This window comes from Vicinamibacterales bacterium, from assembly GCA_036496585.1.
In the GTDB taxonomy this organism is placed as follows: Bacteria; Acidobacteriota; Vicinamibacteria; order Vicinamibacterales; family 2-12-FULL-66-21; genus JAICSD01.
This window is the reverse complement of the sequence record DASXLB010000001.1, coordinates 1-57,671: the sequence shown is the minus strand read 5'-3', so window position 1 is coordinate 57,671 and position 57,671 is coordinate 1. Positions and strand designations below refer to the sequence as shown.

Below are 57,671 nucleotides of genomic sequence, written 5' to 3'. Positions count from 1 at the left end.
GCAGGCGGGGGTGGCGTCACGCCGACTGTCGGAAGAGCTGATCACGCAGGGGCGCGTGCAGGTGAATGGCGTGACCGTCACAGCGCTCGGCACGAAGGCGGACGCCGGCGTCGACGAGATCAAGGTCGACGGCCGCCGGATTCGCGCGCAGGCGCGGAAGCGCTACATCCTGCTGCACAAACCGCGCGGCTACATCACGACGCGGAGCGATCCGGAGGGACGCCGGACGGTGCTCGACCTCCTGCGCGGGGTGCGCGAGTACATCTACCCGGTCGGCCGCCTCGACTACGACTCGGAAGGGCTGCTGCTGCTGACCAATGACGGCGACCTGGCCGCCAGGCTGACGCATCCGCGTCACGAAGTGGACAAGGTCTACGAGGCTCGCGTCCGAGGCGTCCCCGACGAACACGTCCTGGAGCGGCTCGCCAAAGGCGTGACCATCGAGGGAAAGCGTACCGCTCCGGCGAAGGTGCGGGTCCTCGATCCGCCCTCCAGGCGTCAAGCGGAGGACGGGCAGACCCGCATCGAGCTCGCCATCCACGAAGGGCGGCAGCGCCAGGTCCGCCAGATGTTCGACGCCATCGGCCACCCAGTCGTTCGCCTGAGACGCGTGCGGATCGGACCGATCGAAGATCCCGACATGCCGCCCGGCCATTGGCGCGAATTGACGCCGCAGGAAGTCGCGCGGCTCCAGCGTGCAGCCGGTGTGAAGACGACCACGGCGCGGACGGCGGATCAGCCTAGGCCCCGACGATCGTCGAAGCCCCGACGCACAGACCGACCGCGATAGCGGCGATCTTCCGCCGGCCGCGCGAGCCTTACGATCGATTGAGTGCGACGAGGGGATCCAGCCGCGCGGCGCGGCGAGCCGGCAGATACGTGGCGGCGAGCGCAACCGCACCGAGTGCGCCGGCGGCCAGCACGAAGATCCATGGATCGCGCGGATCGGTCTGAAACAGGAGCGCCTTGAGCACGTCGGCGGCCGCCCACGCCAACGCCAGTCCGGCGGCGACGCCGATCGCGGTCAGACGCGCGCCGCGTCGAAAGAACAAGGTCATCACCTGGGCCGGCCGCGCTCCCAACGCGACGCGGATGGCGATTTCGCGCGAACGCTCGACCACGGCGTACGCGACAACACCGTAGAGCCCAACGCACGCGAGCAGCAGCGCGACGCCACCGAACACGGCGAGCAGCACGGTGCGGAGCCGTGGGGCGGATATGGCCGCCGCGCGGTTGGCGGCGAGCGGGCGCACGTCCGGCGGCGGCAGCGACGGATCGAGCGCGCCAATCTGGCGGCGCACCGCGTCGGAGACCGCCGCGAGGTCGCCGTGCGCGCGAACCAGCAGCGTCATGGCCTCGAGCGGCACCTGCGCGTAGGGTAAGTAGACCGTCGGCGTGACCGGCGCGTCGAGCTGCACGTCGCGGATGTCGCCGACCACTCCGACCACCGTGCGGGGATGGCCGTCGACGCCGCCCCAGTAGAAGCGCTGGCCGACCGCGCGCGCTCCCGGCCACAGCCGCGCCGCCAGACTCTGCGAGACGACCGCGACACGCGGCGCGCCTTGCCGGTCGGCGTCGGTGAACGAACGTCCGGCGACGATCGGCACCTGCAGCGTCGCAAAAAATCCCGGCGTCACGCTGCGCCAGCCGGCGTGCACGAGTCCGCTGGCCGGCGCGTCGGCGGCGCGATCGACGGGCGTGACGCCGTTGGCGAAGCCCCATTGCCGGAACGGATTGGTGGCCGTCGCCGCCGCCGATTCCACGCCGGGCAGCGCCGTCAGCCGCGAGATCGCCTCAGCAAAGAACGCCGGACGCGCGTCCTCGGGATAGCGGCCTGCCGGCAGCAACACAGGGCCCGTCAGCACCCGCGCCGCCTCGAAGCCGGCATCGACCCGGCTGAGACGCGCAAAACTGCCGGCGAGCAGACTCGCCGCAATGAGCAGCACCGTGGCCATCATCACCTGCACCGAGACGAGCGCGCCCGACCAGACGCCGGCGCGAGCGGTCGCGGAGCGGCTCTCGCCGCGCAGGGCGGTCTGCGCGTCGGCACGCGCGGCATGCCAGGCCGGCAGCAGTCCGAACGCAATCGTCGAGACGAGCATCAGCGCACCCGCCGCCGCGATGACGCGACCGTCAACGGCGGCGACGCGGCCGAGCGGCAGCACCTCGCGCAGGAGTACCGACACCGCGTCGAGCGCCCACGATGCCGTGAGCAATCCGGCCGCGCCGCCGGTGAGGCCGAGCAGCAGACTCTCGGTCGCCAGCTGGCGCACGAGCCGGCTGCGTGCGGCGCCGAGCGCCGCGCGGATGCCCATCTCGCTGCGCCGGCTCGAGACGCGTGTCATCAGCAGGCCCGCGATGTTGACGCAAGCCAGCGCGAGCAGCACCGCGACGGAGCCCAGCAGAATCCACGCCATGCGGCGCAGGCCGGGGCCGATCAGCCAGTCCTGCAACGGCTCGGCGCGGGCCGACCATCGCTGCAACTCCGGATGCTCGCGGCCCAGCGCCGCCGCGGTCGCCGCCGCCTCCGCGCTCGACGCATCGATCCCGACGCCAGGAGCGAGGCGGCCGATGACGTCGAGCCACTTGTCGCTGCGATCGGCACGCGTCGATGCCGCGAGCGGCAGCCACAAATCGGCCGTCGGCAGGACTGCCGTCTCCGGCAGCACGCCGACGATGGTCACGGCGCGGCCGTCGAGCATGACGACGCGGCCGATGGCGCGGGCGTCGCCGCCCAGCCGCTGCCGCCACAGCGCATGGCTGATCAGCGCCACCGGACTTCCCTTCGCATCGCGCTCGTCATCGACGGTGAGCACGCGGCCGCACACCGGCTGAATGTCGAGCAGCGGAAAGAGCGACGGCGTCACCGCCGCGGCATCGACGCGCATCGCATCCCCCGCGCCGGTCATCGTCATCTGCAGCGGACGCATCGCCGCCACCGCGGACAGCGTGCGCAGGCGCCCGGCGAAATCGAGATAGTCGGGATCGGAGAACTGAAAGGGATCGCCCTGCGGCGTCAGTTCGCGCAGCCGCACCAGGCGCGCGGCGTCGGGGAACGGCAGCGGCCGCAGCGCGACGGCGTCGACGACGCTGAAGGTTGCGGCGGCGCCGCCGATCCCGATCGCCAGCGTCGCCACGACGGCGAGCGTGAAACCCGGCGCCGCACGCAGGCGGCGGACCGCGAACCGGAGATCCTGCACGAGCGAATCCATCAATGCCTCCATCCCGGCGTCAGCACCGCGCGTGCCACAGGGATGAAGTGATGTCTGGACAACAGCTTGGCGTATTTCGAGACCGCTGAACGGAATCGCAATCCGCCCGCTTCCGAACACCTGTGATCGAAAACGAACGGGTCACGATTTGATCGGACAAGGCTGGATTGTCGGATTCCCGTCGCAGACCTGACGGGCGGCGGTCTCAGTGAATCCGCTCGGTCCCCTGTTCGGCGTCGGCCGCCGGATCGTCGGCGACGGACGGCTCCGATGGCGGCGTGTCGTCGAAGGGCAGCGGCGACGTCGTGATCGTCGGCTCGGCGAGGCCGCCGGGAAGGTCGAAGCCGAGCGCGTCCGCCAACTCGTCGACCTTCGGCAGGTCGGCCAGCTCGTTCAGGCCGAACCGTTCGAGGAACTCGCGCGTCGTGCCGTACATGAACGGCCGGCCCACCACCTGTTTGCGGCCGACCGTCTTGACCAACTTGCGTTCGATGAGCGTCTGCAGGACGCCGGAACTGCTGGTGACGCCGCGGATCTCGGCGATCTCGGGGGCCGTCACCGGCTGCTTGTAGGCAATCACTGCCAGCGTCTCGAGCGACTGTACCGACAGCTTCGACGTCGTGCGTTCGTGAAAGAGCTTGCGCACCCATTCGTGCAGTTCCGGCTTCGTCGTCAGCTGATAGCCGCCGGCGACCTCGACGATCTGCAGTCCGCCGGGACGGTCGTAATCGGCGCGCACCGCCGCCAGCGCGGCATCGACGTCCTCCTTCGGCTCGCCGTCGAGCATCTTGTAGAGCGTCTTCGGCGTGATCGGCTCGGGGGACGCGAAGATCAGCGCTTCGATGATGGGTTTCAGATGATCGGACACGGGTGCTCTTGTCGGCGGACCTGACGGTCCGGCCTACTCCTTCTTCTCATGTTGCGCGGCATGCTCGGCGTGCACCTGCTCGGGATCGTGCAGCGGGCGCGGCGCGTCGGCCGGGCGGGCCCGTTTGTAGACGCGAATGGGACCGACGACGCCGCTCTGGAACACGCGAATCAACTTCAGCCGGATCATCTCCAGCAGCGCCAGGAACGTCACGACCAAGCCGGCGCGCGTCTGCACGTCCTCGAAGAGGTCCTCGAATCCGCACGCCTCGGTCTCCGACAGCCGCGAGAGGAGCTGCTCGATCCGATCCTCGATCGCGATCTGCTCCATCGGCAGATAGACCTTCGGGCGCGCTTTCGAGCGCTCGACGACAGCGCGGAACGCGCTGATCAGACTGAACAGATCGACTTCGATCTCCGGCTCCGGCGGCTCGCCGGCGATCTCGGAAATCGGGCCGTCGGGACGCGTCCACTGCGCGCTGCGCAACGTCTCGCGCTCGTGCAGCAGCTCGGCCGCCGCCTTGAACTTCTGGTGCTCGAGCAGGCGGCGCATCAACGCTTCGCGCGGGTCCTCCTCGGGGTCTTCCTGCGACGGATCCGGACGCGGCAGCAGCATTCGCGACTTGACGTGGATCAGGGTGGCGGCCATGACGAGGAACTCCCCCGCCACGTCGAGATTCAGCTCCTGCATCACGTCGATGTAGGCGATGTACTGCCGGGTGATGAGCGCGATCGGGATGTCGTAGATGCTGACCTCGTTCTTCTTGATGAGGTGCAGCAGCAGATCGAGCGGACCCTCGAAGTTCTGTAGCCGGACAGGATAGGCGTCCAGGATCGATTCGAACTCGTGTTCCATAGTACGGATGCCGGGCTGCCACCTTCCGGCCGGCCTGGCCGGCGCTACCGATACGTCAGTTTGACAGCGTCTCGAACGCGGTCCATCGTCTCACAGGCGACCGCGCGCGCCTTGGCCGATCCCGCGTGCAGGATTTCCTTGACATGGCCGGGTTTTGCGAGAACGGCGGCGCGCCGCTCGCGGATCGGGTCGAGATGGGCGTTGAGTGCCCTGGCCAGCTTCATCTTCACTTCGACGTCGCCAACTTTGCCGGCCCGGTAGCGCGCCTTGAGATCCTCGACCTCGCCGGCATCGGGGTTGAACGAGTCGTGATAGGTGAACACCGGATTGCCTTCGACGGTGCCGGGAATGTCGGCCCGCACCCGTTTCGGATCGGTGTACATCGATCGGACGCGTCTGGTCACCGTGTCGGCGTCGTCGGAGAGCTGAATCGTGTTGCCGAGGCTCTTGCTCATCTTCTTGTCGCCGTCCAGTCCCGGCAGGCGCGACATCCGCGTCAGCAGCGGCTGCGGCTCGACGAGCGTCCCGGCGCCGAAGATGTTGTTGAAACGGCGGACGGCTTCGCGCGCCAGCTCGAGATGGGCCACCTGGTCGTCGCCGACCGGCACGAAGCGCGCGTCGTACATCGCGACGTCGGCCGTCTGCAGCAGCGGGTAGCTGAGAAAACCGAGGGTCGACAGGTCCTTGTCCTTGAGGGCGTCCTGCTGCTCCTTGTAGGTCGGCACCCGCTCGAGCCATGGCACCGGGACGACCATCGACAGCAGCAGGAACAGTTCGGCGTGCTCGGGGACCAGCGACTGCAGGAAGAACGTGCTCTTGTCGGGGTCGAGGCCTGCCGCGATCCAGTCGGCGACCATCTCGTAGGCGTAGGGAACGAGCTTGCCGGTGCTCTCGTACTCGCTGGTCAGCGCGTGCCAGTCGGCGACGAAATAGAAGCAGTCGTACTGGGCCTGGAGCGGTACCCAGTTGCTGAGCGCGCCGACGAGGTGGCCGAGGTGGAGCTGGCCGGTCGGGCGCATGCCGGACACAACGCGCGCTTTCAACGCAGCAACATCCTCAAGAAGAAATCCGTCGGCGGAAAGATCAAGGCGCTCGCGATGCCGGTGAACATCAGCGCGTACAGGATCAGGAAGCCGAACTGCCGCAGCCGCACGTAATGCACGGCCAGCGACGGCGGCAGCAGCCCAAGCGCGACGTTGCCGCCGTCGAGCGGCGGGATCGGGATCAGGTTGAAGAAGGCCAGCAGCAGGTTGGTTTCGACCCCAAGGTACAAGGTCGCCTGCAGCAGGCTGCCGTCGGGATAGGCGCCGTGCCCCCCGCTGATCCGGAACGCCAGCGACCACACACACGCCTGGAGCAGGTTGCTGATCGGACCCGCCGCCGCGACGATCGTGAAGCCGCGGCGTGGATCACGCAGGTTGCGCGTGTTCACCGGCACCGGCTTCGCCCAGCCGATGAGCGGCAGGTGGCTGACCGCCGCGAGCAGCGGCAGCAGCAGCGTGCCGATCGGATCGATGTGGACAGCCGGATTCAGCGAGACGCGGCCGAGCGCCCGCGCGGTCGGATCGCCGAGGCGGTCGGCGGTCCACGCATGCGCCGCCTCGTGAACCGTCAGCGAAATCAGCAGGACACCGAAGCCGACGGCGACGGTGAGGGGATCGATACTCAACGATGTGGGCCCTAAGCTTAGCACTATCGCCGCGGTTCGCGCTCCAGCAGGCGCTTGGCCCGCCGCAGATCCGCCCGCTGCCGATCGTCGACCGCCGGATACTGGAGACGGAGCCGGGTCAGCCCGTCGATGATCGCCGCCGCCACCACCGTGCGGGCGAATTTCTTGTCGTCGGCCGGCACGATCACCCAGGGCGCGTGCGGCTTCGCCGTGTGGCGGATCATCTCGTCGTAGGCGGCCATGTAGGCGCGCCAGTGCTTGCGCTCGGCGAGATCGCCGAACTCGAATTTCCAGTTCTTGTCCGGCCGATCGAGCCGCGCCATGAAGCGTTGCCGCTGTTCCTTGCGCGAGACGTGCAGGAAAAACTTGAGGATCAGGAATCCCTGGCGGGCGAAATACCGCTCGAACGCGTTGATGTCCTCGAAGCGCTCCTTCCAGATGCGTTTCGTCAGCAGCTCCGCCGGCAGCTTCTGGTGCCCGAGCATCGTCGGGTGCACCCTGACGATCAGCACCTCCTCATAGTACGAGCGGTTGAAGATGCCGATGCGGCCGCGTTCGGGCAGGCACTTCGAGGTGCGCCACAGGAAATCGTGATCCAGTTCCTCCGACGAGGGCGCCTTGAACGAATAGACCTGGCAGCCGGCCGGATCGACGCCCGACATCACGTGCTTGATCGCGCTGTCCTTGCCCGCCGCGTCGATCGCCTGGAAGATGAGCAGCACGCCGTGACGGTCCTGGGCATAGAGCTTGTCCTGCAAGTCGCAGAGGGCCTTGACCCCTTTTTTCAGGAACTTCTTCGCGTCGTGCCCGGGATGGGTCCCCGCGGTCGGCCGGTCCCCGAGACAGAATCCCTTGCCGTCCTTGACGACGAACGGCTTGACGAGCGCCTTAAAGTCTCGATGCATGCGGATCCTCGCTGGTGTATCGCGGAGCCCAGCCTCACGCCGGTTGAATCGCCAGACTACGCGCGATCGGCGAAGTATGCCAGAACCTGGTCCGCGGTTTTCGTGCCGACCACCGTGATCAGGTCTTCGCGGGTGGCGCGACGGACGCCGGCCAGGCTGCCGAACGCGGTCAGGAGTGCCTTGCGGCGGCGCGGCCCGATGCCGGCGATGACGTCGATTTCTGACCGCAGGTCGCGTTTACGGCGCGACTGCCGGTGGAAGGTGACGGCGAAGCGGTGCGCCTCGTCGCGAATCCGCTGGATCAGCAGCAGCGCCGCGCTCTGCGGCACGAGCGCGATCGGGTCGTCGTGCTCGCGCGTGAACAGCAGCTCTTCCTTCTTGGCGATCCCGACCGCGACCAGATTGGACAGTCCCAGCTCGCCGAGCGCGTCGTAGGCGGCATTCAACTGCCCCTTGCCGCCGTCGATCAGGATCAGGTCGGGAAACGGGCCGCCGTTGTCGAGCACCGTACGGTAGCGCCGCAGCACGACCTCGTGCATCGAGGCGAAGTCGTCGAGCACACGGGAGGCTGGCTGCGGGCGGCGGGTTGCCGACCCGCGAATCTTGAACTTGCGGTATTCGGAACGCTTCATGCGGCCGTCTTCGCAGACGACCATCGCGGCGACGGTCTCGGATCCCTGGATGGTGGAGATATCGAAGCACTCGATGCGCCGCGGGATGGCGGGGAGGTTGAGGACCAGCCGCATCGTCTCCAGCGCGTCGTAGTGCGCCGCGACCGTCTCGTTGAAACGGGCCTGGTAGGCAACCTGCGCGTTGCGGGCGGCGAGATCGAGCAGGCCCCGCTTGTCTCCGCGCTTCGGCACGAGCAGGCGGACACGATGTTCCGACGTGGCGGTGAGCCAGGCTTCGACGGTTTCGGTCTCGGGCGCGCTGAGTTCCAGCGGCAGGTGAATTTCCGGCGGGGCCGACCGCTCCGCATAGAACTGTTCCAGCGCCGCCTGCAGGGTCTCCCCTTCCGCCCCGTCCGAGCCCACGCTCATCGTCGGTCGGCCATCGGCCGGCGAGCGCCCCGCATAGGTACTCGCGAGCTCGATCCGCTCCACCACCTTGCCGTGGCGCACCTGAAAGACCTGAACCACGGCGCCGGCCGGGCCGATCTTCAGGCCGAAGACGTCGCGATCGCCGAGCGCCGTCCCGGTCATCTTCTGCTGCCGCTGCTGCAGCGTCTGGATCGTGCGCAGCGCGTCGCGCAGCTGCGCCGCCTGTTCGAAGCGCTCCGCCGAGGCCGCCTCGGTCATGCGTCCCGTCAGCTGCGTCACCAGCTCGTCGTTGCGCCCTTCCAGAAACAGCCGGGTGTGGCGCACCGCGGCCGCGTACTGCTCGTCACCGCAGATGTCGCGCACGCACGGCGCGATGCAGCGGTGGATGTCGTACTCGAGGCAGGGCCGCGCCCGCTCGCCGGTGATCACCTCGTTGCACGAGCGGATGCCGAACAGCTTGTGGGTCAGCGCCATGGTGCGGCGCCCCAGCTTCGCCGGCATGAACGGGCCGGCGTAGTAGTGATTGTCCTTCCCCACGCCGCGCGCGATCAGCACACGCGGGTAGGCTTCGCCGGTCGTCAACTGCAGGAACGGATAGTTCTTGTCGTCGCGCAGCAGGATGTTGTACTTCGGAGCGCGCTGCTTGATCAGGTGGTTCTCGAGCGCCAGCGCCTCGACCACCGAGTCGGTGACGATGAACTCCAGGTTGGCGGCTTCGTCGAGCAGCGCGTCGATGCGCGGGCTCATCCCCTGCGCGCCGAGGTAGCTGCGAACACGGTCGCGCAGCACCTTGGCCTTGCCGACGTACAAGGTGTCCCCGGCCTCGTTGTAATAGAGGTAGACGCCGGGCTGCTCCGGCAGGCGGGCGATGCGGGCCTTGAGGTCTTGAATCGGCATGGATTACACTGAGCCATTTTGCAGCGTATCGAACCCGTGATTATACCAGCCAGATGACGTTTACCGGGCTCATCGGGCGAATCTTCATGTTTCCGCTGCGCGCGATCATCGCCGCCTGCGTCGCGCTGCGCGTGCACCCGAACATCCTCACGTTCATTGGACTCCTGATCAACGGCTGGGCGGCGGTGCACCTGGCGCGCGGTGAATTCGTCATCGCCGGCGGGATCATAGTCGTCGCCAACATCTTCGACTTCATCGACGGCAAGGTGGCGACCGAGACCGGCCTGATCAGCAAGTTCGGCGGCTTCTGGGACTCGGTGATCGATCGTTTCTCCGACATCGCGCTGTTCATCGGGCTCATCTATCTCTACTCGAACCGCGGCCGCACCGACTACGCGCTGATTGCCTCGCTGGCGATGATGTTCGCGCTGATGACCAGCTACACGCGCGCCCGCGCCGAATCGCTCATCCAGAAGTGCAAGGTCGGCTTCATGGAGCGGCCCGAGCGGATCGTGCTGTTTATGATCGGCGCCTTCACCAACCGCATGGCGGGCGTGCTCTGGGTCATCCTGGTGCTGTCGGTCTTCTCGGTCGCCGACCGCGTCCTCCTCACCTACCGCGTGCTCGAGCGCGGCACCGAGGAGCGCCCCGCCGCCATCACCCGCTCGCCGCTGCCGGTCCGCATGCTGTGGAACGGCTTCTTCTGGACCTTCGAGCGCGCCACCTGGCAGTACGACGTGATGGTCGTCGTCATTCTCGCCTTCGTCTGGCTGATTCCGCCCGGCTGGATTCGCGATCCGATGGCGTTCGGCGATGGCCCGATCGGCTGGCTGCTGCATCGCTAAGGCGCCGCCCTCGAGTGAGACTAATGCACCCTGCCGAGCCGGAGCGCGGCTTCGGCATCGTCGATGAAGGCCCGGTAGCCGTCGCGATCGATGAAGGGGTCGACGGGATTGGGCGCCCCCGCCCGCGCGGCGAACTTTCGGTACCGGCCCCAGGCGCGCCCGTGGGACGCCACCCAGATGTCGACCGGAAGGCCGCGCAGCACCGCGAAGCTGCGTCCGAGATCGTCGGCCTGCTCCCGATAGCGCATTCCCATCGTGACATCCAGATCGCAGACGCTCACCGCATTCAGCGTCCGATCGGCGGCGCGGATCGGAAACGTCCATGAGGTGCAGCCGCGGGTGGCGCCGGCCGTGACGTGCGCGGTGAGGGTAATCGGACCGACGCGGATCGTGCCGCCGTCCGAGACCCGATGGTCGACGCGGACCGGCGGGTAGCCGCCGATGCCGAGCCGGAAGAGCGTCCGGATCGGTACCGCCATGTCGGGATCGTCGCCGCCCGAGGCGAGGACGTCCGCGCTGGCGTCGCTGGCCCACACCTCGCCCCCGGAGGCCCGCTGCAACGTCGGCAGCCCGCCGGCCTGGTCGGGACGCGGCGACGAATTGAGCAGCACTTTGACGTCCCTGATGTCGAACCCGAGCTCGGCGATGCTCGCCATGATCATCGGGGCGGTGGTGGGATAGCCGGCATCGAGCAGCACGTGTCCCGCGGGCCCGGTGATCAGAAAGGCCGAGACGTCATTGGCGCCGACGAAGTAGAAATTGCCGGCGATCCGAAACGGCTCGGCTCGCTCCTGCCCGTGCAACGACCCTTTGGCGCTCCACAGCCGCCCGATCAACACGGCAGGCGCGATCGCCATGGCGATGAGCAGGATGACGATCTCTTGCCTGGCAAGCCGCACGTTGGTATACTTTATATCACAAAGTTACGGCACTAGACGTCGTCCCGTTCGTCGTGGACGCCCAGGTCCAGGGACTTGCCGGTGAAATGGATGTCGTGCGCGGCAATTTTCTGGCGGAGCACCTTCCGGGCCTCGCCGTACACCGGCTGCGGCACACTGAGCCGGCGCGCGAACGAGCGCCAGCGATAGAGGATGACCAGGATCGGCTGCTCCCCTTCCCGCCAGGTCAGGCCGCCGATGTTGCCGTAGGCGATGTAACCGCCGTCGGTCCAGATGCCGTCCTCATAGAGTCCGCGCCGGATCTTCAGTCCGAGCGGCATCGCGTAGACGTAGTAGACCAGCATCATCGTCTCGCCGAAGACATGCTGCGGCGCCGTCCTCAGCACCGCCAGCTTGTAGAAGATCACGATGGCGAGGACGGCGCCGACCCAGAGAAACAGGCGATAGAGCGGCGGCCGCGGCGGGGGCCAGGTGACCAGTGCGGCGCGCTGCAGACGACGGTTCCGATCGTACTGGAGGAAGAGATACAGGTTGAAGACGAGGAAGCCGGCACCCAGGAAATAGAGCAGCTTCGAGAGCAGTGCGGGGTTCAGCGTCTCCACCAGCCGGGCCTTTTTTCTACCGCGTCCCGCCGCGACCCGTGTCCCGCGCTACTGGCCCAGCCGCGGGTCGAAACAGTGCCGGCAGCGCGCCTCATAGGTGCCCTGCGCCCCGACCAGCACGCGCTCGCTGCTGGCGACGAGCCGCTGGGTGTGGTTGGCCGGCGCGCCGCACACCATGCAGATGGCCAGCGTCTTGGTGATGTACTCGGCGATCGCGAGCAGCTGCGGGATCGGCTCGAACGGCTTGCCGAGATAGTCCTGATCGAGGCCGGCGACGATGACGCGCTTGCCCTGGTCGGCGAGCGTCGTGCACACCGCCGGCAGCTCCGGATCGAAGAACTGCCCCTCGTCGATGCCGACGACCTCGGTGTCAGGCAACACGTGCTCGAGCAGCTCACGCGAGCTGCCGACGTTCTCCGCCTCGATCTGCATCGCGCTGTGCGAGGTGATGTGGGCGTGGCTGTAGCGATTGTCGATGCGCGGCTTGAAGATCTGGACCTTCCGTTTGGCGATCTGCGCCCGGCGCAACCGGCGGATGAGCTCTTCGCTCTTGCCGCTGAACATGCTTCCGGCCACGACCTCGATCCAGCCGGCACCGGTTCGATGCGCGACGTCCATCATGACTCCGAGAGGCGCCCCCGCTCGGACTCCCCGTGCGCGCGCGCTCTCATCCTCAGACCTTCTTCTGGTACTCACCGTCTTCGGTGCCGACGCGGATCACGTCGCCGATGTTGACGTGCGCCGGCACGTTGACGACGAGGCCGGTCTCGAGAGTGGCCGGCTTGACCTGCGCGCTCGCGGTGGCGCGGTTGATGGCGGGGGTGGTGTCGACCACCTTGAGATCCACCGAAATCGGCAGCTCGATGCCGACCGGCTCCTCGCCGTAGAACTCCATCGCGATCACCATCTCCGGCAGGATGTAGCTGGCATTGTCGCCCAGCACCTCGGCGTCGAGGTGGATCTGCTCGTAGGTGGTGGTCTCCATGAAATGGAACGAATCGCCGTCGCGGTAGAGGTACTGCATCTGCCGCTCGTCGAGAATGGCGCGCTCGACGTCTTCCTCGGCCCGGAACTTGTTGTCCGCCTGCTGCCCGTTGCGGATGTTACGCATCCGGGCTTGGACGAAGCCGCGCTTGTTGCCGGGCGTGAAATGGGTCAAGTCGAGGACGCGGTAGAGGTCGTTGCCCATCTTGATGAGCATGCCGCGCTTCATTCTTGTCGCCTGAATCGAGCTCATGACAAACCTCAAGCCTAGCACAGGCCATGCTACGATCGACCGATGCCATGTGATCCGCTGCGCGACCTGCGCGCCTGGCAGGCACGCCTCGAGCGGCTCGCCGCGCAGGGCGGCAGCGCCTGGGACCCGCCGATGGATGTCTACGAGACGGCGACCGGCTACGTGGTGACCGCGGAAGTGCCGGGGCTGACGCGTGAGCGGATCGATCTCGCCGTGCAGCAGAACCGCCTGACGATCCGCGGCGTGCGTGCGTCGGCGGCCTCCGAGACCGCGCCACGCCACTACCATCAGATCGAGCGCGGCCACGGATCGTTCCATCGCACCTTCGAGTTCGCCGACCCCGTCGACCACGACGGCGTCACGGCGGACCTGCGCCAGGGCGTGCTGACGGTGACGCTGCGCAAGCTCGTCGCCGCGCCGCGGCGGATTGCCGTCCGATGATGATGCTCCGCAGGATCCTCGTCGCCAGCATCTTCGTCTCGTCCGGATTTTTCGGCGGCATGGTGCTGTCGGGACGGTTCCACGCGGCCGACGAAGCCGCGGCCGGGCCGGCTGTCCGGCCGACGGCCTCCGCGGCGCAGCCCGCGCCAGCGCTGGCGGCCGGCGCCACGCTGCCCGATCTCTCCGGCGTCGCCAGCCGCGCCATCCCGAGCGTGATGAACATCGCCTCGCTGCAGGTGGTCCGCCAGCAGAACTCCCCCTTCGCCTCGGATCCGCTGTTCCGCTACTTCTTCGGCGACCGCGATGACACATACAGCGGACGCAGCCGGGTGACGCAGAGTCTTGGGTCGGGCGTGGTCGTCTCGCAGGACGGCTACATCCTCACCAACAATCACGTCATCGGCGACGGGCGCGCCCAGGTGTCGATCGTGCTGCCGGACAAGCGCGAGCTGCGCGCCAAGATCATCGGCGCCGACGAGATGACCGATGTCGCGCTCCTGAAGATCGACGCGCGCGGCCTGGCGGTGCTGCCCTGGGGCGATTCCTCGAAGCTGAAGGTCGCCGAGTGGGTGCTGGCGATCGGCAATCCGTTCCAGCTCAATCAGACCGTCACGCTCGGCATCGTCAGCGCGCTGGGACGGACGCTCGGCGGCAACCTGGCGACCTACGAGGATTTCATCCAGACCGATGCCGCCATCAATCCCGGCAACTCCGGCGGCGCGCTGATCAACGCCCGCGGCGAGCTGATCGGCATCAACACGGCGATCTTCAGCGAGACCGGCGGGTATCAGGGGATCGGCTTTGCGGTACCGAGCAATCTCGCTCGCCACGTGATGGACGACCTGCTGAAGTACGGCGAGGTCCAGCGCGGCACGATTCCCGGCATCATGATCGCGCCGGTCACCACCCAGATCGCCGACGAGCTCGGCGCGCCGAACACGCGGGGGGCGCTCGTCAACCAGATGACGCGCAACTCCGACGCCTACGCGGCCGGCCTGCGTCCGGGCGACATCATCCTCGAGTTCAACGCCCGTCCGATCGACGATGCGTCCGCGTTCATGCGCATGGTGGCGGATTCGAAGGTCGGCACCGCGGCCAAGCTGCTCATCCTCCGCGAAAGCCGCAAGCTCGAGATCACGATCCCCATCACCCGATCCTCACGCGCCGCGCGCGCGCGCTGAAGGCCGCCACACTCCGGTATTCCGGAGAATCTCCTCCGCGCTGAACACCCGCCGCCCCTCTGACGCACCGATCGTCAAGTAAGACGGCAGGGCTTCGCCGGCACGCGATCTGCTTGTTCGATCTGCCTCAAAATCTCGGAGTGGAGGCTCAATGATGAAGACGGCGCTCGGGATAGCGGCGGTACTGATGATCGGCGCGGGCGTGCCCAGCGTGGCGGCCCAGGACGCGGCGCAGGTGAAAAAGGGGCAGGAAGTCTACACCGCGCAGAAGTGCTCCATGTGCCACCAGGTTGCGGGCAAGGGCAATAAGGCCAACCCCCTCGACGGTGTCGGCGCCAAGCTGTCGGCCGACGACATCAAAGAGTGGATTCATGATCCGGTGGCCGCGACGGCCAAGGCGAAGTCGACCAAGAAGCCCCCGATGCCGGCCAAGTACAAGAACCTGCCGGCGGCTGATGTCGACGCGCTCGTCGCCTACCTGCAAAGCCTGAAGTAAGCGCTCCTCTCTCAAACGAGGGCTCGAGTCTATGGCGGATCGAGGTCGTGGAGTCACTCGCCGAGATCTCCTGAGGCTGTCGATCGGCGGCGGCGCCGGCTTGGCGGTTGGCGGCCTGGTCGACTGGCCGGCGGCGGCCGCCGCGGCGCGAGCCCTCAAGCTCGCCGACGTTCAGGAGTTCACGACGTCGTGCAACTTCTGCTCGTGCGGGTGCGGCATGATCGCCTCGGTCCGCGACGGCAAGCTCGTCGCGATGGAGGGGGATTTCGACCACATCGTCAACCGTGGCTCGCTGTGCGTCAAGGGCATTTCGATGTCTCGCGACGCACGCCTCTCCGCAGCGCCTGACGACACCGCGCTATCGCGCGCCGGGCAGCGATCACTGGCAGGAGATCTCCTGGGACGACGCGATCACGCGCGTCGCGCAGAAGATCCGCAAGACGCGCGACGACACCTGGATCGCCACCGAGAAGGTCGATGCCCCGAAGCTGGTCGTGGACCTCATGGCCAGCGACGCGCGCGACCAGCGCGCCCTGCGGTTCGTGCCGCAGGAGCCCGGCGCCGAGGTCCCCGTCAACCGCACCGACGCCATCGGCTTCATGGGCGGCGCGCAGAATACGAACGAGGAGTGCTACCTCTTTCAGAAAGCGGCGCGGCTGCTCGGTCTGAGCTACGTCGAGCATCAGGCCCGGCTTTGACATAGCCCCACGGTCCCCGGTCTGGGGGCCACATTCGGACGCGGCGCGATGACGAACCACTGGATCGACCTGCAGAACTGCAAGACGATCCTCGTGGAAGGGAGCAACGTCGCCGAAAACCACCCCATGGCCTTCAAGTGGATCCGGAAGGCCCAGGAGAACGGCGCGACGATCATCCACGTCGATCCGCGGTTCACGCGGACGTCGGCGGCGGCCGACATCTACGCGCGGCTGCGTCCCGGCACCGACGCCGCGTTCCAGAACACGATGATCAACCACATCATCGTGAACAAGCTGTATGACGAGGACTACGTCGTCACGCACACGAACGCGCTGTTTCTCGGCGACGAGGCGTTCGAGTTCAAGGACGGCCTGTTCAGCGGCTACGACGCCGAGCACCACAAGTACGACACCAAGACCTGGGGCTATCAGCTCGACCCCAAGGGCAAGCCGCGGGTGGCGAAGAGCCTCGACGATCCGCACTCCGTGTTCGCGCGGCTGGCAACGTTCGTCTCGCGCTACACGCTGGAGATGGGCGAGCGGATTACCGGCGTGCCCGCGGATCAGATCCGCACGATCGCGGAGACGATGGCGAGAAACCGACCGGGGTCCATCCTCTACGCGCTGGGCATGACGCAGCACACGACCGGCGTGCAGGGCATCCGCGCGTTCACCATCCTGCAGCTGCTCCTCGGCAACATCGGCAAGCCGGGCGGCGGCGTCAATGCGCTGCGGGGCGAGCCGAACGTGCAGGGCGCCTGCGACATGGCGGTGCTCTACAACTACATGCCGGGCTACCTCAACTCGGCGACCAACGCCGAGCCCACGATCTATCACTACGTCCGCAAGAACGGCATCGCCGACAGCCGGTATCTCGTCAATACGCTGAAGGCGTTTTTCGGCGACGCCGCCACCGAAGAGAACGGCTACGGCTACGAGTGGCTGCCCAAGCGCGACGCCGCCAAGGATTACGGCACGCTGCCGATGTTCGAGGACGCGCTCGCCGGCAAGCTGAAGTTGCTGTGGGTCGTCGGCCAGAATCCCGCCGTCACGCTGCCCAACCTGACGCTGACGTTCGACGCGATGGCGAAACTCGAGACGCTCGTCCTACAGGAAATCTGGGAAACCGAGACCGCGGCCTTCTGGAAACGGCCCGGCGTCGACCCGAAGTCGATCAACACCGAGGTGATCCTTCTGCCCGCGGCGTTCTTCATGGAGAAGAACGGCACGATCAGCAACTCAGGCGGCATGGTGCAATGGCGCCACGCCGCGGTGAAGCCGCCAGGCCAGGCACGTCCCGACGGCGAGATCGTCGATCTCGTGTTCCGCAAGGTCCGGGAGCTGGTCAAGGACTCGACGGCCCCGCGTGACGAGATCATCAGGAAGGCGTCCTGGAGCTACACGACCGCGGAAGACGTCCTCCGCGAGATCAACGGCTACGCACTGCGCGACAACCCGGAGACGGGGCTCAAGAAAGGCGACCTCGTTCGCAAGGTCAGCGACCTCCGATCCGACGGATCGACATCGTCCGGCGCCTGGATCTACGCGGGGGTGTTCGCCAACGGCGAGAACCTGTCCAAGCGCCGCGACTCTCAAACGGATCCCGGCGGCCTCGGCCTCTATCCGGGCTTCGGGTGGACATGGCCGAACAACATGCGGATCCTCTACAACCGCGCATCGTGCGACCGCCACGGCAAGCCGTATCCGGGCGCGAAACCGATCGTATGGTGGGACGAGCAAGCGAAGAAGTGGGCGGGATACGACATTCCAGATGTCCCCGTCGCGACCGACGGACCCGACACGCCCAACGGCCAGCGCGCCTTCCATCTCGGTGCGGAAGGCGTCGGGCGCCTCTTCGCCGCGGTCTACTCGGATCCCGATCCCCGCTACACCGATTATTGGCGCGACGTCGCCTACGTGCCCAAGGACGGGCCGTTGCCTGAGATGTACGAGCCGGTCGAGAGCCCGGTGGAGAATCATCTGCATCCTGCGGTCAAGAGCAACCCGACGCTGAAGTATCCGCGCGTGCCGTCGCATCAGCCGATCGGTACGGTCGACAAGTTCCCCTACGTGCTGATGACGTCGACGGTGGCCGAGCACTGGTGCGCGGGATCGACGACGCGGAACATCCCCTGGTTGAACGAGCTCGTCCCTGAACCGATGTTGGAGCTGCCGATCAGCCTTGCGGAGAAGCTCACGGTGCAGTCGGGGGACTGGGTCCGCGTCTCGTCGGCGCGCGGCGAACTCGAGGTGAAGGCCCTCGTCACTCCGCGCATGAAAGCGCTGAAGATCGGCGACCAGGAAGTGACGGTCGTCTGGATGCCGTACAACTGGGGCTTCCAGGGACTGTCGACCGGTCCGAGCGTCAATCACCTGACGATCGACGCCTCGGATCCCGGCGCCGGCACCCAGGAAACCAAGGCCTGCCTGGTCAACGTCGTCAAGGTGCGCGACCGGAAAGTGCGCAAGCCGCTGCCGGGAGGACGGACATGAGCACCGTGGTCAATGCGGGCGCCTCGCGCTCGACGCTCGTCGACATCACCAAGTGCATCGGCTGCCGGGCCTGCCAGGTGGCCTGCAAGCAGTGGAACGACAAGGACGGCGAGTCCACGTCGTTCGAGGAAGATCTCGGCTTCCAGAATCCGGCCGTCCTGAGCGCCAAGACGCTGACGCTCATTTCTTTTCACGAACTGGTCAACGACAAGGCACAAGGCGGGGTCGACTACGCGTTCGCGATGCGGCGGTGCCTGCACTGCCTCGAGCCGGCGTGCGCGTCGGCCTGCCCGACCACGGCGCTCTACCGCCAGGACGACGGACCGGTCACCTACAGCGCCGACAAGTGCATCGGCTGCCGCTACTGCATCTGGGCGTGCCCGTGGGGGGTGCCGACCGCGGAGTGGGATTCGCTGGCGCCGAAGATCCAGAAATGCACGCACTGCGCCGACCGCTGCGATCAGCCGCTGCCCGCCTCGCGCAATGGCGTGCCGCTCACCGCCGCCGAGCAGACCCGCGCTCACGAGACCATCCAGGTGCCGGCGTGCGTGAAGGCGTGCCCCGCCGACGCGCTTCGCTACGGCACGCGCGACGACATGCTGAAGGAAGCGAACCGCCGGATCGCGGCGCGTCCCGGCAAGTACATCGACCACATCTACGGCGAAAAAGAAGCGGGCGGCACCAGCGTGCTCTACCTGTCGTCGGTGCCGTTCGAGAAGCTGGGGTTTCCGACGCTGTCAGAGGAGCCCTATCCGGCCAAGTCGAAGGTCGCGCTCGGGGCGGTCCCGCCGGCGGTGATGCTGATCGGCGCGCTCCTCGGGACGACTTACTCGTTTTTCAAGCGCCGGACGGCCGCGGGCGCCGGCCATCACCATCCGACGTTCGAGACGCTGAATCGCGCGCTGATGACGCCGTTCAACTGGGCGATGCTCGCGCTGGTGGCGCTCGGCGGCCTGTCGATTCTCTCGCGCTTCGTCCGCGGGCTCGGCGGCAGCACCAACCTCTCGAACACGTTCCCCTGGGGCCTGTGGATCGTCTTCGATCTGATTTGGATCGCGCTCGCCGCGGGCGCGTTCGCGACAGCCGGGATCATCTACGTCTTGCAGCGGAAGGACCTCTACTCGCTCGGTCGATCCGCCGTCTTCATCGGGTTCCTGAGCTACTCGTTCGTCACCGTGACGCTCATCGCCGACCTCGGTCTGCCGTGGCACTTCTATCAGCTCGGACTGAACGCGCCGGAGCATTCGGCGATGTTCGAGGTGTCGTGGTGCGTCGGTCTCTACGTCTCCGTGCTGCTGCTGGAGTTCCTGCCGGTGCCGCTCGAGCGCTACGGCTACACCGGCGCGCTGGCACTGTGGAAACGGTGGCAGGGAGCCTACGTCGCCTTCGCGGTCACGCTCTTCGTGTTCATGCTCTCGCGCAACGTGCTCTACACGGCCGGTACGGCGATCGTCTTCGCGACGCTGGCCTGGCTGTTCCGGACGCGCGATGGGGCCGCAGGGATCAACGACAAGCCCGAGCCGATCCTGCTCGCGATCGCGGCCGTCACGCTGTCGTCGATGCACCAGAGCTCGCTCGGTTCGCTCTTCCTGCTCATGCCCGAGAAGGTCGGCCCGCAGTGGTGGTCGCCGGTAATGCCGGTATCCTTCTTCCTGTCGTCGATCGCGGCCGGCACGGCCGTCGTGATCCTCGTGGAGATGTGGATCGCCAAGGGCTGGAAGCGGCCGCTGCGGATGACGCAGCTCGCCTCGCTCGCCCAGTTCACGGGCTGGTCACTGTTCGTCTATCTCGCGTTCCGCCTCGGCGACATGGCGCTGCGCGGACAGTTGGCCGGCGCCTTCAGCGGTCGCCTCGGGCTGCTGTTCCTGTCGGAGATCGGGCTCGGCGGCGTCGTGCCGCTCGTGCTGCTCGCGCGGCGCGACTGGCGGCTCAACCCGGCGCTGCTGCTGACGGCGACCGCGCTGACCGCCGCGGGCGTCACCTTCAACCGTATCAACGTCGTCCTGCTCGCGATGACGCTGCGCGGAGCGATGCCGCAGATCAGGCCCGAACTCTACACGCCGTCGCTCGTCGAGTGGGGGATCTCGATCGGCCTGATCGCCGCGACGATCTTCCTGTTCGGGCTTGCCGCGCGGCTGGTGCCGCTGCTGCCGGCCGACGACCCGCGACAGGTTGCGCACGGATGACCCTCGACGTCTGGGTCGGTTCGCACGCGTTCCTGCGGCCGCTCGCGAATCTGCACGCTCAACTCGAGGCCGCCGTCGCGGCGGCGGCGCCGCCGGAGCCGGCGCTGCCCGAATGGCGTACCTACGAATCCGAATTTGACGGCGGCGTTCCGCTGCTGGCGAGCACCGGCGCCGCCATCGACCTGGGCGCGATCGATGCCGCCGGCGACCGCGCCATCGAAGCGCTCAACGGCCACGCGCCGGACGATCCCGGGCTGCGCGAATGCGTCGCCTGGATGGCCCGGTCGGCGGCGTTGCGCCCCGTCGTTGACGCGTTCGCTGCCTGGCGCGACGACACACGCTGGATGCGGCCGTATTGTCCACTGTGCGGATCGGCACCCGCCATGGCGCAGCTGACCGGGATCGAGCCGGGCCGCCTGCGGCACCTGGTGTGCGGCCACTGCGCGACGCGCTGGCGGTACGGACGGACGACCTGCCCGTTCTGCGAAACCGAGTCGTCTCGGCTCTCGAGCCTCGCCGCCGAGGGCGAGTGTGGGCTTCGCATCGACTACTGCGAGACCTGCCGGGCCTATCTCAAGACCTACAACGGTCAGGGGCACGAAGCCGTACTTCTCGCCGACTGGACGTCACTGCACCTGGACCTCGCGGCGTGCGAGCGGGGCTGGCGGCGCGCGGCGGGCTCCCTTTACAGCTTCGACACGAACGATCCAGCGGCGCCTCCGGCATACCGGAGCGACTCCGACGATTCGGGGCTACCGGCAACGGCCGGCGGCTTAACCCGTGAATTGCTTAGGGATTAGCGCAATCTAATACTTGCGCCGTAGTGGTACGGTCCGTGCTCAGCAGCCGTCGCCGGGGAGGTCTCTTGCCGCAACGCTTCTTGTTCATGGCCGCGAGCGTTTTCGCTTGTGCAGTTCTGGTCCGGATGGCGGGAGGCGGCATACCTGACGCCGTTGTCTCGGCGGCCGCTCTGCAACAGGCCCCCGTCACGTTCTCGCAGGGTGCCGCGACGTCCGCACAGGCCAAGCCCGCCCCGCCCGCGCCCGCCGCGCTCCAGCCTGGCTACGTCGGCTCCGACACCTGCATCACGTGCCACGACAGCGAGGAAAAGTCGATCCTCGCGTCGAAGCACGGCGAAGCGAAGAACCCGCGCACGCCAGCGGCGACGCAGGGCTGCGAGAGCTGCCACGGCCCCGGCCAGGCGCATGTCGACGACGACGCCAAGGGACACATCAAGAAGTTCAAGGCGATGACGTCGGCCGAGACCAACCAGACGTGCCTGACGTGTCACAACCGCGGTACGCACGCCGGGTGGGAAGGCAGCGCACACGAGCGCCGCGACCTCTCCTGCACGACCTGCCACAGCGTGCACCACCCGGAATCGGCGGAAATGCAGCTAGTCAAGCCGACCGAGACCCAGGTGTGCGTGACGTGCCACCGCGCGCAGGTGGCCAAGACCGAACGCGCGGTCGCGCACATGCCGGTGCGCGAAGGGAAGATGTCGTGCAGTTCGTGCCACAACCCGCACGGATCGGTCAGCAACGTCAAGAACCTGAAGAGCGGCAGTTCGGTCAACGAACTCTGCACCACCTGCCACACCGAGATGCGCGGGCCGATGCTTTTCGAGCACGAGCCGGTGCGCGAGAACTGCACGACCTGCCATGATCCGCACGGCTCGTCCAACGATCGCATGCTCGTGGTGCGCATGCCGATGCTCTGCCAGCGCTGCCACATCGCCAGCAAGCACCCGGCGACGCTCTACGACACGGACCAGATCACGACGAATAAGAGCAATCGCATGTTCGGCCGGTCCTGCGTGAACTGCCATTCGAACATCCACGGTTCGAACCACCCGTCGGGACAGTTCTTCATGCGCTAGCGATGGAGCCGATCATGCGACGACTGCTGACGACCGTTTTCATCGCCTTACTGCCTACGATCGCACTGGCGCAGGCGCAGCCGCCCGCGGCGCCGGCGGCCGCCTCCCCGAGCGAGGAGCCACGCAGCCTCTTCGACGACAGCTGGAGACAGCTCTTCATCGGCGGACGCGGCACCAGCATCGACGGCGATCCCGCCCGCTTCCAGCGCTACCAGGACGAGCGCAACGGCGTGCTCCTCTCCGGGTTCCGCTACGCGGCCGTCCAGCCCGGCGGCGACTGGGCCTTCCACGCCAAGGCCGACAACGTCGGCTACTACGACCAGGAATACCACGCGAACTACGAGCGCACCGGCCGCTTCGCCCTGAGCGGTTCGTTCCAGGGCATCCCGCAGTTCTACAGCGTCGACACCAAGACGCCGTATACCGGCGTCGGCGGCGGCACGCTGGTCCTCGACGATGCCACGCAGCAGGCCATCCAGAACGGCGACCCGGCCAAACTCAACCTCTACGTGCCGATCGCGAACCAGTTCGACCTGCGGGAGCGGCGCGACATCGGCCACGTCGACTTCTCCGCAACACCAACCGCGCACGTCGACGTCCACGCGACTTTCACGACGCAGAAACACAGCGGCGAGCTGCCCTGGGGCGCGAGCTTCGGGTTCAGCAACGACGTCGAGGTGCCGCTGCCCTACGACTCGCGCACCAACGATTTCGCGATCGATACGGAGTGGACGAATTCGCAGAACATGCTGCGGGTGGGTTACAGCGGCTCGTGGTTCAACAATCTCCAGCCGACGCTGGTGTGGGACAGCCCGCTGCAGCTCACCGACACCTCCTCGGCGCCTGGACGTGGTCAGATGGCTCTCTGGCCGACCAACTCGGCGCAGACGATCAGCTTCGGCGGCTATCACAAGATGGCGCACCACACGCAGGTGACCGGCTTCTTCTCCTACGGCGACTGGAGCAACGACTCGCCGCTGCTGCCCTTCACCATCAACAGCGCCCTGCCGCAAATCGCGCTGCCGCGCGCGAGCACCGAGGGGGACGCGCACGTTTTCTCGACGAATCTCGGCCTCGTCTCTCACCCGTCCAAGGACTGGCGGTTCAGCGCGAAGTTCCGCAACTACACCTACGACAATGAGATGCCGGCCACCTCGATCACGCAGTACGTGGCCTACGACTCGAGCGTGTCGACGACGCCGACCGGCGGTCCCGATCTCTTCGCCCACAGCCGCACCAACTTCGACGCCGACGCCACCTGGAGTCACATCAAGTCTGTGGCCCTCACGGCTGGCTATACCCGGAACGACTACGGCTGGGACTTCCGCACCTTCCAGAGCTCGGGTGAGAACGTGCTGCGGCTGTCGGCCGACGCGGTCGGCACGACGTGGGCCACGTTCCGCGTCCAGTACGAGGCCAGCAGCCGCACCGGCTCAGGCCTCGACGAGACGCAGCTCACGGCGATCGGCGAACAGCCGTTGATGCGCAACTTCGATCTCGCGGATCGTATGCGCAACCGTTTCAGCGGCCAGGTCGACATCGTCCCGGCCGACGCCTGGACGATCAGTCTGTCGACCGGCGTCCTCAACGACGACTACAAGAACACGTTCTACGGGCTTCTCAGCTCCAAGGGCTACAACACGTCGGTTGCGGCCGACTACCACGTCGCGAACGGCCTCGGCGCGGGCGTCACCTACAACTATGAGAATTACGAAGGGCTGCAGCGCTCGCATGAAGGAGACTCGTCCGACGCGCAATTCAACGATCCCCTGCGCGACTGGACGGCCGACTCGACCGAGCGGGTCCACTACTTCTCGATCTATGCGACGCCGCCGCGCCTTGGACCGAAAACCGAGATCCGCTTCTCGTACGACTTCAGCCACGCGGAAGGCAATTATCTCTACGCGATTCCCACCGGCAGCCCGATCGCCACGCCCAATCAGCTGCCCAACGTGTTCAACAAGCTGCAGCAGCTGCACATCGACGCGCGGCACCGGCTGTCCGAGAAAATTGCGGCGACCTTCTCGTATCTCTACGAGCCGTTCAGCGTCTATGACTTCGCGTTCGATCCCAGCGTCGTCAATGGAATCGCGCAGCCCAGCTCGCTGGTGATGGGCTACGTGTACCGGCCGTATACGGCCAACTCCTTCGTTGTCGGCCTGCGGGTCAACTGGTGAGCCGCCCCGCGCCGCAGCTCCGCCATCCGCTGGCCATCGCCGGCGTCCTGATCACGACGGTCTCCGCCGCCGCGTTCATTGCCCTCCTCGCCGCCGAGCTTCTCGGCCTGTTCGAGAATCCATACGCCGGGCTGGTTGTCTTCGTGGCGGTGCCCGCCCTGTTCGTCGCAGGGCTGCTGCTGATTCCGGTCGGCATGTGGCTGCAGCGGCGCAGGATGGCCCGCAGCCCTGACGCGGTTCAGGAGTGGCCGGTCCTCGATTTCCGTCTCCCGCGCGTGCGCCGTTTCGCGCTCGTAGTCGCCGCCCTCACGACGGTGAATCTGGCCATCGTCCTGCTGGCCGGATATGGCAGCCTGCATTACATGGAGTCGCCGGTCTTCTGTGGCCAGGCGTGCCATACGCCGATGCAGCCGCAGTTCGTCGCCTGGCAGGCGGGGCCCCACGCGCGCATCGCCTGCGTTGGCTGCCACGTCGGGGAAGGGGCCCGCGGTTTCGCCGACGCCAAGATGGGAGGTACGCGCCAGCTCTGGCACGTGGTCACCGGCGCGGTACCGCGTCCCGTCCCACCGGGCGCGCATGATTTTGTCGGCGGTTTCAGCGTCACCTGCGCGCGCTGCCACCAGGCCACCAAAATCCCCGGAGACGTGATCCGCGTCAAGCGCGAGTATGCCGACGACGACAAGAACACCGCGACGATGACGGTGCTGCTGATGCATGTCGGCAGGGCCAACTCGAGCGGCCGCGCCATTCACTGGCACGCCGATCCCGCGACCCGCGTCGAGTTCCTGCCCGACGACGCGGCCCGCCAGACGATCAGTTACGTCAAGGTGACGTCGGCCGACGGCAACGTGAAGGAGTACTTCGCCGACGGCGCAGCCGGCAAGCAGGTCGACGCCTCGGTGCTGCGCCGGATGACCTGCGTCGACTGCCACAACATGGTCGGCCATCGCATCGCGACGGCGCCCGAGCAGGCGGTCGACAGGGCGATCGCCGACGGTACGGTGAGCCCGGCGCTGCCCTTCGCGCGGCGCGAAGGCGTGCGCCTGTTGAAAGCGTCGTACACGACGAGCGACGAGGCGTCTCGCAAGATCGACGAAGAACTGCGCCACTTCTACTCCGCGCAGACCGGCACCATCGACTCGCAGGCGCTCGGCCGCGCGGTCAGCGCGCTCCAGGACGCCTACGCACAGAACAACTTCCCGGCGATGAAGGTGACTTGGGGCACGTATCCCGACAATTCGGGGCACACCGCCTCGCTGGGATGCTTCCGCTGCCACGACGGCTCGCATACAGCGAAGGATGGATCGACCATCAACAGCGACTGTGAGTACTGCCACCGGCAGATCGACGCGCCCGCCAAGGCGAATCCCTGATCGAGACTCGCCGCTCCCGGGTCAGGGCTCTAGGAGCCGCCCCGGCTGTCGCCCCGATAAGGCACGACTGCCCCACGCCGCGACTCGCCATTCCTGCTCGACGCCAACGTTGAGGCCGATTCGCCGGCTCCAGGCGACCCTTCGCGCCGGCAGACCTCGATCTTCGATTCGGAGCGCGCCGCCGGTCAGGTCGGCGCAGTTCTGCGTCAGCGAAATGCCCAGCGCTTTCGTCAGGTTGCCTGGGCCGCGGCACAAGTCGTCGACAGCCGCATCGGCGCCCTTGCCTCGCCGCCGGCGCATCACGGCGATGCCTTCGAGCGGCTCGAGCGCGCGGATCAGCACGGCCGCCGGCCACCCTTCCGCCTCCGTCACGGCGTTGACGAGGTAGTGGATGCCGTAATTGAGATAAACGTAGGCGATGCCGGGCGGACCGTAAAGCGGTGCGTTGCGCCGGGTCGGACCCGGGGCCGCGTGGCAGGCGGGGTCGTTCTCGCCGATGTACGCTTCGGCTTCCACGATGACGCCGGAGACGGCGCCCGTGCGTGTCTCGTGAACGAGGACCTTGCCGATCAGGTCGCGCGCGACGTCGAGAGTCGGGCGGTTGTAAAAGCGGCGCGGCAGAACGCGAACCCGGGCGCGGCCGGCGCGGGCAGCGGTCAACGCGACTTGATGCGAGCGATAGCCCGGCTGGCCGCGGTGGCGACGGCCGGATCGGTGTCCTTAGCCACCGCTTCGAGCGCTGGCAGCGTCGACACGTCGCCAATCGCGCCCAGCACGTCGGCGACGGCGGCGCGAACGGCCGCGCCCGGCTCCTGCAGACGAGGAACCAGCGGGCCCGCCATGGGCGGCCCCAGTTCGACCAGATACTCCTGCGCGGACGGGATCGCCTTGGTGTCGTTCATCAGGTCGACCAGCCGTGCGGAGTAGTTGCGTCCGAGCTTCTGCAGCGCGAAGGCGCACGCCGCCCGGACCATCACGCTTTCGTCGGTCGTCACCATCCGTTCCAGCGACTCGATCGACGCGGCGTCGCCGGTCCGGCCAAGCCCCTCGGCAGCGGACCGGCGCATGTAGGGATCCTTGTCCTGCAGCCGCTCGGTGAACACCGGCACGCTGCTCCCCGCGCCGATCAGGGCGAGGCCGTGCAGGGCCGACCAGGCGCCCTCGCCCTTCTTGTAGAACGCCAGCTGCTCGGTCAGCGCCGGAATGGCGCGTGCTTCGTGGACGGCGCCGAGCGCGCGCATCGCGGCGAAGCGCACCTCCGGCTGCGAGTCATTGACCGCCTTGATCAGCGCATCGCCCATGCCTGGAAATTTCTGCCGTTCGATCACCCTGGCGACGCCGCTTCGGATTGCCGGGTCGTAGTGATCGAGGCCGCGGATCAACTTCGCCTGCTGGTCGGTCGAGATTGGCGGCCTGGCGACGATCCCGAACGCATAGATCGCTTCGAGCCGGACCTTCGAGTCGTGGTCGTCGATCGCCGTGAGGAGCGCGTCGAGCAGTTCCGGCGGCGCCGGTCGCGGCCAGACCGCGAGCGGCCCGAGGTCGAACGCCTGGAGCGCCACCCCGGAACTGCGCTTCTCGATCACGTAGCCGACCATCTTCTTGGTGCGGACGTCCTGATCGGGAAGGAAGAAGCTCAGCTCGGCGGAGATCGCCTCGAGCTGCACGTCATCGAACTGATCGACGACCAGGGGCGCCATCGGCGCGACGGCCTCCGGGTACTTCGCCTCGCGCAGAAGCCGGATCGCGGCGAGGCGCGCCTTCGGGTCCGGATTGCGCAGGTTGCGGACGACGTCTTCGAACGTCATCTGCTGCGCGGCAACAGTTGTGCTCGCAGCCAGCAGGAATGCCAGTGTCTTTGTAGCGGTCATCGGTCAGGCCCGAAGGAGTTCCGCAATTCTACACCGTGCCGACGCGCGCGTGAGGCGAGGCAACCGCCGTGGCGCGGACGTCAGTTCGCGTAGGCGTTGGCACGGCCGGTCGCGAGCACGTCGCGCAGGTAGCGGCCGGTGTGGGAGGCGACGATCTGCACCAGCTGCTCGGGGGTACCGATGGCGACGACTTGGCCGCCTTCCTCGCCGCCTTCGGGGCCGAGATCGACGATCCAGTCGGCGGTCTTGATCACGTCGAGGTTGTGTTCGATGACCAGGAGGCTGTGGCCGGCCTGCAGCAGCTTCTTGAAGGCGGCGAGCAGCTTCGCGATGTCGTCGAAATGCAGTCCGGTGGTGGGTTCGTCGAGGATGTAGAGGACGCGATCGCCGGTCTGCGTCGACAGGTGCGCCGCGATCTTGATCCGCTGTGCCTCGCCGCCCGACAGCGTCGTCGCGGGCTGTCCGAGCCGGAGGTAGCCGAGCCCGATCTCGTCGAGGACCTGCAGCCGCCGCAGCACTTTCGGCGACGTGCTGAAGAACGTCAGGGCCTCGCGCACCGTCATGTCGAGCACCTGATCGACGCCGCGGCCGCGGTACTTCACCTCGAGCACCTGCGCCTTGAACCGCTTGCCCTCGCACACGTCGCAGGGCACGAAAACGTCGGCGAGGAACTGCATCTCGACCTTGACCTCGCCTTCCCCTTCGCAGGCCTCGCAGCGGCCGCCGGGCACGTTGAACGAGAAGTGGCTGGCGGTCAGGCCGCGGGTGCGGGCGTCCTTGGTCGCGGCGAACAGCTCGCGGATGGGATCGAACGCCTTGAGATAGGTGACCGGGTTCGATCGCGGCGTCCGCCCGATCGGCGCCTGGTCGACGAGCACGACGTCGGTGACGAATTCGGCCCCTTCCAGCTTGCGGTGCGTGCCGACGCGGCGATCCCAGTCCCCCTTGGCGCGCTTGAGGGCGGCGTAGAGCACGTCGTGGACGAACGTGCTCTTGCCCGAGCCGCTGACCCCGGTGACGCAGGTCAGCATCCCGAGCGGGATCTCGACGTCGACGCCCTTGAGATTGTGCTCGGAGGCGCCGAACACCTTGATGCGCTGATTGCTCGGGCGGCGGCGAGTCGCCGGAACCGGGATGGCCAGCTCGTCGCGCAGGTACTTGGCGGTCAGGGACCGCGGCTCCTGCAGGAGCTTGTCGAGCGGTCCGCTGAAGATCACGCGGCCGCCCTGCTCGCCGGCGCCGAGCCCCATGTCGACGACGGTGTCGGCGACCCTGATCATGTCGGCGTCGTGCTCGACCACCAGCACGGTGTTCCCCTGATCACGGAGCTGCCGCAGGATCGCGATCAGGCGCTCGTTGTCGCGGGAATGCAGGCCGATCGACGGCTCGTCGAGGACGTAGAGGGTGTCGACGAGTGCAGAGCCGAGCGAGGTGGCGAGATTGATCCGCTGCGACTCGCCGCCCGACAGTGTCGAGGAGAGACGGTCGAGCGTGAGGTAGTCGAGGCCGACGTCGCGGAGGAAGCCGAGGCGGCGCAGGATCTCGCCCAGCACCTTCTCGGCGACGGCGGCGTCCTTCGGCGAGAGCTCGAGCTGCCCGAAAAAGACGGCCGCGTCGCGGACGGTGAGGCCGCAGACCGCGTCGATCGTGCGGCCGCCGACCTGGACGTCGCGCGCCTCGCGGCGCAGCCGCGCGCCGCCGCACTCCGGACAGGTGAGGTAGCCGCGATAACGGCTCAGGAACACCCGGACGTGCACCTTGTACTTCTTGCGCTCGAGCCAGCGGAAGAACCCCTTCACGCCTTCCCACGCCGCGCCGTCGCCCTCGATCACGAACCGCTTCTCGTCGTCGCTCAAGGCCGACCACGGGACGTCGAGCCGGACGCGCTTGCGGCCGACGCGCTTCAGCTCGGCGAGTTGCGCGCGGTAGTGCGGCTTGCTCCACGGCTCGATGGCGTTCTGCTGGATCGACTTCGACGCGTCGGGGATCACCAGAGCCATGTCGAGCTCGATGATGTTGCCGAAACCGTGGCACAGCGGACAGGCCCCGAACGGATTGTTGAACGAGAACAGGCGCGGCTGCGGCACCTCGTATGGGATGTTGCACTCGCGGCACTCGAAGCGCTCGGAGAAACGATGGAGCGTGCCCGAGTCGGCTTCGATGGCGAAGGCGGCACCGCCGCCCTCCCGGTACGCGGTCTCGATCGAATCGGTCAGCCGCGCCCGCACCTCGGCGTCGACCTTCACGCGATCGACGATCACCTGGAGCGTCGGGCGGTCCTTGAGCGCCGCCGTGTCGGCGTCCTCGAGCGTCAGCGTATTCCCGTCGACGTAGAGGCGTCCGAAGCCCTTGCGCCGCAGCGCGGCGATCGTCTCGGCGACCGGATCGATCAGGTCCGGCAGCTCCGGCTGCGGCGGGCCGGCGTCCTCGCCGCCGTCGGCGGGATCCTCCTCGTCCTGTTCTCGATCGGCCGACCCGGCGATCGGCGCCGCGGCCACGACCGGCATGTCGAAACCGATGAGCAGGCGCGTCCCCGCCGGCAGCGCGCCGAGCCGGGTCGCCACGACTTCCGCCGTCTCGCGGATCACCTCGCGGCCGCAGCCGCGGCAGAACGTACGACCGACGCGGGCGTAGAGCAGCCGCAGGTAGTCGTGCATTTCCGTGGTGGTGCCGACCGTCGAACGAGGATTGCGGATGCTGTTCTTCTGGCGGATCGCGATCGCCGGACAGATGCCTTCGATGCTGTCGACGTCAGGCTTCTCCATCCGCTCGAGGAACTGCCGGGCGTAGGCCGAGAGCGACTCGACGTAGCGCCGCTGCCCTTCGGCGTAGATCGTGTCGAAGGCCAGCGACGACTTGCCCGAACCGCTGACGCCGGTCATCACGATCAGCGAGCGCGTCGGCAACGTCAGGTCGACGTTCTTCAGGTTGTGGGTGCGGGCGCCGCGAACGGCGATCTGTCCCCGGGTCTCGCTGATAGCCATCTCCTGTGGGGAATTCCGGCGGATCTTGAACACTCCATGTTAGCGCGGCGAGCCGTGCCGTTCAACCTCGTCGGGCAAACCGTGTTATTTTGATTAGGTCCTATATGTCAGTCCGTCTGTTCATCGGCAATCTGCCGTATACCGCGACCGAGGCAGAGTTGCGGGAGCATCTCTCACGAGTCGGCGAACCCACGTCGGTCGTGCTTCCGATCGATCGGGAGACCGGCCGTCCGCGCGGCTTTGCGTTCGTCGACTATGCCGATCGCGCGGTCGCCGAAGAAGCGATCCGCAAGTTCGATCAGCAGTTGTTCAAGGGCCGCGGCCTTGCGGTGAGCGAGGCGCGTCCGCGCGAAGAGCGCGGCCCGGGCGGCCCCCGGCCAGGTGGCTTCAGCAGTCCACGTCCGGGCGGCTTCAGCCCCGGCGGCCCGCGTCCGCCGGCTCCCGGCGGCTTCAGCGGACCACGCCCAGGCGGCTTCAGCGGCCCGCGTCCGGCTGGCGCCGCCGGCACGACGGATCCGGCGCTGCGCAGCCGCAACTTCGGCCCCGATGCTCCCCCCAAGCACAAGCGCAAACCGCCGAAGGAGCGCGACAAGCCGCGCGGCCCGATCAAGCAGCGCCCGATCTCGAGCCTCTACGACGCCGACGAGGATTGGCGCTCGCTGAACGAGGACAAGGACGAGGACCTCGGCATCGACAACATCGCGACCCACCAGGATCCCGATGAGAAGCCAGACGATGCTGCAGCCGCGGCCGAGACCACTGCGGCCCGCCAGGAGAGCGACGAGAAGGAAGAGGAGTAAGACCTCCTCGTCACTGCGAGCCGCGCGGAAGCGCGGCGAGCAGCACTTCCACCGCCTTATCCAGTTGTGAATCCTTCGGCCCGTAGGACTCGCCTATCGGCCTCTTCACTTCCACGTCGACCGGCCGCGGGTGCATTTCCATGGGCTGGCCATCGCGGTCGGTGATGCGTGAGCGCGGCAGCCGCAGGATGGTGCCGTCGAGCAGGCGCGTGTTCCACGTGTAGATAATCCATCCGGCGGTTGGCTCGCCGACGACCTTGCCCAGCTTCAGGGCGCGGTAGCCTTCCGTGAAGTCCTCGGCGTCCGAGAGCGAGTGCTGATTGGTGACGAGCACGCTCGGTTTCTCGAGCGAGCGCTGGCCGAGCGACGAGCGGGCAGGCGCCGTCGGCATGCCGCGCTGTGTCATGTTCAGGTAGTGCTGCCGCGAGAACACGTCGAGGGCGTAGGCGTTGACGAATCCGCCGTTGTTGTTGCGCACGTCGATGACCACGCCGTCGTGGGCGATGTTGTCGGCGTCGAGGTCGACGTAGAGCTGCGACAGCGAGGCCGCCGACATGTCCGGCATGTGCACGTAGCCGAGGCGGCCGCCGCTGACGCGGGCGACGTAGGCGCGCTTCTCTTCGACCCACTCGCGATACCGCAGGCCGCGCTCGGTTGCCGCGCTGATCGGCCGCACCGCGACGTCGCGTGACGGCGATCCGTCGAGCCGCAGCACGGTCCGACGATTGACCTTGTTGTCGAGCAGCGCATCGAGGTTCGTGCGCGCCGCGATCGCGTCGCCGTCGACGGCGGCGATCACCGCACCGGGCTTCAGCCCGGCCAGCGCGGCCGGGCCGAGCGGCACGACGTGGGCGATCTGGAGCCGGCCCGACTGCTCGTATTGCGCACGATCGAAGTCGAGGCCGAGATGGCCGACCCCGCCAGCCGCGCCCCCGGGGGGCGCGCTGATCCCCATGTGCGACGCGTTCAGCTCGCCGATCATCAGCGACGCGATCCGCCGCATCTCGTCGGGGGTCTTCGCGCCGGCGATATACGGCTCGACCCGCGCCCGCGCCTCCTCCCAGTCGACGCCGTGGAAGGCGGGATCGAAGAACTGGTCGTGCAGGAGCCGCCACGCCTGGTCGAACACGATGAACTTGTCGTTGGCAAAATCGACGTCGAGCTCGGCCGTCACGCCGACCGTGCGCGTCTCCCGCTTCTCGAGCGTCACCGCCTCGACCCGGCCGTCATCGAGGTAGTACGCCTCCTTGCCGTCGGGCGTGAACGAGACGTCGGACTTGGCGCCGGCCGTCGAGGTCAGCTGGCGCGCGACCGGGCGTTCGCGCCCGGTGTCGTCGAGGGGCCACGCATAGAGATTCTGCTGACCGGCAGCGCCGGCGATCAGCACCACGGTCTTGCCGTCAGGGCTGATGAACGCTTCGCGGACGTCGAGCCCCACCGGCAGCAGCGACAGCCGCTCGCGCAGATCGTCGAACACGATGGCGGTGTCGATCTTCCTGGGGTCCGCCTTCGCCGGCGACGCCGTGTCGGCGGCGGCCGGCTTTCCGCCGGCGTCGACCGGATCCGGCTTCGGCGCCATGTCGGGCGACGGCGATGGGCGGCGCGGCGACTCTTCGTTGAAGAGATCCCTGAATTGATCCTCGCGGAACTTCGGCGTCCGGAGGATCAGGTCGACGCGCGCGAGCTGCGAGACCTCGGTCCGCTGGTTCGTATCGAACAGCAGGAAGGTCCCGTCCGGCGACCAGCAGACGGCGTTGGCGTTGCCGTTGGCGAGAAAGCTCACCGGCCGCGCCGCGCCGCCGGCGCTCGGCACGACCGAGACGTTGGTGAACCCGCGGGCGCCGGTATTGAAGAACGCCACCCATTTGCCGTCGGGCGACCACGCGATCGGCCGGCCCACTCCCACCGGATCGGCGATGATGCCTTTCGCCAGCGACCGCTCCTGCTTCGAGGCCAGATCGAGAACCCGCAACTCGGTGCCGCCGCGCACGAACGCGATCGCCGTGCCGTCGGGTGAGAAGCGAGGACCGTAGTCGCCGGCGCCAGCCGCCGTGAGCGGCGTCTCCTTCTGCGCCGTGAAATCGTAGAGCACCAGGCGCGCCGCGCCGCTGCCCGCCGTCGGGTTCGACGGATCGCGCTCGGACGAGTAGACGAGCTTGCGGCTGTCGGGCGACCACGCGGGCGCCTGTTCGGGCGCCGGCGTCATCGTGATCCGCGCCGCGTCTCCACCGTCCTTCGCCGAGGCCGCGAACACGTCCCCACGCGCCGTGAACGCGATCTTCCTGCCGTCGGGTGACAGCGCCAGATCCTGAAACTGGCTGGTCAGGCGCAAGTGCTCCGGCGCCGGCCCCGCGGGGGCGCCGACTCGGGTGATCGGCACGGGCGCCGCCGCGCCAGTCGCGACGTCCAGCTTCCAGATCGCGAAATCGCGCTCGAAGACGATCGCGTCGCCGCTGGCGGTGATGGACGGCCACAGCAGCCGGCCGTCGGTGAACGAAGTGATTTGTTTCAGTTCCGCATCTGGCGATCCGAGACCCGCGCCCCCGGCGCCGCGACCCGCGATCCGCCAGATGTTCTCGGCGCCGCTCCGATCCGACATGAAGAAGAGCGCGCCGCCTCCCCCCCACATCGGCCAGAGGTCCTTCGCGCCGCCGTTGGTGACCGGCCGCCACGCCGACGGCGTGTCGGCCGCCGTCAAATCGCGCAGCCAGATCTCGGCCTCGTCGAGGTGGCTGTGCCCATGGCGCCACCACTGGCTCGAGGCGGTGCCGCGCGCCGACATCGCGAGCAGCCTGCCGTCCGGCGAGGGCGCCGAGAAGAACTCGTTGGCGTAGCGATCGCCACTGACCGGCATGGGTGTGCCGCCCGCCGACGCCACTCGGTACACGTCGTTCATGCCACCCGAGAGCTCGTGCGCGTTGGAGAAGAAGTAGAGATACCGCCCGTCGCGCGACCACCCGTCCAGCTGATCCGCTCCATCGTCGTAGGTGACGCGACGGACGTCGCCGGTGGCGAACGTCAGGACGTAAATGTCGCCGCCGCCAGTGCGCGTCGAAACGAACGCGAGCTGGGTCTTGTCGGGCGAATACACCGGATGGGTGTCGTTGGCGGCATTCGAGATCAGCAGCCGGGCTTCGCCGCCCCTGGCCGGGACCGTCCAGATGTCGCCGCCCGAGACGAACGCGATTTCGCTGCCGTCGGGCGCGATCGACGGCTCGGCGAAGGCAGCGCGCGCCGCCGGCTGCGGGCGTGTCTGCACGACGACGGCGGCCGCCAGCATCGAGATCACGAAAATGCGCTGCATGAGTGCCGACTCTACCCTAGAACATATGGCGGCGTCGGTCTTGCACGGCGCGCGTATCGATGGGCTCGCACACGGCGACCGGCGAGTGGAAGAGCTTTGAAGGGCGGATGCGCCAGCGCCGAGCACAGCGACTGCTGCTGCTCGCCGACGTCGCCGCCGAAGCCGGCTGTCCCGAGGACGCGCGCGCTTACCTCGCGGAAGCGCGGCGGCTGGCGCCGGACCTTGGCGGTCTTGCTGCGGTCGAAACAAAACTCCCGGCCAGAACCGCGACACCCCTGCGCCCGGCACGCCTGAGGCGCCTCTCGGTGGCCGCAGCGGTGGTGGCGGCGGCGATGGCCTTCGGGATCGCGATCTGGCCGGGTCCGCAGCGGATCGCGCCCACCGGCGACTTTCGGACCTTGTCGCTGGAGGTGCCGTCGGCGAGTGGTCGCAGCACCGTGGCGGTGCGCGTTCCATCACTCCCCCCACCGCGCACGGCCTCGAAGATCGAGCGGGCGCTGACTGATCCGGCCGAGCGCGAAGAGCGCACCGTGCCCACGCCGCGACTGATGCTCCAGCCTGTCGGGCCGTCGCCGCGGCCGTTCCTCCAGCCCGTCGGTCCGATTCCGGTCGGCGATGACGTGGCGGCGGTAGCAGCGGCGATCGAGAGCCTGCCGCCCGCGAGGCCGCTGACCACGAGCCCATCCGTCGCCGATGTGCCGCCGCCGACTCAGACGGTCGTGCGCCGCGTACTGGATCGGTACGCCGCTGCCTACAGCAGCCTCGACGCCGAGGCCGCCGCGCGCGTCTGGCCGCGCGTCGATCGCGCCGCGCTGGCCTCGGCGTTCGACGCGCTGGAATCGCAGCAGATCACACTCGGAGACTGCCGTGTGGACGTGAGCGGCGAGCTCGCCCGCGCCACCTGCGCCGGTTCCGCGTCGTGGGTCCCGAAGGTCGGCGGAGCCGATCCGCACACCGAGTCGCGCCGGTGGACGTTCGACCTGGCGCGCGCCGGCAGCGACTGGCAGATCGTGCGCGCCCAGACGCAGAACAGGTAGCCGGCTCCTCCAGAATGCGAATTCGGCTAGCGGCGCGCGCAGCGGCGGCTGCGGCGATAGCAGTCGTGGGCAGCGCGGTTCTCATCCATGCCGGCGCCGATACCACGTGTGCGGCGCGCGGCAGCGGCGTGCAGTGGATCCGGACGGCCGCATCGAACGAACAAGGGGCGATCGATCGCTGGTGCGCCGGCGTCGGGCCGCCGGCGCGGATCGAAACGGCGCGTCCTCCTCCGGCGGTCCTCTCAGGTTCGTTTGCCGTCGTGTCGTGGAACACCCACGTCGGCGGCGGCGATCTCGGACGTCTCGTATCGGACCTGCGTGAAGGACGCCTCACCGGTGCGCCGGTCGACCAGTTCGTGCTGCTGCTGCAGGAGGTCTATCGTGCCGGCCCGGAGGTGCCCGTCGGCGATCCCGATCGCATGAACTGGGCGGCGGCCGAGCGGATCGTGCCGCCGTCGGGCGCGCGTGAAGACATCGTCAGCCTGGCGCACCGGCTTGGTCTGGGCGGCATCTACGTGCCGTCGATGCGCAACGGCTCCCCTGGGCGCCTCGACGAGGACCGTGGCAACGCGATCCTCGCCTCGCTCGCGCTCAGCGAGCCGACGGCGATCGAGCTGCCGCTCGAGCGGCAGCGGCGCGTCGCGATCGAGGCCACGGCGCACACCGCTGCCGGCCTCGCCATCAGAATCGTCGACACGCATTTCACGAACATGGTGATGCACCACCTGTGGCTGTTCTCGGAGTCGGGGCGGCTGCGCCAGGCGCGCGCGCTGGCGGGCGTGCTCCCCAGCGACGGGGCGCTGATCGTCGGCGGAGACTTCAACGCCTGGTTCGGGTTCCACGACGCGGCGTATCGCGAGCTGGCAGTGCTCGGGCATGCGTCGCCCGACGAGGATCGGCGGCCGTCGTTCGGGCCGATGCGGCTCGATCACGTGCTGTTCCGGCTGCCCGAAACCTGGAAGACGCGGGTGCGGCGCGCCGATGATCGCTACGGGTCGGACCACTACCCGCTGGTGGCCAGCGTCGATCCCGGGTGACGCCGCCCGGCGGGCCGGCGCGATAAGATCGTCGGCCATGTTCCCTCTGCGGTGGACGTTTGCGGCCGTCGCGATCGTGCTGGTCGCCGCGCCGCTCCTCGCCCGTCCGCCGCTGTTCGATCCCGACGAAGGCCTGCACGCCGCCATCGCGCAGGAGATGAATCGTCGCGGCGATTACGTGACGCCCACCTTCCTTGGCGAGCCGTTCCTCGACAAGCCGATTCTCTTCTTCTGGGCCGAAGCGATCTCGCTGCGTGTGTTGGGCGACCGCGAAGACGCGGTGCGGCTGCCGCCGCTGTTGTTCGGGGTGCTCGCCATGCTCGGCGTGGCGGCGCTCGGCCGTGCCCTTCGCGACGAGGAGACCGGGCTGCTCGCCGGAATCGTCTACGGGACGATGCTGTTGCCGATGGGCGTGAGCGAGGTTGCCGTGCACGACGTCGCGGTAGTGCCGTTCATGTGCGCGGCCTGCGCGTGGCTGACCCGCGCTTCCGCGGGCCGGCATGTCGTCCGGCATGCCGTGCTCGCCGGCGCCGCGCTCGGCCTCTCGATCCTGACCAAGGGGCTGGTCGGCGTCGCCTTCGCGGTCTGGTTCGCGGTGGCGCTCGCGGCCGTCGAACGGGTCCGCATGCGGCGACTGGCCATCGCGCTCACGGCCGCCGGCGCCGTCGCGCTGCTGGTGGCCCTGCCCTGGTACGTGGCGATGGAACACGCGCATCCAGGCTACCTGCACTACTACTTCGTCGAGCGGCACCTCCAGGGCTATCTCACCGCGACGCAGCGTCACGCCGGACGCGGCTGGTGGTACTACGTGCCGATCGCCGTCGGGGGGGCGCTGCCGTGGGTCGGGTATCTGGCCGCCGCGGCCCGCCAGGTCCGCAACCATCCGACTCGCCTGGTCGCCTGGATCTGGTTCGCTCTCGGATTCGTGTTCCTGAGCGGCGGCGAATCGAAGCTCGTCACCTACGCGCTGCCGCTCTTTCCCGCGCTGGCGCTGCTCGTTGCCGACGCGTGCGTCGCCGGCCCTGGACTCCGCTACCGCCCCGGCTTCGTGGTGTGCGCGTCGACGCTCGCGGCGCTGCCGGTCCTGGGGCTGGGGCTGGTCGCCTGGCGGTTCGGCGGAATCGGCGCCACCCTCTGGCTGATGGTCGCGCTCGTCGCGGCGGTGATCGGCGGCGTGTCGGTCGCGATCGCGAACCGCCGCTCGGCGGGCCTCGCCGCCGACGCGGCGCTCATGATGCGGCTGCCGGTCGTGGCGCTCCTGGGACTGATGATCGTCGCGCCGCGCGCGGCGGAGTGGATGACCGGCCGGGATCTGGCCCAGGCGCTGAACGCCGCCGGCGCGATGCCGTCGCAGGTGTTCGTCGTCGGCGAGCGGATCGGATCGGTCGTCTTCTATCTGTCGCCGGCGCTCCGCGCCGAGGCCACCGCCGCGAACATCCGCGAAACGACCCTGGCAGAGGCCGTCGCCGGCGTGCGCGCCGCGCAACCCGATGCGGTCGTCGCGGTCCGCAACGATCAGATCGGACGATTCAACAGGCTGTTTGCGGCCCCTCCCCCACCCGACGTCCGCGCCGGCACGTTCAGCCTCTTCCGGGCCGGGTCGCTCCAGCAGGCCCTCTCCGCCCGCTGAGCTGCACCCCGACGCCTCGACAACTCGCGATGCGCCAGCAGCCGCCGAACGCGGTATCCTGAGCCTGCGTCATGCGGGTGCTCCTGCTCTCGATGCCCGACTCGTTCGAGCACACCCCTGCCCTGACGATGCGGATGCCGAACGGGGCGTTGGCGGCGCTGGCCGGCAACGTGGGCGACGGCCATACGGTCTCGATCGCCGACCTGATTCTCGTGCAGAACGCCGTCGCGCCGACGATCGCGCGGCTGATGCGCGACCGCGATCCGCAGGTCGTCGGCCTGTCGGTCATGACCTTCCAGAGGCGCACGGCGCTGCGGATCGTCAGGCTGATTCGATCGATCAATCCGCAGGTCTGCATCATCGCGGGCGGCTATGATCCGAGCCTCGCGCCCGAGGCGTACGCCGCGCCGGATTCGGGGATCGATTTTCTGGTGCGCGGCGAAGGTGAGTGCACGTTCCGCGAGCTGCTGGCTGCTCTCGAGCGCGGAGACAGTCCGGCCGGCATCCCGGGTCTGTCGTTCAGGGCCAATCCCGCTGTTGGCTTCACCCACACGCCGCCGCGTCCGGTGATGCGGCTGGAAGACGAACGGCTGCAACTTCCCAACCGCGCGGCCCGCGTCCTGACCGGCTATACCTTCCTCGGCCGCCCGATCGACGTCGTGGAGACGTCGCGCGGCTGCACCTACGACTGCAGCTTCTGCTCGATCATCGAGATGCGCGGGCGCAACTTCCACCTCTTCGACTTCACGCGGGTGCTCGCCGACATCGCCGACGCGCGGGCCCGCGGCGCGCGCGCGATCTTCCTGGTCGACGACAACATCACGCTGAATGTCGCGCGGTTCGAAGCACTCTGCCGAGGCATCATCGACGCCGGCCTGAATGACGTTCACTACATCGTCCAGGCGATGACGTCGTCGATTGCCGCGCACGGCAAGACGCTGGCGCCGCTCATGCGCAGGGCCGGGTTCCAGTATGTGTTCCTGGGGATCGAGAACGTGCTCGACGAAGATCTCGCCTTCCTGCGCGCCTCGGCGAAGAACGCGCAGCGCGAGAACGGCCGTCGCGTCGGCAACGCCACCCTGACGGCGATCGAGGCGCTGCATCGCGAAGGACTGGCGGTCGTCGGCGGCATCATCGTCGGCAATCCCGGCGACACGCCGGCGGCGATCGAAGCCAACCTCGCCTTCGCGCGCCGCTACGTCGACTGGCCCTACATCCAGCACCCGACGCCGTACCCGGGCACCCCCATGACGGCCGACTTCGTGCAGCGCAACCTGATCGTCAACGACCGCGTCGAGGAGTACGACGGCACGACCGCGGTCGTCCGGACCGAGCATCTCGGCGCCGAGGACGTCGAGTTCATGCGCTGGCGGGCCGAGCGCTGGATGAAGGTGCGACACCTGCCGCACGTGCTGCGGGCCTACCCGCGCTTCGTGCTGCGCCACGGGCCGGAGATGCTGGCGCACACGTTTCGAGGGTCGTCGTGGAAGTCCATCCTCGGGCTCGAAGACGAGCGGACGGTGTTCCGGCGCTACAAGGCGCGCCGCGCCACCGAGCGCGAGTACCTGCCGGAGCCCGCGGCGGCGCTGCCGGCGTCGTTCGCGTCGCAGGCGCGATACCCGGCGTGACCGGCCGCGTGCGAGCGGCAACGGCCTATTTCTTCCGCCTCGACCACCAGCGGTGAGCCAGCGCGTAGGCGCCGCCCAGCACCAGAAGTACGACGGCCACCACCTTGAGGTGGCGGTGGGCCGCCTCGAGGGCCGATTCCCACGCCGGGCCCACGTACCAACCGAGGCTCATGAAGGTCAGCGCCCAGATGGCCGCGCCGGCATACGCGAAGCGCGCGAACACCGGAACCGGCAGCCGCGACGATCCGGCGACGATCGCCGTGAAGTGTCGTACGCCGGGAATGAAGTAGCCGAAGGTCAGCAGCCACCGCCCGGAGTGCTCGAACCAACCTTCGACGCGCGCGAGGTCCGCGCGCGTCACGTGGATCCACTTGCCGAAGCGATCCACCACGCCGAGGCCGAGCGTGCGCCCGATGACGTAGCTGAGCGTGATGCCCCCCATGCTGCCGCAGATCGCCGCCGCATAGGCCGTCGCAAAGTGCAGGCTGCCGTCGCGCACCAGAACGCCGGCGACGGTCAGCAGCGTTTCGTCCGGGACCGGCAGGCCGAACACGCCGAGGAACAGCAGCACGAAGAGCGCGGCAGGGCCGTAGGCGTGAAGCCAGTGCAGGAGTTCGGGCGGCACGGGCGATTCAGCCGACCGTCACCAGGGGCGGACCGAGCACGTCCGGGCGCGGCCGCACCCCAAGTCCGGGTTCAATCGAGGCCGCCATCCGGCCGTTCACGCGCTGTGGCGCGCCGTCGGCGGTCGACAGCGTCACGTAGCTGTTGAAGTCGGTGGTGGTGAACAGCCATTCGGTCGGCGTGCTCTGCGCGAGGTGGGCGATCGCCGCCGTGGTGACGTCGCCGCCCCAACTGTCTTCGATCGTCATCGCGATTCCCATCGACACGCACAGATCGCGCGCCTGCGCGGTGCGCGTCAGCCCGCCGAGCTTGCTGATCTTCAGATTGACGACGTCCATCGCCAGATCGGCGCGGGCGCGCAGCAGCATGTCGAGGCCGTCGACGTTTTCGTCGAGCACGAAGGGGTGCGGGATGTGGCGGCGGACGCTCAAGCACTCCTCATAGGTCAGGCACGGCTGCTCGATATAGACGTCCACGTCGCGCACCGCCTTGGCCACGCGCATCGCCTCGTGCTGCGTCCAGCCGGTGTTGGCATCGGCGACGAGCCGATCGCCAGGGTGCAGCGTCGCGGCGACGGCGCGGATGCGCTCGACGTCGACGTCGGGATCGCCGCCGACCTTCAGCTGGAAGCGGCGATAGCCCTCGGCGCGGTAGCCGGCGACGCGCGCCGCCATCGCGTCGGGCGTGTCCTGCGAGATCGCGCGGTACAGGCGGACGTCTTCCCCGTAGCGGCCGCCGAGCAGCTCGCAGACTGGCAGTCCGGTGGCCTGGCCCAGGATGTCCCAGCAGGCGATGTCGATGCCGCTCTTCACGTAGGGGTGCCCTTTCAAGGCCGCGTCCATGCGGCGATTGAGCTTCCCGAGTTCGCGCGGATCCGCGCCGATGAGATGCGGTCCGAGCTCGCGGATCCCGGCGCGCACGCCCTCGGCATACGCCGGCAGATAGAAGGGACCAAGCGGGCACACTTCGCCGTGGCCGGCGAGACCGGCGTCGGTTTCGACCCGGACGATGGTGCTGTCGAAGACGCTGACCCCCTTGCCGCCGGACCATTTGTAGGAGCCCTCGTGGAGTGGAAGTTCCACCCGGTAGGCGAGGATGCGAGTGATCCGCATGCGTTCTGGTAGAATAGTGCTTCCGTCGCGGCCCTAAACACCGTCGTTTTGTGGCCGTCGCGGAGTTCTCGCCTCAGCCGGCGTAGCTCAGTTGGTAGAGCAGCTGATTCGTAATCAGCAGGTCCTCGGTTCAAGTCCGAGCGCCGGCTCCAATCAAATCAATCACTTAGCCCTGACGCTTGCTCCCCGAGTTGCTACCAACTCGGGGCCAGTTCGTAGTACGTCGCTCGGATTACGCTCCAGTCATTTCCAGCGGTTTCAACCACACCCTTGTCGCTCGATCTGGATGAGGGCGAAGGTCCGCCAAATTGACTGGCACCGGCCCAACCGGCACTCTGATCGTGTTCGCAATGGTCGCGCCGTTGCCTCCGACTGAGAAGATCACCAAATGCCACGACGACGGATTCCGATTAACCCTATCCCCCGCCGGCTCGGCCACCGCAAGCGTGGGGACAACGCCATAGACGCGCAACAGCGGCGACCCCGCGGTGAGGTTGAGACGAGCGCCGAACGTCGCGTGGTTGCGCTCCGCCTACGAAGGGCGGGCGCTGCCAGCTCGGACCTTTGGCCAGAGGCCCGCGGTCATCGCGTCGAACCGCTGGAGCTCCAAGTCGCGCAGCTCCTTGGCCTCTTCGACCGTCTGCTCACGGAGGGCGGCCAGTTCGGCCCGGACGTCGGCGTACGCGGTCGCCACGTCGACGGCGAGCTGCCGCGCAACCTCGCGATACGAGGGTGTCGTCCGTGCGTACGGGATTGGTCACGCCAGGCCAGACACCTTCGGCTAATCGAGCCCAGAGGAACGGGGAGCCGCCGGGAACACTTAGAGACTTGGCATTAGCGGCGCGCGCCCGAAGGTCGCGCGCCGCCCGTCGTCTAGTTTCCGCCGCGTCCGCGGCCGTAGTAGTCGTGATAGTGGTGTCCGTTCCGGTCCACGCCCCGGTCCGCGACGCCCACGTCAAGAGGCTGCTCGAGGCGGAACTGCATCACCGTTCCGCGAGGCACCCGAACCGACTCCCCGCGCGCACTGCCTCCCCGGATCGTGCCGATGATCGAGCCGATGAAGTCGCGACCGCCGGCGGTTCCGACAACCCGCTGCGGATCGGTCCTCACTGCGTAGCGCTGGCCGTTCACCGAGACCGATTCGAGGTCGAGCAGCATCTCGCCAGGCCGCGAATTCCGAACGATCAACTCGACCTGCGATCCTCGAGGAAGCGCCAGACGCCCATTGTCGCCGGGAACGTCGCGATCGACGACCGCGGTGAACACCCGGTAGTCTTCGCGCGTGGCGGCAACCGACTCGGTCAGACGCACCGGGAGTGTCATGCCCGGATCGAGCCTCGTGATCGCCACGCGGTCCCTGTCGCCTTGCCGATCCCGATCGCCCTGCGCAAGCGCGCCTGACGCTGAAACGCCTAGCCCAAGCAGCACGACACCGAGGATGCGTTTAGCTCGACGGGAGGTGCCGATGAGATCGTAAGTGGATGTCATTGATGCCTGTCCTTTCTACCAGAAGGGACTGCAACGATCGGACCCGATCTGACTCATCCGCTTGGCCAGCGGCAATCGCAGAGTTCTCCCGCGACACGGTGACCGCACCGGCTCGGCGCGAGGCGGTGCGGGAGAGGTGACGCAAGACCTGAGCGAGCGACGGGCCTTGACAGTCGTGCGCATGAGCGCGGCGACCCTGCGCTACGTGCCGCGGCCGGATCCCGACCCGGGCCGCTGGGGCTCACCATTTTCTTGCGACCACCGCCTTGAGCGCCTAGATGTCTAAGGTCTGCTCGGCGATGATCTGCTTCAGCCGGCGATTCTCGTCCTCGAGCGTCTTTAGCCGCTGCATCTCACTAAGCTCCACCCCACCGAACTTGGCATTCCAGCGGCAGTAGGTCTGCTCCGTGGTCCCATACGTGCGGCACAGGTCGGCCGCCTTCTGGCCGGCTTCGCCCTCGCGAACGATCTTCAGAATCTGTTCGTCGGTGAATTTGCTCCGCTTCAGCGGATTATCGAGGGCAGCTCGCTGTCCGCCGAGGTGAGCTTCGGCGACGAATTACAATCGCGCCTTGACCTTGCAACGGTTACAAGGTCTACCGTGGACTGAGGAGCGTGACCGTGCTATTCATGTGCCCTTTGTTACTAGCGGTGTTCGCGAGCGCCCAGCACGCGGCGAATGACCATGGTGCCTTGGTGATGGGCTTCGACCAGGAGAAGACCGTGCACCATTTCTACTTGTACGACGATGGCGGCGCGATCGACGTGAGTGTGAAGGATGCCACCGACACCAAGAACCTGGCCGCGATCCGGTCCCACCTCCCGCACATCGCCATGATGTTCGAAGGCGGAGATTTTGACGCGCCGATGCTCGTGCACGATACGCAGAACGTGCCAGGCACATCGGCGCTGGCGAAGATGAAGGACCGCGTCTCGTACACGTACATCACGACACCGAACGGCGGCAGGGTAAACATCGCGACCACCGACGAGGCTGCGCGGACCGCGATTCACGACTTTCTGCGGTACCAGATCCGGGAGCATCACACCGGTGATCCGATGACCGTATCGCCCCGCCGATGACTGATGCGTGGATCGGCCCGCGTGCGCTCGCAGACGCCGGGGGCGTCAGCACGAGCACGTTGCGTCACTATGAGCGGTTGGGTCTTTTGCCGCCTGCCGGCCGGACGCACGCAGGCTATCGACGTTACCTGCCCGGTGCGCTCGATCGCGTGCGCCTCATACAGCGGGCTCTCGTCATCGGTTTTTCCCTGAAGGATCTGGCAGCCGTCCTGCATCGCCGTGACCAAGGCGCTGTTCCGTGCCAGCAGGTTCGGGCACTCGTCGGGAAACGCCTAGCTGGACTGGAGCAGCGGCTTCAGGATTTGGCCGCGCTCCGAGAGGAGATGCAGGTCTTGCTGAATGAATGGGACGAGCGACTCGCTACAACGCCCGCGGGAAGACCAGCGCGGCTGTTGGACATGTTGGAGCTGCACCCGTCGTTGGATGGCCCCGCTCGGGCTCTCGTCTCCGGCACCTCCTCGCCTCCAGTCCGGTCAGAGCAGGGACGGCGTCTCGCTGTCGAGCAGGCGGGCACAGACCGGAGACGTTAGTCGAAGAGCCGCTCGGGTGAAGACTGGGGGTCGAGTGAGTGTCTCGGCTCGCTCGGGCTGAAATGCTGGGGGTGGCTCCTCCTCCTCCATCGTGAGCCCAACTTCACTCATGGATTTGTCTGATGCCTATGTACTTCCACTGACTGTCGTATATGTCGGCGGTCTCGAAACCGGCTTGCATCATTTTCGTGTCCTCCACGCCGTAGGACGATCCAAGCGTCACGACGTACAGCGTGTAGCTGGATCGCTTTTCGAGCTGCTTGGCGTCGAAGGCTGCTGCCGCTTTCGTGCAAATCGCCTTGTCCGACACCAACACGACCTGCGACGGCGTGACACTCGCCAGCCCCATGGTGGTCTTTTCCACTGTGCCGCCCATGTCCGTCTTCCCGACAAAAGCCTTGAGTTCTGCGATGAGCCGATCGCTCCTCGCGTCCTTGGGCGCACAGCTTCCGGTAACGGCTGAAGCACCGGTCGTGCCCGTCCGTGCGACCGTCGCACTCATCATGAGCACAGCCATCACGAGGATCAGCGCCCTCTCGCGTCGTGGTGACCTTTCCTTCGCCGACGAGCAGACGACGGTACTTCTCACATCGGTCATCAGTCCCTCGCGTGTCTTGGGGACGAGGCGGCCATCCCCTTCTTGTTCTTCATATGTTCGCACTTTTCTGTTCGGATGCCGGCGTACGCACTGAGGCAGGCGCCCGTGGATCGCAGCACGACGCGGCCCAGCCCGCATGGTCGGCCGTCGCTTAGACTCTTGCCCGACGGATCGACTAGGCTGATCGACAGAGCCGCCGTGCAGTCGGGGGTCCCGATCCACAACACATCACCTGCCTGTGACTCCGGGAGATTGGCGTCGAGGCGCATGGGTGGGCTGGAAGGACGAACGACGCCAGGTCCGTCATCCCCAGTTCACGATCGGCTGATATGGTCCAACAGATGTCGGATTGGAATCGACCAGCGCCCGAGCGCGATTGCGCCGACTGCGGAGCCGCCGGCGGCATGAAGCTACAGAACGTCGTCGGGACCACACCGATAAACATCCCACTGCTCTACGTGTGCATCACGTGCGGGACGACGCTGACGATCCCGCCGCCGCGCAGTCCTGTTCTCGGCAGTTAGCGCGCGTCATTGAACCGTCGATCCTTCTCGCCGATGAGCCCCGACATCGCCGCGCATGCGCATCGCGTGACCTCGATTCGCGACGGAGAAGTGGAGCGCGACGTCCAACGCTCGGCTTGAGAGGATCGCTTCCTTCTCATGGTCAGCTCAGCGTCTGTTGTCCTTCGGTCCGCGAATTGCAGTCGCGCCGCCTCACGCCTGTCATCAGGCAAGCGGTTCGCGAATTCGGCCCTTCGTCTTCTTGATTGTGGCTGACGACGGACCGGTTCGCCATGACCGCCTTCGGCGGGTGGAACGTCAACGTGGGGGCGTCCGACGCACTGGCGATCGTGTTGACGACAGGCGCCGATGGCAACTACGGCTGGAGCACGGCGTGCTGCTACTCGGGCGGAGAGATGTTCCTGTCGCGCGGTTCGGGCTTCACGCCCGCGGATGTGAACACCGGCAGCGGGTTCGGGGACTTCATGTTCCGCACCTACGTCGATCCGATCGAAGGCGGCGCGACCACTCCCGAACCGAACAGTCTGCTGCTGCTCGGGACCGCTGCCGCGGCCGCGCTGCTCTACTGCACGCGGCGCCCGTCCTTTGAATAGATAAAGCCGCGCGCGCCGGATCGCCGCCTTGCCGGCGGCCATGAAGGGGATGCTGACGGAGTGGCCGCAACAGCTAGCGCCGCTCCAGGAACCCTCTGCCTTCGAAGATCGCTGGCATCGCCTTGTCGATGCGCGCCAGACGCGTCGCCGGCTGCTTGGCCGCTGCGAAGTGGTAGAGGTATCCCCGTTGCCGCCCCGGCGTCAGCGCGTCGAAAGCGCGCTTGAAACGAGGGTTCTTTCCGAACCGCTCCGTCAACTCCTCGGGAACCGGATAGTCAGAGGTCTTCTTCGGCTCCAGCCGCAGCCCCGCCTCCTCGACGGCGATGGCCTCGCGCACGTAGGCCTTGATGGTCGGCGCCTTCGCCATGATGTCCTTGACGCTGGTGAACTTCATCACCCGCGCGGCGTGCACCTGACCGAGCTGCACCAGCACTTTCCTGGGATCTTTCAGCAGCGCGCCCTGAAAGAAGCCGAGCCCGAAGTAGTCCTTGAACCCCTGCATGATGACGATGTTCTTCCCCGCCACCGTGTAGGTGGGTTTCCCCCACTTGCGCTCCTCGTTCATGGCCAGGCCGGCGAGCACGCGTCGCATCTCCGCGATCTCCGCCCTCCAGCGCTCGCGATACACCATCTCCATGGCAGCATCAATCCTCGACAACGCGGCCGTTCCTTGTCAATCCAAACGTGCGAGGCGGGGACGGGCAGTGCAGATGGGAAGCCTGGGCGCCCGGAATCGGCTCAACGCTCGCGCAGGCGTCGACGGCGCGTCGTCACGAGGCGCTACTCGACGATGATGCGGCCCTGGTAGAGCGGGTTGAACTCGTCGATGTGATCGTGGTACCCGCACGTGCGCACGAGGTTGAGCGCACCGGTCTGCCCGCTGCCGCCGGTGCCGAGAACCCCGACCTCGTTGACGCCTGGACAATCGGTGTGAATCTGCACCGGATCGGATGTGATCTGGTGAGGCTTCGCGTCGTTGTTCACAAACTGCACGTGCCCCCACGCCTTGATGTGGACCTCTTTCGGCGTCACGCCTGTCGCCGAGATCGTGACGGTCGCATCGGCCGGCGTATCCGGAGATGCTGGACCGGATCCGCAGCCGTGAACCGCGAACACGCAGACGAGCGCGATGAACGCATGGGGACCGCGCAGGCGGGACACGGGGCGAACGGCGTCGGGAGACTGCGTTCTCATCAGCACGCAATCACGCACGCGGCTGGTTCTTCGCAGGGTACTCGGGCCTCGGCCCCGGGTCCGGGTCGGCGGTGCGCCGCGCATCTCGGACCTTGTCGCTGAGGCGCTCGGCCTCCACGCCGAGCGCCTCAGCGCTCTGGCGCAGGCGCCGGTTCTGTTCACGCAGCAGTCGGAGAAGCGCTTCGTACACCTGGAAGTCGTACATGTCGCAATCCCACACGAGCAACGGCGCGGCGCCCGTCTCCGCAAGCAATGGACTCTCGCCGGGAGACCCATTGTGCCGCAAATCGGAGGCTCGTGCGCGGCTGGATCACGTATCTGCAATCCGGCTGCGCATCGGTGCCATCGCGCGCAGGTCCTCGCCGTCCACCCAATACGGCTGAGGTATCCACCGCTCCCGTAATCGGCCCTCCGATCTGTCAGTCCTTTTCTACGACATCGCTCGAAAATCGCGGTGTTTCCGCGCCGGCGCCGTGGCGATCGTTTTGCCATTTCGAGACGCATCCATGAAGTCTTCGCGCGTCGCGTTCCAGATGATGGCCGTCCTGTGTGTGGCTGCGCCCGCGTGGGCGCAAACGCCTGTGGTGGCCGGCCTGTACCAGGCGGTCATCGATCGCGTCACTTACCAGAAGCCGGCGCTCCCGGTGCTGGGCGCGGCCGGGTCCTCTTTTCAGGACCCCGTCTTCAAGTCGACGCTGGGACGCCTGACCGACGCCGCCACGCGTCCGGGCTCGCCGAACCGCTCGTATCGCACGCCGTCGAGCCCACATCAGAATGCCTGGAGCGTCAACAGCCACTACTTCTACGTCGTCGGAAGCGGCGGCGTCGGACCGATTCCCTTCGCTTTCGACGCCTCGACTGGGACGGCGCGGCGGATCCAGCCGACCACGACCGGCGATGGCGGCCTGGTCCTGAAGTTCTACGTCGAACCGCAGTTCAGTTACGTCAACGATTCGATCATCTACGGCAGCTATAGCGGCACCGGCTCGACGCTGCACACGATCGACCAGTACGACTTCTCCACCGGCCTCTATACCCGTCTGCTCGATCTCGACACGCTCGAACCGGGCCTGACCGACACCTACATCGGCGGAATCGCCTCGAGCGGCGGCGGCACGGAATGGATCGAAACGTTCTTCGGCGGCACCTCGCAGGACCATCATCACTACGCCGTCGTATTCGATCGCGCCAACCCGCAGAGCCGGCATGTTGTCGACACCTTGGCCTCGACGATCGACGGGCAGCCCGCGCCGATCACGCTGAACTTCAGCCTGCACCACGCGATGATCGACCGGAGCGGCCGCTATGTGATGCTGTACCCGAGTTCGGCCGATCAGGCCGCGCCGCGCTACGCCGCCCAGGAGTACCTGTGGGACGTGCTGAGCGGGGCGATCACGGAGCTGGGCACCGCGGCGCGACCCTACGGACACGACGCCTTCGGCTATGGGGTGCTGGCCAACCAGGACTGTTGCACGACCACTTCCTGGGACGCGGCGCAGTGGCAGTTCCGCTCGCTGGCGGCGCCGTTCTCGACGCGGGACCTGATCGCCACGGTGATGCAGCCGAAAGAGGTCTACTTGTCCGATCACACCACGTGGAACAACGCGCTGCCCGGCGCGCTGACGCCGGTTTTCAGCGGGCTCTATCGCTACGGCACCACCGCTTCTGCCTGGCGCGCCTGGGACGACGAAATCATCGCGATCCAGACCGACGCCGGGGCCGGCGTCAACCCGACGGTGTGGCGCTTCGCGCACCATCGCAGCAACGTCGCCTACGATGGCGACGCGACGCGCACCGCCTTCTGGTATGAGCCCCGCCCCAACGTGTCGCCCGACGGCAAATGGATCCTGTTCACCTCCAACTGGGAGAAGACGCTCGGCACCGATCCGGTGGGCGATTCCGGCACGGCGTCGCGCCAGGACGTCTTCCTCCTCCGGCTCTCGCCCGGCGGCACCGTGCCGCCCAAGCCGCAGGGCCTTCGGCTCGTCGCCAGCGGATTGCCTCGCTAGAGACCCGCGCTCGTCCCCCTTTCATTGTTTTGTCACCCCTTTCCCCGTACGATTACCCGCGCGCCTGAAATCGGACGTCTGGCTCCGTCGTAGATCAAGGGGCCGCTATATCCGAAGGAGTAGGGGCGTTCGGGAGGTCTAGAGCGTGAGCAGCTGGACGGCGGTTCTCGGGTGTGGTGCGGTCGTACTATCCATGGCCGGTGCTGCCGGTTGCGGGTCGTCGAGCGCGGCGGCGGGCACGGGCGGAGGTGGCGGCCGCGCCGGCCGGGGCGGTGGCGGCGGTGGCGCCGTGCCGGTCGTGATCGGGCGTGCCTCGCAGAAGGACGTCCCCGTCGATCTCTCCGCCATCGGCAACGTCGAAGCCTTCGCGACCATCAGCATCCGGGCGCAGATCACCGGCACCCTCCAGGACGTGAAATTCCACGAGGGGGATTTCGTGAAGGCAGGGCAACTGCTCTTCACGATCGATCCGCGGCCCTATCAGGCGTCGCTGCACCAGGCCCAGGCCAACCTGGCCCGCGATCAGGCACTGCTCGCTCAGGCCGAGGCGCAGCTGACGAAGGACGTCGCCAACGAGCAGTACTCGTCGGCGGAGGCGCAGCGCCTGACGTCGCTCAACGAGCGCGGCCTCGTGCCCAAGGACCAGACGGAGCAGGGCAAGGCCTCGGCAGCGGCCAACAGCGCCACCGTCAACGCCGACAAGGCTGCGATCGAAGGGGCGAAAGCGCAACTCGTCGCGCAGCAGGCGGCCGTCGAGAGCGCGACGCTTCAGCTCGACTACACGCAGATGAAATCGCCGATCGAGGGCCGCACCGGGAATCTGATGGCCAAGGCGGGCAATCTCGTCACGGCGAATTCGACCGAACTGATCACGATCACCCAGGTCACACCGGTCTACGTCACGTTCTCCCTGCCGGCGGAACACCTCAGCGAGGTGAAGCCGGTGGGCGTGGGGACGGCGCTGCCCGTGTCGGCGACGCCGCAGACCGCCGGTGCCGAGGCCGCGAAGGGGACGCTGACCTTCATCGACAACGTGGTCGACCCCTCCACCGACACCATCAAGCTCAAGGCGACGTTCGCGAACGAGGACCGCCGGCTGTGGCCCGGGCAGTTCGCGCGGGTGAGCCTGCGTGTCTCCACGATCGATCACGCGACGGTGGTGCCGTCGGAAGCGGTGCAGCTCGGTCAGGACGGCCAGTTCGTGTTCCTCGTAAAGAGCGATCAGACTGTCGAGCAGCGGCCGGTCAAGGTCGGCCAGGCGGTCGACCAGGACATCGTCATCCTCGCGGGCCTCAAGCCTGGCGACGCGGTGGTGACCCAGGGCCAGCTGCGGCTGGAGCCGGGCACCCGCGTCACCCGCGCCGACCCGCGCACGGGTGAAGCGTCGCCCAACGGCGGACGCGGGGGGCGCGGCGGCAAGAACGGCGGCGGCCGCGGCGGCGGCAGGAGCGGCGAGGCCGGCGATGCCGGCCGCGGCAGCGGCCCGCTGTGAACCTCTCCGAGACCTTCATCCGGCGGCCGATCGCGACCAGCCTGATCATGGCTGGCATCGCCATGTTCGGCGTCGTCGCCTACCGCGCGCTGCCGGTGAGCGACCTGCCCCAGGTCGAGTTCCCGACGCTGAACGTCTCGGCGAATCTGCCCGGCGGCGATCCGGGGACGATGGCGTCGGCGGTGGCGAGCCCGCTCGAGCGGCAGATGACGACCATCGCCGGCATCGACTCGATGGTCTCGAGCAGCGGCAGCGGCAATACCAACATCACGCTGCAGTTCGATCTCGGCCGCAACATCGACAGTGCCGCCGTCGACGTGCAGACGGCGATCGCCGCCGTCATGCCGATGCTGCCGACGACGATGACCTCGCCGCCGTCGTTCCGGAAGAACAATCCGAACGACCAGCCGATCCTGATGCTCAACTTGACGTCGCAGACGCTGCCGATGCCGGTCCTCGACGACTACGCGGAGAACGTGGTGGCGCCGCGCATCTCGATGGTCAGCGGCGTGTCGCAGGTGCAGGTGCAGGGCTCGGCCAAGTATGCGGTGCGGGTGCAGCTCGATCCCGACAAGCTGCACGCGCAGGGCATCGGGCTGAACGAGATCACGTCGGCGATCACCAACTGGAACGTCAACCTGCCGACCGGCCAGCTCTACGGCCCCGGCCAGACCTACAACCTGCGCGCCGCCGGCCAGCTCGACGACGCCGCCGCATATCGACCGGTGGTCATCGCCTACCGCAACGGCGCGCCGATCCGGCTGTCGCAGGTGGCCAACGTCATCGACAGCACCGAAAGCGTTTTCAACGCGGCCTGGTACTACACCAAGGACAACGGGACGCCGACGTCGCGCCGCGCCATCACGTTGATGGTGATGCGCCAGCCCGGCACCAACACGATCGACGTCACCGATCGCGTGCGCGCGCTGCTGCCGTCGTTCGAGTCGCAGCTGCCGCCCGCCGCGCACCTGACGGTCCGGCAGGATCGGTCGAAGACGATCCGCGCCGCCTTCGGCGACATCCAGATCACGATGCTGATCACGCTGGCGCTGGTGGTCGGCGTCATCTTCCTGTTCCTGCACAACGCCTCGGCGACGCTGATCCCGGCGCTGGCGTTGCCCTTCTCGATTCTGGGCACCTTCGCGATCATGGAGCTGCTCGGCTTCAGCCTGAACAACCTGTCGATGATGGCGCTGATTCTGTCGATCGGCTTCGTCGTCGACGACGCGATCGTGATGCTCGAGAACATCGTGCGCCACATGGAGCACGGCGCCGACGCGCTGACCGCGTCGCTCGACGGCTCGCGCGAGATCGGCTTCACGATCATCACGATGACGACGTCGCTGGCGGCGGTGTTCATCCCGGTGCTGTTCATGACCGGCGTCCTCGGCCGCCTGTTTCGCGAATTCGCGGTGACGATCACCGCGGCGATCCTGATCTCCGGCGTCGTCTCGGTGACGCTGACGCCGATGTTGTGCAGCCGCTTCCTCTCGGTGACGGCGCTGCACGCCAAGACGGGGTTGGCCGGCGCCCTCGAGCGCGCCTTCAGCCTGCTGCAGCGGCTCTACGAGCGCAGCCTGACCGTGGTGCTGCGGCATCGCCCGCTCATGCTCGGCGTGTTCGTGGCGGTGCTCGCCGCGACCGTGCAGATGTACCGCATCATCCCGACCGGCTTCATCCCAGACCAGGACAACGACACGCTGTTCGTCAGCCTGCGCGCGGCGCAGGGGACGTCGTACTACGACATGGTCGACTGGACGCGGAAGATCGCCGACATCGTCATCAAGAATCCCAACGTCGATTCCTTCCTCGCGTCGGTGATGGGCGGCTCGGCCAACAACTCGCGGATCCAGGTGCAGCTGACGCCGCGCGCGACGCGCCAGATGACGGCGCAGCAGCTCGCGCAGCAGATTCGCGCCGACACCAGCCGCTTCGCCGCCTTCCGTACCTTCGTCACGCTGCCGCCGGCGATCCAGATCGGCGGCCGCATGGGCAACCAGAACTACAGCCTGATGATGCAGAGCCTGGACCACGACGAGCTCTACGCCTGGGGGCCGAAGGTCGAGCAGGCGATCGCCGACGAAGTGAGCGAAGTGCAGGACGTCTCGACCGACATGGAGATGAAGAGCCCGCGCGTCGACCTGACCATCGATCGCGACAAGGCCGCCGCGCTCGGGCTCAACGCCACCCAGATCGAGAACACCCTGTCGACCGGCTTCGGCTCGACGTGGGTGTCGACGATCTACGGCCCGGCGAGCCAGTACCGCGTGCTGCTCGAGCTCGAGCCCCAGTACCAGTCGCAGGCCGACTCGCTGAAGAACGTCGCCTTCAAGACGTCGAACGGCGACGTCGTGCCGCTCGAGTCGGTCGTCAAGTACAAGGACTCGGTCGGGCCGCAGTCGATCAATCACTCGGGGCAGCTGCCGTCGGTCTCGGTCTCGTTCGGCCTCAGGCCGGGCGTCTCGCTCGGCCAGGCGACGGCGCACGTCAAGCAGGTCGCCGACCGCATCCTGCCGGCGACGGTCACCACCAGCTTCGAGGGCTCGGCCAAGGTCTTCCAGCAGTCGATGAGCAACCTCGGCCTGCTGCTGTTCGTCGCGATCGGCGTCGTCTACATCGTGCTCGGCGCGCTCTACGAGAGCTACATCCACCCGATCACCATCCTCTCGGGCCTGCCGTCGGCCGGCCTCGGCGCGCTGGTCACGCTCTATCTGTTCGGCAACGAGCTGAACATCTATTCGTTCGTCGGCCTCATCCTGCTGATCGGCATCGTCAAGAAGAACGCGATCATGCAGATCGACTTCGCGCTCGAGGCCGAACGCAAGCACGGCAAGGCGCCGGCCGAGGCGATCCACGAAGGCTGCCTGATCCGCTTCCGCCCGATCATGATGACGACGATGGCGGCGCTGCTCGGCGCGGTGCCGATCGCGCTCGGCTACGGCGCCGGCGGCGAGGCCCGCCGTCCGCTCGGCCTCGCCGTGGTTGGCGGCCTGGTCGTGTCGCAGCTGATCACGCTGTATCTGACGCCGGTCGTCTACACCTACCTGGCGACGATCTTCAAGACCAGTCGGATCCAGGACACCGCGGTCGCTCACTCATGAACATCTCCGAAGGATTCATCCGCCGTCCGATCGCGACCAGCCTGCTGATGGCGGCGATCGCGCTGTTCGGCGTTGTCGCCTATCGCGCGCTGCCGGTCAGCGACCTGCCCAACGTCGACTTCCCGACCCTGCTGGTGACGGCGCAGCTGCCTGGCGCCGGACCGGAGACGATGGCCTCGTCGGTGGCGACCCCGCTCGAGAACCAGTTCTCGATGATCGCCGGCCTGCAGGGCATGACCTCGGTGAACTCGCTCGGATCGACGCAGATCACGCTGGAGTTCGACCTCAACCGTCCGCTCGACGGCGCCGCTGTCGACGTGCAGTCGGCCATCACCCAGGCGTCGCGGCTGCTGCCGCAGGGGATGCCGACGCCGCCGACCTTCACCAAGGTGAATCCGGCCGACCAGCCGATCCTGTATCTGGTCATCACCTCGTCGACGATGCCGGCGTGGCAGCTCGACGAGTACGCCGAGACGCGCATCGCGCAGCGGATCTCGATGATCAGCGGCGTCGCGCAGGTGCAGGTGCTCGGCAGCGAGAAGTACGCGGTGCACGTGCAGCTCGATCCGCATGCGCTGGCGACGCGGCAGATCGGCATCAACGAGATCGAGACGTCGCTCAAGAACTGGAACGTCAACGTCCCGACCGGCACCATCGTCGGCCCGCACCGCGCCTTCACCCTGCAGGCGACCGGGCAACTGACCAGCGCCGAGCAGTACAAGTCGATGATCGTCGCCTACCGCAACGGCGCGCCGATCCGGCTGGATCAGCTCGGCACAATCGTCGACGGCGTCGAAGACCAGCGGACCGGCTCGTGGCTCTACACCAAGGACGGCACGCAGCGCGCCATCACGCTCGGCATCCAGCGCCAGCCCGGCACCAACACCATCGCGGTCGCCGACGCCGTCAAGGCGCTGCTGCCGCAGTTCCGCGCCGAGCTCCCGGTCAGTGTGCACATGGACGTCCTCTACGATCGCTCCGACACGATTCGGGACTCGTATCGCGACGTCCAGTTCACGATGGCGCTGACGCTGGCGCTGGTCATCTTCGTCATCTTCGTGTTCCTGAGAAACGTCTGGGCCACCGTCATCCCCAGTCTCGCCCTGCCGTTCTCGATCATCGGCACGTTCGCGGCGATGTACATGCTCGGCTACAGCCTCGACAACCTGTCGATGATGGCGCTCATCCTGTCGGTCGGGTTCGTCGTCGACGACGCGATCGTCATGCTCGAGAACGTCTACCGGCATGTCGAGGACGGGGAGGATCCGTTGACCGCGTCGCTGGTCGGATCGCGCGAGATCGGCTTCACCATCGTCTCGATGACGCTGTCGCTGGCGGCGGTGTTCATCCCGGTGCTCTTCATCTCGGGCGTGCTCGGTCGGTTGTTCCGCGAGTTCTCGGTGACGATCTGCGTGGCGATCCTGATCTCGGGCGTCGTCTCGGTGACGCTGACGCCGATGCTGTGCAGCCGTTTCCTGCGCCGGCCGTCGTCGCACGGCCCCGGCAACCGCTGGGCACGCGCCTCGGAGGCCGGCTTCGACTGGCTCCTCGCGCACTACGATCGGACGCTCCAGATCGTGCTGCGCCACCGCCGCGCCACGATGGTCGCGTTCGCCGGCGTGCTCGCCGGCACGGTGGCGCTGTTCATCGTCGTGCCGAAAGGCTTCATCCCCGATCAGGACACCGACCAGATTGCGGTGACGACCGAAGCGGCGCAGGGCACGTCGTACGATCGGCTGGTCGAATATCAGGACGCCGTGGCCAAGGTGTTCAACCGCGATCCGAACGTCGAAGCGCTGGTCTCGACCATCGGCGGCGCGGCCGCGCAGACACTCGGCGGTCCCAACCTCGGGCAGATCGTCGTCCACCTGAAGCCGAGGAGCGAGCGCCGCGAGCTGGCCGGCCAGATCATCGAACGCCTGCGTCCCGAGCTCGACGCCGTCGTCGGCATGCAGACCTTCGCGCAGAACCCGCCGACAATCCGGATCGGCGGCGAGATCAGCAAGAGCCTGTATCAGTTCTCGATGCAGTCGCCCGATCGCCCGCTGCTCTACGCGACCGCGCGCACGCTGGAGTCCGAGCTGAAGAAGGAGCCGCTGCTCGTCGACGTCACCAGCGACCTCGAGGTGACGAGCCCGCAGGTCAACATCCAGATCGACCGCGACAAGGCGGCGGCGATGGGCGTCACGGCGAGCGCCATCGAGAACTCGTTCTACGACGCCTACGGCACCAAGTGGGTGTCGACGATCTACGGCGCGGTCAACGAATACAAGGTGCTGCTGGAGCTCGCGCCGCAGTTCCAGGCCGATCCCTCGGCCCTGTCGCTGCTCTATTTCAAGGGCACGACCGGCGCGGTGGTGCCGCTCGACACACTGGCCCACGCCTCGCAGGTGGTCGGGCCGCAGTCGGTCAGCCACTACGGGCAGCTGTCGTCGGTGACGGTCTCGTTCGGCCTGGCGCCTGGCGCGTCGCTCGGCAGCGCGCTGTCGCGCGTGGGCACGGTCGCGGCCGGCATCGTGCCGCCGACCGTCGGCGCGCAGTTCCAGGGAGCGGCCGCGGCGTTCCAGAATTCGATGGGCAACCTCGCGATCCTGCTCCTCATCGCCGTGATGGTCGTCTACATCGTCCTCGGCATCCTCTACGAGAGCTACATCCACCCGATGACGATTCTTTCAGGGTTGCCGTCGGCGGCATTCGGCGCGCTGGTCACGCTGCTGCTGTTCGGGATCGACCTGAACATCTACGCCTTCGTCGGCATGATCATGCTGATCGGCATCGTCGAGAAGAACGCGATCATGCAGATCGACTTCGCGCTCGAGGCCGAGCGCGGCGGCATGGCGCCCGAACAGGCGATCTACAAGGGCTGCCTGATCCGCTTCCGGCCGATCATGATGACGACGATGGCGGCGCTGTTCGGGGCGGTGCCGATCGCGCTCGGCTACGGCGCCGGCGGTGAGGCGCGGCAGCCGCTCGGGCTCGTGGTGGTCGGCGGCCTGATCTTCTCGCAGCTCGTGACCCTCTACCTGACGCCAGTCGTCTATACCTACATGGCGCAGGTGCAGCGGTGGCTGAAGCGCGG

General features: G+C 67.5%; 46 protein-coding genes, 1 tRNA gene and 2 pseudogenes (1 of these 49 running past the window's edge). 26 read left to right on the top strand and 23 right to left on the bottom strand.

What is annotated here, in order from left to right:
• On the top strand, positions 1-790 hold the 3' portion of the coding sequence (locus VGI12_00245) for a pseudouridine synthase (protein HEY2431068.1). It extends 65 nt beyond the left edge of the window; the window shows 790 of its 855 coding nt (coding positions 66-855); the start codon falls outside the window, past its left edge; the stop codon is at positions 788-790.
• 28 nt (positions 791-818) lie between these two features.
• Here VGI12_00245 and VGI12_00240 read toward each other — a convergent pair whose 3' ends face one another.
• The 7 genes from VGI12_00240 to uvrC all read right to left on the bottom strand — a co-directional run bounded on the left by VGI12_00240 (position 819) and on the right by uvrC (position 9,446).
• Entirely contained in the window at positions 819-3,212 is a 2,394-nt protein-coding gene (locus VGI12_00240) for an ABC transporter permease (protein ID HEY2431067.1), read from the bottom strand.
• A gap of 205 nt (positions 3,213-3,417) precedes the next feature.
• On the bottom strand, positions 3,418-4,080 hold the full coding sequence (gene scpB, locus VGI12_00235) for an SMC-Scp complex subunit ScpB (GenBank protein ID HEY2431066.1): 663 nt from the start codon (positions 4,078-4,080) through the stop codon (positions 3,418-3,420).
• Between the two features lie 33 nt (positions 4,081-4,113).
• Positions 4,114-4,935, bottom strand: a complete 822-nt coding sequence (locus VGI12_00230) for a segregation/condensation protein A (protein HEY2431065.1) — start codon at positions 4,933-4,935, stop codon at positions 4,114-4,116.
• A gap of 44 nt (positions 4,936-4,979) precedes the next feature.
• Entirely contained in the window at positions 4,980-5,978 is a 999-nt protein-coding gene (gene trpS / locus VGI12_00225) for a tryptophan--tRNA ligase (protein HEY2431064.1), read from the bottom strand.
• Positions 5,975-6,604, bottom strand: a complete 630-nt coding sequence (locus tag VGI12_00220) for a site-2 protease family protein (GenBank protein ID HEY2431063.1) — start codon at positions 6,602-6,604, stop codon at positions 5,975-5,977. Before VGI12_00220 ends, trpS begins: the two co-directional genes overlap by 4 nt.
• A 23-nt stretch (positions 6,605-6,627) precedes the next feature.
• Positions 6,628-7,509, bottom strand: coding sequence for a polyphosphate kinase 2 family protein (locus VGI12_00215; protein HEY2431062.1), 882 nt, complete (start codon positions 7,507-7,509; stop codon positions 6,628-6,630).
• Between the two features lie 56 nt (positions 7,510-7,565).
• The gene (uvrC, locus tag VGI12_00210) at positions 7,566-9,446 is read right to left on the bottom strand and encodes an excinuclease ABC subunit UvrC (protein ID HEY2431061.1); all 1,881 of its coding nucleotides are present in this window, start codon (positions 9,444-9,446) and stop codon (positions 7,566-7,568) included.
• Between the two features lie 53 nt (positions 9,447-9,499).
• Here uvrC and VGI12_00205 point away from each other — a divergent pair, with 53 nt between their 5' ends.
• Positions 9,500-10,291 (top strand): CDP-alcohol phosphatidyltransferase family protein, encoded by a 792-nt coding sequence (locus VGI12_00205; protein HEY2431060.1) that lies wholly within the window; start codon positions 9,500-9,502, stop codon positions 10,289-10,291.
• A gap of 20 nt (positions 10,292-10,311) precedes the next feature.
• Here the strand turns inward: VGI12_00205 and VGI12_00200 are convergent, their stop codons facing one another.
• From VGI12_00200 to efp, 4 genes are read right to left on the bottom strand one after another with little or no spacing between them, the layout of a single operon-like run.
• Entirely contained in the window at positions 10,312-11,190 is an 879-nt protein-coding gene (locus VGI12_00200) for an MBL fold metallo-hydrolase (GenBank protein ID HEY2431059.1), read from the bottom strand.
• Positions 11,191-11,222: 32 nt separating this feature from the next.
• Positions 11,223-11,792 carry a hypothetical protein gene (locus VGI12_00195; GenBank protein ID HEY2431058.1) on the bottom strand — a complete coding sequence of 190 codons (570 nt, stop codon included), beginning with the start codon at positions 11,790-11,792 and terminating at the stop codon, positions 11,223-11,225.
• A gap of 48 nt (positions 11,793-11,840) precedes the next feature.
• Complete coding sequence (locus VGI12_00190) at positions 11,841-12,410, bottom strand: thymidine kinase (GenBank protein ID HEY2431057.1); 570 nt, start codon at positions 12,408-12,410, stop codon at positions 11,841-11,843.
• A 55-nt stretch (positions 12,411-12,465) separates the two neighbouring features.
• Positions 12,466-13,029 carry an elongation factor P gene (efp, locus tag VGI12_00185; protein HEY2431056.1) on the bottom strand — a complete coding sequence of 188 codons (564 nt, stop codon included), beginning with the start codon at positions 13,027-13,029 and terminating at the stop codon, positions 12,466-12,468.
• 42 nt (positions 13,030-13,071) lie between these two features.
• Here efp and VGI12_00180 point away from each other — a divergent pair, with 42 nt between their 5' ends.
• The 11 genes and pseudogenes from VGI12_00180 (at position 13,072) to VGI12_00130 (ending at position 25,953) form a co-directional block, all read left to right on the top strand.
• Complete coding sequence (locus VGI12_00180; GenBank protein HEY2431055.1) at positions 13,072-13,470, top strand: Hsp20/alpha crystallin family protein; 399 nt, start codon at positions 13,072-13,074, stop codon at positions 13,468-13,470.
• 2 nt (positions 13,471-13,472) lie between these two features.
• On the top strand, positions 13,473-14,651 hold the full coding sequence (locus tag VGI12_00175) for a trypsin-like peptidase domain-containing protein (protein ID HEY2431054.1): 1,179 nt from the start codon (positions 13,473-13,475) through the stop codon (positions 14,649-14,651).
• A 154-nt stretch (positions 14,652-14,805) separates the two neighbouring features.
• Positions 14,806-15,147 carry a cytochrome c gene (locus tag VGI12_00170; GenBank protein HEY2431053.1) on the top strand — a complete coding sequence of 114 codons (342 nt, stop codon included), beginning with the start codon at positions 14,806-14,808 and terminating at the stop codon, positions 15,145-15,147.
• A gap of 31 nt (positions 15,148-15,178) precedes the next feature.
• A pseudogene (locus VGI12_00165) lies at positions 15,179-15,406 on the top strand (hypothetical protein).
• Positions 15,407-15,431: 25 nt separating this feature from the next.
• A complete protein-coding gene (locus VGI12_00160) occupies positions 15,432-15,845 on the top strand; it encodes a hypothetical protein (GenBank protein HEY2431052.1) in 414 nt (137 codons plus the stop codon).
• 48 nt (positions 15,846-15,893) lie between these two features.
• A complete protein-coding gene (fdnG, locus tag VGI12_00155; protein ID HEY2431051.1) occupies positions 15,894-18,338 on the top strand; it encodes a formate dehydrogenase-N subunit alpha in 2,445 nt (814 codons plus the stop codon).
• On the top strand, positions 18,335-20,524 hold the full coding sequence (locus VGI12_00150) for a 4Fe-4S dicluster domain-containing protein (GenBank protein HEY2431050.1): 2,190 nt from the start codon (positions 18,335-18,337) through the stop codon (positions 20,522-20,524). Before fdnG ends, VGI12_00150 begins: the two co-directional genes overlap by 4 nt.
• The gene (locus VGI12_00145; protein ID HEY2431049.1) at positions 20,521-21,324 is read left to right on the top strand and encodes a formate dehydrogenase accessory protein FdhE; all 804 of its coding nucleotides are present in this window, start codon (positions 20,521-20,523) and stop codon (positions 21,322-21,324) included. The genes VGI12_00150 and VGI12_00145 overlap by 4 nt, the downstream gene beginning before the upstream one ends.
• A gap of 86 nt (positions 21,325-21,410) precedes the next feature.
• Positions 21,411-22,403 carry a DmsE family decaheme c-type cytochrome gene (locus tag VGI12_00140; GenBank protein HEY2431048.1) on the top strand — a complete coding sequence of 331 codons (993 nt, stop codon included), beginning with the start codon at positions 21,411-21,413 and terminating at the stop codon, positions 22,401-22,403.
• A gap of 14 nt (positions 22,404-22,417) precedes the next feature.
• Entirely contained in the window at positions 22,418-24,580 is a 2,163-nt protein-coding gene (locus tag VGI12_00135; protein ID HEY2431047.1) for an MtrB/PioB family decaheme-associated outer membrane protein, read from the top strand.
• A complete protein-coding gene (locus VGI12_00130; protein ID HEY2431046.1) occupies positions 24,577-25,953 on the top strand; it encodes a hypothetical protein in 1,377 nt (458 codons plus the stop codon). Before VGI12_00135 ends, VGI12_00130 begins: the two co-directional genes overlap by 4 nt.
• Before the next feature lie 21 nt (positions 25,954-25,974).
• Here the strand turns inward: VGI12_00130 and VGI12_00125 are convergent, their stop codons facing one another.
• The 3 genes from VGI12_00125 to uvrA form a co-directional block, all read right to left on the bottom strand.
• On the bottom strand, positions 25,975-26,613 hold the full coding sequence (locus VGI12_00125; protein ID HEY2431045.1) for a DNA-3-methyladenine glycosylase: 639 nt from the start codon (positions 26,611-26,613) through the stop codon (positions 25,975-25,977).
• On the bottom strand, positions 26,610-27,824 hold the full coding sequence (locus VGI12_00120) for a HEAT repeat domain-containing protein (GenBank protein ID HEY2431044.1): 1,215 nt from the start codon (positions 27,822-27,824) through the stop codon (positions 26,610-26,612). Before VGI12_00120 ends, VGI12_00125 begins: the two co-directional genes overlap by 4 nt.
• Positions 27,825-27,904: 80 nt before the next feature.
• Positions 27,905-30,808, bottom strand: coding sequence for an excinuclease ABC subunit UvrA (gene uvrA, locus VGI12_00115; protein ID HEY2431043.1), 2,904 nt, complete (start codon positions 30,806-30,808; stop codon positions 27,905-27,907).
• 104 nt (positions 30,809-30,912) lie between these two features.
• On the opposite strand from uvrA, the gene VGI12_00110 reads away from it, so the two are divergent.
• Positions 30,913-31,608, top strand: coding sequence for a hypothetical protein (locus VGI12_00110; protein HEY2431042.1), 696 nt, complete (start codon positions 30,913-30,915; stop codon positions 31,606-31,608).
• 10 nt (positions 31,609-31,618) lie between these two features.
• On the opposite strand, the gene VGI12_00105 is transcribed toward VGI12_00110, so the two are convergent.
• Positions 31,619-34,912 carry a S41 family peptidase gene (locus VGI12_00105; protein HEY2431041.1) on the bottom strand — a complete coding sequence of 1,098 codons (3,294 nt, stop codon included), beginning with the start codon at positions 34,910-34,912 and terminating at the stop codon, positions 31,619-31,621.
• Positions 34,913-34,971: 59 nt separating this feature from the next.
• Here VGI12_00105 and VGI12_00100 point away from each other — a divergent pair, with 59 nt between their 5' ends.
• The 4 genes from VGI12_00100 (at position 34,972) to VGI12_00085 (ending at position 40,244) form a co-directional block, all read left to right on the top strand.
• Positions 34,972-35,949, top strand: coding sequence for a hypothetical protein (locus VGI12_00100; protein ID HEY2431040.1), 978 nt, complete (start codon positions 34,972-34,974; stop codon positions 35,947-35,949).
• 65 nt (positions 35,950-36,014) lie between these two features.
• Positions 36,015-36,986, top strand: coding sequence for an endonuclease/exonuclease/phosphatase family protein (locus VGI12_00095; GenBank protein ID HEY2431039.1), 972 nt, complete (start codon positions 36,015-36,017; stop codon positions 36,984-36,986).
• Positions 36,987-37,023: 37 nt separating this feature from the next.
• Complete coding sequence (locus tag VGI12_00090; protein ID HEY2431038.1) at positions 37,024-38,616, top strand: glycosyltransferase family 39 protein; 1,593 nt, start codon at positions 37,024-37,026, stop codon at positions 38,614-38,616.
• Between the two features lie 71 nt (positions 38,617-38,687).
• A complete protein-coding gene (locus tag VGI12_00085; protein ID HEY2431037.1) occupies positions 38,688-40,244 on the top strand; it encodes a radical SAM protein in 1,557 nt (518 codons plus the stop codon).
• 25 nt (positions 40,245-40,269) lie between these two features.
• Here the strand turns inward: VGI12_00085 and VGI12_00080 are convergent, their stop codons facing one another.
• A complete protein-coding gene (locus tag VGI12_00080; protein HEY2431036.1) occupies positions 40,270-40,869 on the bottom strand; it encodes a DedA family protein in 600 nt (199 codons plus the stop codon).
• A gap of 7 nt (positions 40,870-40,876) precedes the next feature.
• Positions 40,877-41,980 carry a cis-3-hydroxy-L-proline dehydratase gene (locus VGI12_00075; GenBank protein HEY2431035.1) on the bottom strand — a complete coding sequence of 368 codons (1,104 nt, stop codon included), beginning with the start codon at positions 41,978-41,980 and terminating at the stop codon, positions 40,877-40,879.
• 76 nt (positions 41,981-42,056) lie between these two features.
• Between VGI12_00075 and VGI12_00070 the strand changes: the two genes are divergently transcribed.
• Positions 42,057-42,132 (top strand) — tRNA-Thr (locus VGI12_00070).
• A 380-nt stretch (positions 42,133-42,512) separates the two neighbouring features.
• On the opposite strand, the gene VGI12_00065 is transcribed toward VGI12_00070, so the two are convergent.
• Complete coding sequence (locus VGI12_00065; protein HEY2431034.1) at positions 42,513-42,734, bottom strand: TolC family protein; 222 nt, start codon at positions 42,732-42,734, stop codon at positions 42,513-42,515.
• Between the two features lie 119 nt (positions 42,735-42,853).
• On the bottom strand, positions 42,854-43,330 hold the full coding sequence (locus VGI12_00060) for a hypothetical protein (GenBank protein ID HEY2431033.1): 477 nt from the start codon (positions 43,328-43,330) through the stop codon (positions 42,854-42,856).
• A 236-nt stretch (positions 43,331-43,566) separates the two neighbouring features.
• On the opposite strand from VGI12_00060, the pseudogene VGI12_00055 reads away from it, so the two are divergent.
• Both VGI12_00055 and VGI12_00050 read left to right on the top strand, forming a co-directional pair.
• A pseudogene (locus VGI12_00055) lies at positions 43,567-43,688 on the top strand (IS3 family transposase).
• Positions 43,689-44,083: 395 nt separating this feature from the next.
• Positions 44,084-44,551, top strand: coding sequence for a hypothetical protein (locus tag VGI12_00050; protein HEY2431032.1), 468 nt, complete (start codon positions 44,084-44,086; stop codon positions 44,549-44,551).
• 633 nt (positions 44,552-45,184) lie between these two features.
• On the opposite strand, the gene VGI12_00045 is transcribed toward VGI12_00050, so the two are convergent.
• Positions 45,185-45,679 carry a hypothetical protein gene (locus VGI12_00045; GenBank protein ID HEY2431031.1) on the bottom strand — a complete coding sequence of 165 codons (495 nt, stop codon included), beginning with the start codon at positions 45,677-45,679 and terminating at the stop codon, positions 45,185-45,187.
• Between the two features lie 796 nt (positions 45,680-46,475).
• On the opposite strand from VGI12_00045, the gene VGI12_00040 reads away from it, so the two are divergent.
• The gene (locus tag VGI12_00040) at positions 46,476-46,796 is read left to right on the top strand and encodes a PEP-CTERM sorting domain-containing protein (GenBank protein ID HEY2431030.1); all 321 of its coding nucleotides are present in this window, start codon (positions 46,476-46,478) and stop codon (positions 46,794-46,796) included.
• Between the two features lie 73 nt (positions 46,797-46,869).
• Here the strand turns inward: VGI12_00040 and VGI12_00035 are convergent, their stop codons facing one another.
• The 3 genes from VGI12_00035 to VGI12_00025 all read right to left on the bottom strand — a co-directional run bounded on the left by VGI12_00035 (position 46,870) and on the right by VGI12_00025 (position 48,195).
• Entirely contained in the window at positions 46,870-47,433 is a 564-nt protein-coding gene (locus VGI12_00035) for a YdeI/OmpD-associated family protein (GenBank protein ID HEY2431029.1), read from the bottom strand.
• Between the two features lie 143 nt (positions 47,434-47,576).
• The gene (locus VGI12_00030; protein HEY2431028.1) at positions 47,577-47,990 is read right to left on the bottom strand and encodes a hypothetical protein; all 414 of its coding nucleotides are present in this window, start codon (positions 47,988-47,990) and stop codon (positions 47,577-47,579) included.
• A gap of 10 nt (positions 47,991-48,000) precedes the next feature.
• Positions 48,001-48,195 (bottom strand): hypothetical protein, encoded by a 195-nt coding sequence (locus VGI12_00025; GenBank protein HEY2431027.1) that lies wholly within the window; start codon positions 48,193-48,195, stop codon positions 48,001-48,003.
• Positions 48,196-48,496: 301 nt separating this feature from the next.
• Between VGI12_00025 and VGI12_00020 the strand changes: the two genes are divergently transcribed.
• From VGI12_00020 to VGI12_00005, 4 genes are all read left to right on the top strand, one after another.
• Entirely contained in the window at positions 48,497-49,999 is a 1,503-nt protein-coding gene (locus VGI12_00020) for a hypothetical protein (GenBank protein ID HEY2431026.1), read from the top strand.
• A gap of 289 nt (positions 50,000-50,288) precedes the next feature.
• Positions 50,289-51,491, top strand: a complete 1,203-nt coding sequence (locus VGI12_00015; protein ID HEY2431025.1) for an efflux RND transporter periplasmic adaptor subunit — start codon at positions 50,289-50,291, stop codon at positions 51,489-51,491.
• Positions 51,488-54,592, top strand: coding sequence for an efflux RND transporter permease subunit (locus VGI12_00010; GenBank protein ID HEY2431024.1), 3,105 nt, complete (start codon positions 51,488-51,490; stop codon positions 54,590-54,592). Before VGI12_00015 ends, VGI12_00010 begins: the two co-directional genes overlap by 4 nt.
• The coding region (locus tag VGI12_00005) for an efflux RND transporter permease subunit (protein ID HEY2431023.1) at positions 54,589-57,671 on the top strand (3,083 nt) is incomplete at its 3' end. The genes VGI12_00010 and VGI12_00005, both read left to right, overlap by 4 nt.

Coding starts and splice junctions, on each gene's coding strand:
- VGI12_00240 (HEY2431067.1), bottom strand. CDS start 3,212: ATGGATTCGCTCGTGCAGGATCTCCGGTTCGCGGTCCGCCGCCTGCGT.
- VGI12_00230 (HEY2431065.1), bottom strand. CDS start 4,935: ATGGAACACGAGTTCGAATCGATCCTGGACGCCTATCCTGTCCGGCTA.
- VGI12_00215 (HEY2431062.1), bottom strand. CDS start 7,509: ATGCATCGAGACTTTAAGGCGCTCGTCAAGCCGTTCGTCGTCAAGGAC.
- uvrC (HEY2431061.1), bottom strand. CDS start 9,446: ATGCCGATTCAAGACCTCAAGGCCCGCATCGCCCGCCTGCCGGAGCAG.
- VGI12_00205 (HEY2431060.1), top strand. CDS start 9,500: ATGACGTTTACCGGGCTCATCGGGCGAATCTTCATGTTTCCGCTGCGC.
- VGI12_00190 (HEY2431057.1), bottom strand. CDS start 12,410: ATGGACGTCGCGCATCGAACCGGTGCCGGCTGGATCGAGGTCGTGGCC.
- efp (HEY2431056.1), bottom strand. CDS start 13,029: ATGAGCTCGATTCAGGCGACAAGAATGAAGCGCGGCATGCTCATCAAG.
- VGI12_00180 (HEY2431055.1), top strand. CDS start 13,072: ATGCCATGTGATCCGCTGCGCGACCTGCGCGCCTGGCAGGCACGCCTC.
- VGI12_00175 (HEY2431054.1), top strand. CDS start 13,473: ATGCTCCGCAGGATCCTCGTCGCCAGCATCTTCGTCTCGTCCGGATTT.
- VGI12_00170 (HEY2431053.1), top strand. CDS start 14,806: ATGAAGACGGCGCTCGGGATAGCGGCGGTACTGATGATCGGCGCGGGC.
- fdnG (HEY2431051.1), top strand. CDS start 15,894: ATGACGAACCACTGGATCGACCTGCAGAACTGCAAGACGATCCTCGTG.
- VGI12_00150 (HEY2431050.1), top strand. CDS start 18,335: ATGAGCACCGTGGTCAATGCGGGCGCCTCGCGCTCGACGCTCGTCGAC.
- VGI12_00145 (HEY2431049.1), top strand. CDS start 20,521: ATGACCCTCGACGTCTGGGTCGGTTCGCACGCGTTCCTGCGGCCGCTC.
- VGI12_00140 (HEY2431048.1), top strand. CDS start 21,411: ATGGCCGCGAGCGTTTTCGCTTGTGCAGTTCTGGTCCGGATGGCGGGA.
- VGI12_00135 (HEY2431047.1), top strand. CDS start 22,418: ATGCGACGACTGCTGACGACCGTTTTCATCGCCTTACTGCCTACGATC.
- VGI12_00120 (HEY2431044.1), bottom strand. CDS start 27,824: ATGACCGCTACAAAGACACTGGCATTCCTGCTGGCTGCGAGCACAACT.
- uvrA (HEY2431043.1), bottom strand. CDS start 30,808: ATGGCTATCAGCGAGACCCGGGGACAGATCGCCGTTCGCGGCGCCCGC.
- VGI12_00110 (HEY2431042.1), top strand. CDS start 30,913: ATGTCAGTCCGTCTGTTCATCGGCAATCTGCCGTATACCGCGACCGAG.
- VGI12_00105 (HEY2431041.1), bottom strand. CDS start 34,912: ATGCAGCGCATTTTCGTGATCTCGATGCTGGCGGCCGCCGTCGTCGTG.
- VGI12_00100 (HEY2431040.1), top strand. CDS start 34,972: ATGGGCTCGCACACGGCGACCGGCGAGTGGAAGAGCTTTGAAGGGCGG.
- VGI12_00090 (HEY2431038.1), top strand. CDS start 37,024: ATGTTCCCTCTGCGGTGGACGTTTGCGGCCGTCGCGATCGTGCTGGTC.
- VGI12_00085 (HEY2431037.1), top strand. CDS start 38,688: ATGCGGGTGCTCCTGCTCTCGATGCCCGACTCGTTCGAGCACACCCCT.
- VGI12_00075 (HEY2431035.1), bottom strand. CDS start 41,980: ATGCGGATCACTCGCATCCTCGCCTACCGGGTGGAACTTCCACTCCAC.
- VGI12_00045 (HEY2431031.1), bottom strand. CDS start 45,679: ATGACCGATGTGAGAAGTACCGTCGTCTGCTCGTCGGCGAAGGAAAGG.
- VGI12_00040 (HEY2431030.1), top strand. CDS start 46,476: ATGACCGCCTTCGGCGGGTGGAACGTCAACGTGGGGGCGTCCGACGCA.
- VGI12_00035 (HEY2431029.1), bottom strand. CDS start 47,433: ATGGAGATGGTGTATCGCGAGCGCTGGAGGGCGGAGATCGCGGAGATG.
- VGI12_00030 (HEY2431028.1), bottom strand. CDS start 47,990: ATGAGAACGCAGTCTCCCGACGCCGTTCGCCCCGTGTCCCGCCTGCGC.
- VGI12_00025 (HEY2431027.1), bottom strand. CDS start 48,195: ATGTACGACTTCCAGGTGTACGAAGCGCTTCTCCGACTGCTGCGTGAA.
- VGI12_00020 (HEY2431026.1), top strand. CDS start 48,497: ATGAAGTCTTCGCGCGTCGCGTTCCAGATGATGGCCGTCCTGTGTGTG.